Source organism: Enterococcus lactis, from assembly GCF_015751045.1.
Classification (GTDB): domain Bacteria; phylum Bacillota; class Bacilli; order Lactobacillales; family Enterococcaceae; genus Enterococcus_B; species Enterococcus_B lactis.
The window spans coordinates 57,672-115,342 of sequence record NZ_BNJW01000005.1; the positions used below are offsets into that span (position 1 = coordinate 57,672).

General features: G+C 36.8%; 59 protein-coding genes, 1 tRNA gene, 4 pseudogenes and 1 riboswitch (1 of these 65 only partly in view). Of the genes and pseudogenes, 20 read left to right on the forward strand and 44 right to left on the reverse strand.

The genetic code is table 11. The features are described from left to right. Both uxuA and KFO35_RS04025 read right to left on the reverse strand, forming a co-directional pair. A protein-coding gene (gene uxuA / locus KFO35_RS04020; protein WP_231401909.1) for a mannonate dehydratase crosses the window boundary here: on the reverse strand, nt 1-565 show its 5' portion. The gene continues 479 nt to the left of window position 1, outside the view; 565 of the gene's 1,044 nt are visible here — the first part of the coding sequence; it begins with the start codon at nt 563-565; the stop codon falls past the left edge of the window. 41 nt (nt 566-606) lie between these two features. Beyond that, nucleotides 607-2,244: a mannitol dehydrogenase family protein gene (locus KFO35_RS04025; protein WP_156271881.1), complete on the reverse strand. Its 1,638-nt coding sequence runs from the start codon at nt 2,242-2,244 to the stop codon at nt 607-609. Between the two features lie 183 nt (nt 2,245-2,427). On the opposite strand from KFO35_RS04025, the gene KFO35_RS04030 reads away from it, so the two are divergent. From KFO35_RS04030 to KFO35_RS04055, 6 genes are all read left to right on the forward strand, one after another. Then, nucleotides 2,428-3,087 (forward strand): GntR family transcriptional regulator, encoded by a 660-nt coding sequence (locus KFO35_RS04030; RefSeq protein WP_002316279.1) that lies wholly within the window; start codon nt 2,428-2,430, stop codon nt 3,085-3,087. Nucleotides 3,088-3,231: 144 nt separating this feature from the next. Then, on the forward strand, nt 3,232-3,795 hold the full coding sequence (ahpC, locus tag KFO35_RS04035; RefSeq protein ID WP_002314981.1) for an alkyl hydroperoxide reductase subunit C: 564 nt from the start codon (nt 3,232-3,234) through the stop codon (nt 3,793-3,795). 9 nt (nt 3,796-3,804) lie between these two features. Continuing rightward, the gene (ahpF, locus tag KFO35_RS04040) at nt 3,805-5,334 is read left to right on the forward strand and encodes an alkyl hydroperoxide reductase subunit F (protein ID WP_070704574.1); all 1,530 of its coding nucleotides are present in this window, start codon (nt 3,805-3,807) and stop codon (nt 5,332-5,334) included. A gap of 279 nt (nt 5,335-5,613) precedes the next feature. Next, entirely contained in the window at nt 5,614-5,964 is a 351-nt protein-coding gene (locus tag KFO35_RS04045; RefSeq protein ID WP_002309193.1) for a DUF2200 domain-containing protein, read from the forward strand. Between the two features lie 98 nt (nt 5,965-6,062). Then, nucleotides 6,063-6,590 carry an HdeD family acid-resistance protein gene (locus KFO35_RS04050; protein WP_002306663.1) on the forward strand — a complete coding sequence of 176 codons (528 nt, stop codon included), beginning with the start codon at nt 6,063-6,065 and terminating at the stop codon, nt 6,588-6,590. A gap of 153 nt (nt 6,591-6,743) precedes the next feature. Next, the gene (locus KFO35_RS04055; RefSeq protein ID WP_002319954.1) at nt 6,744-7,895 is read left to right on the forward strand and encodes a cation:proton antiporter; all 1,152 of its coding nucleotides are present in this window, start codon (nt 6,744-6,746) and stop codon (nt 7,893-7,895) included. A 96-nt stretch (nt 7,896-7,991) separates the two neighbouring features. On the opposite strand, the gene pbp4 is transcribed toward KFO35_RS04055, so the two are convergent. The 16 genes from pbp4 to amaP (KFO35_RS04135) form a co-directional block, all read right to left on the reverse strand. Further along, nucleotides 7,992-10,028: a penicillin-binding protein PBP4(5) gene (gene pbp4 / locus KFO35_RS04060; protein ID WP_002306661.1), complete on the reverse strand. Its 2,037-nt coding sequence runs from the start codon at nt 10,026-10,028 to the stop codon at nt 7,992-7,994. 130 nt (nt 10,029-10,158) lie between these two features. Further along, nucleotides 10,159-11,043, reverse strand: coding sequence for an LCP family protein (locus KFO35_RS04065; protein ID WP_156271883.1), 885 nt, complete (start codon nt 11,041-11,043; stop codon nt 10,159-10,161). A 92-nt stretch (nt 11,044-11,135) separates the two neighbouring features. Beyond that, complete coding sequence (locus tag KFO35_RS04070; RefSeq protein ID WP_167513736.1) at nt 11,136-12,299, reverse strand: FtsW/RodA/SpoVE family cell cycle protein; 1,164 nt, start codon at nt 12,297-12,299, stop codon at nt 11,136-11,138. A 124-nt stretch (nt 12,300-12,423) separates the two neighbouring features. Then, nucleotides 12,424-12,590, reverse strand: a riboswitch (M-box (ykoK) riboswitch). Nucleotides 12,591-12,813: 223 nt separating this feature from the next. Further along, entirely contained in the window at nt 12,814-13,020 is a 207-nt protein-coding gene (locus KFO35_RS04075; RefSeq protein WP_002314976.1) for a DUF4649 family protein, read from the reverse strand. 15 nt (nt 13,021-13,035) lie between these two features. Further along, on the reverse strand, nt 13,036-13,650 hold the full coding sequence (locus KFO35_RS04080; protein ID WP_002306657.1) for a flavin reductase family protein: 615 nt from the start codon (nt 13,648-13,650) through the stop codon (nt 13,036-13,038). 147 nt (nt 13,651-13,797) lie between these two features. Next, a complete protein-coding gene (locus KFO35_RS04085; RefSeq protein WP_025477246.1) occupies nt 13,798-14,481 on the reverse strand; it encodes an N-acetylmannosamine-6-phosphate 2-epimerase in 684 nt (227 codons plus the stop codon). Between the two features lie 114 nt (nt 14,482-14,595). Further along, nucleotides 14,596-15,054, reverse strand: a complete 459-nt coding sequence (locus KFO35_RS04090; protein ID WP_070704566.1) for an ASCH domain-containing protein — start codon at nt 15,052-15,054, stop codon at nt 14,596-14,598. Nucleotides 15,055-15,138: 84 nt separating this feature from the next. Next, nucleotides 15,139-16,902, reverse strand: coding sequence for a 1-deoxy-D-xylulose-5-phosphate synthase (locus KFO35_RS04095; RefSeq protein ID WP_002309181.1), 1,764 nt, complete (start codon nt 16,900-16,902; stop codon nt 15,139-15,141). A 232-nt stretch (nt 16,903-17,134) separates the two neighbouring features. Further along, entirely contained in the window at nt 17,135-18,595 is a 1,461-nt protein-coding gene (locus tag KFO35_RS04100) for a hypothetical protein (RefSeq protein WP_025477245.1), read from the reverse strand. 206 nt (nt 18,596-18,801) lie between these two features. After that, nucleotides 18,802-19,728, reverse strand: a complete 927-nt coding sequence (gene glsA, locus KFO35_RS04105; RefSeq protein WP_002314972.1) for a glutaminase A — start codon at nt 19,726-19,728, stop codon at nt 18,802-18,804. A 22-nt stretch (nt 19,729-19,750) separates the two neighbouring features. Further along, nucleotides 19,751-21,178 carry an amino acid permease gene (locus KFO35_RS04110; protein ID WP_002306647.1) on the reverse strand — a complete coding sequence of 476 codons (1,428 nt, stop codon included), beginning with the start codon at nt 21,176-21,178 and terminating at the stop codon, nt 19,751-19,753. Between the two features lie 30 nt (nt 21,179-21,208). Further along, on the reverse strand, nt 21,209-22,423 hold the full coding sequence (locus KFO35_RS04115) for an ammonium transporter (protein ID WP_156271885.1): 1,215 nt from the start codon (nt 22,421-22,423) through the stop codon (nt 21,209-21,211). 328 nt (nt 22,424-22,751) lie between these two features. After that, entirely contained in the window at nt 22,752-22,994 is a 243-nt protein-coding gene (locus KFO35_RS04120; RefSeq protein ID WP_002290686.1) for a GlsB/YeaQ/YmgE family stress response membrane protein, read from the reverse strand. 31 nt (nt 22,995-23,025) lie between these two features. Then, entirely contained in the window at nt 23,026-23,583 is a 558-nt protein-coding gene (locus KFO35_RS04125; protein WP_002290684.1) for an Asp23/Gls24 family envelope stress response protein, read from the reverse strand. 12 nt (nt 23,584-23,595) lie between these two features. Continuing rightward, entirely contained in the window at nt 23,596-23,784 is a 189-nt protein-coding gene (locus KFO35_RS04130; RefSeq protein WP_002290682.1) for a DUF2273 domain-containing protein, read from the reverse strand. Between the two features lie 12 nt (nt 23,785-23,796). Continuing rightward, complete coding sequence (gene amaP / locus KFO35_RS04135) at nt 23,797-24,363, reverse strand: alkaline shock response membrane anchor protein AmaP (protein WP_002309174.1); 567 nt, start codon at nt 24,361-24,363, stop codon at nt 23,797-23,799. 417 nt (nt 24,364-24,780) lie between these two features. On the opposite strand from amaP (KFO35_RS04135), the gene KFO35_RS04140 reads away from it, so the two are divergent. Further along, nucleotides 24,781-24,954 (forward strand): hypothetical protein, encoded by a 174-nt coding sequence (locus KFO35_RS04140; RefSeq protein ID WP_002291299.1) that lies wholly within the window; start codon nt 24,781-24,783, stop codon nt 24,952-24,954. A gap of 76 nt (nt 24,955-25,030) precedes the next feature. Here KFO35_RS04140 and KFO35_RS04145 read toward each other — a convergent pair whose 3' ends face one another. The 6 genes from KFO35_RS04145 to KFO35_RS04160 form a co-directional block, all read right to left on the reverse strand. Next, a complete protein-coding gene (locus KFO35_RS04145) occupies nt 25,031-25,186 on the reverse strand; it encodes a cyclic lactone autoinducer peptide (protein WP_002291297.1) in 156 nt (51 codons plus the stop codon). Next, the gene (locus KFO35_RS14120; protein WP_227326366.1) at nt 25,183-25,392 is read right to left on the reverse strand and encodes a hypothetical protein; all 210 of its coding nucleotides are present in this window, start codon (nt 25,390-25,392) and stop codon (nt 25,183-25,185) included. The genes KFO35_RS04145 and KFO35_RS14120 overlap by 4 nt, the downstream gene beginning before the upstream one ends. Next, nucleotides 25,383-25,763 carry an accessory gene regulator B family protein gene (locus KFO35_RS04150; RefSeq protein ID WP_223261069.1) on the reverse strand — a complete coding sequence of 127 codons (381 nt, stop codon included), beginning with the start codon at nt 25,761-25,763 and terminating at the stop codon, nt 25,383-25,385. The genes KFO35_RS14120 and KFO35_RS04150 overlap by 10 nt, the downstream gene beginning before the upstream one ends. A gap of 166 nt (nt 25,764-25,929) precedes the next feature. Beyond that, complete coding sequence (locus KFO35_RS14125) at nt 25,930-26,343, reverse strand: LytR/AlgR family response regulator transcription factor (RefSeq protein ID WP_223261068.1); 414 nt, start codon at nt 26,341-26,343, stop codon at nt 25,930-25,932. Then, nucleotides 26,340-26,672, reverse strand: a complete 333-nt coding sequence (locus KFO35_RS14130) for a response regulator (RefSeq protein ID WP_002314969.1) — start codon at nt 26,670-26,672, stop codon at nt 26,340-26,342. Before KFO35_RS14130 ends, KFO35_RS14125 begins: the two co-directional genes overlap by 4 nt. Before the next feature lie 7 nt (nt 26,673-26,679). Further along, nucleotides 26,680-27,957, reverse strand: a complete 1,278-nt coding sequence (locus KFO35_RS04160) for a GHKL domain-containing protein (RefSeq protein ID WP_002314968.1) — start codon at nt 27,955-27,957, stop codon at nt 26,680-26,682. Nucleotides 27,958-28,267: 310 nt separating this feature from the next. Here KFO35_RS04160 and KFO35_RS04165 point away from each other — a divergent pair, with 310 nt between their 5' ends. Together KFO35_RS04165 and KFO35_RS04170 are read left to right on the forward strand one after the other, a co-directional pair. Continuing rightward, entirely contained in the window at nt 28,268-28,741 is a 474-nt protein-coding gene (locus tag KFO35_RS04165) for a DUF2975 domain-containing protein (RefSeq protein ID WP_002306633.1), read from the forward strand. A gap of 8 nt (nt 28,742-28,749) precedes the next feature. Beyond that, nucleotides 28,750-28,983, forward strand: coding sequence for a helix-turn-helix domain-containing protein (locus tag KFO35_RS04170; RefSeq protein ID WP_002306632.1), 234 nt, complete (start codon nt 28,750-28,752; stop codon nt 28,981-28,983). Between the two features lie 121 nt (nt 28,984-29,104). On the opposite strand, the gene KFO35_RS04175 is transcribed toward KFO35_RS04170, so the two are convergent. Together KFO35_RS04175 and KFO35_RS04180 are read right to left on the reverse strand one after the other, a co-directional pair. Further along, nucleotides 29,105-30,568: an AcpB/EbpR/MafR family transcriptional regulator gene (locus KFO35_RS04175; protein WP_002306630.1), complete on the reverse strand. Its 1,464-nt coding sequence runs from the start codon at nt 30,566-30,568 to the stop codon at nt 29,105-29,107. A 168-nt stretch (nt 30,569-30,736) separates the two neighbouring features. Continuing rightward, the gene (locus tag KFO35_RS04180; RefSeq protein ID WP_128492040.1) at nt 30,737-35,206 is read right to left on the reverse strand and encodes an LPXTG cell wall anchor domain-containing protein; all 4,470 of its coding nucleotides are present in this window, start codon (nt 35,204-35,206) and stop codon (nt 30,737-30,739) included. A 613-nt stretch (nt 35,207-35,819) separates the two neighbouring features. Between KFO35_RS04180 and KFO35_RS04185 the strand changes: the two are divergent. Then, nucleotides 35,820-36,187: pseudogene (locus tag KFO35_RS04185) on the forward strand (hypothetical protein). A gap of 287 nt (nt 36,188-36,474) precedes the next feature. On the opposite strand, the gene KFO35_RS04190 reads toward KFO35_RS04185, so the two are convergent. The 9 genes from KFO35_RS04190 to KFO35_RS04230 form a co-directional block, all read right to left on the reverse strand. Beyond that, entirely contained in the window at nt 36,475-36,717 is a 243-nt protein-coding gene (locus KFO35_RS04190) for a GlsB/YeaQ/YmgE family stress response membrane protein (protein WP_002291278.1), read from the reverse strand. A 31-nt stretch (nt 36,718-36,748) separates the two neighbouring features. Next, nucleotides 36,749-37,654 carry an Asp23/Gls24 family envelope stress response protein gene (locus KFO35_RS04195; protein ID WP_070704609.1) on the reverse strand — a complete coding sequence of 302 codons (906 nt, stop codon included), beginning with the start codon at nt 37,652-37,654 and terminating at the stop codon, nt 36,749-36,751. A gap of 12 nt (nt 37,655-37,666) precedes the next feature. Further along, a complete protein-coding gene (locus tag KFO35_RS04200; protein WP_002291274.1) occupies nt 37,667-37,855 on the reverse strand; it encodes a DUF2273 domain-containing protein in 189 nt (62 codons plus the stop codon). A gap of 11 nt (nt 37,856-37,866) precedes the next feature. Further along, complete coding sequence (gene amaP / locus KFO35_RS04205; RefSeq protein ID WP_002306622.1) at nt 37,867-38,430, reverse strand: alkaline shock response membrane anchor protein AmaP; 564 nt, start codon at nt 38,428-38,430, stop codon at nt 37,867-37,869. 37 nt (nt 38,431-38,467) lie between these two features. Then, a complete protein-coding gene (locus tag KFO35_RS04210; protein ID WP_002306620.1) occupies nt 38,468-39,361 on the reverse strand; it encodes an SDR family oxidoreductase in 894 nt (297 codons plus the stop codon). 79 nt (nt 39,362-39,440) lie between these two features. Beyond that, nucleotides 39,441-40,364, reverse strand: coding sequence for a magnesium transporter CorA family protein (locus KFO35_RS04215; RefSeq protein WP_176747398.1), 924 nt, complete (start codon nt 40,362-40,364; stop codon nt 39,441-39,443). 48 nt (nt 40,365-40,412) lie between these two features. Continuing rightward, on the reverse strand, nt 40,413-40,763 hold the full coding sequence (locus KFO35_RS04220; protein ID WP_002291264.1) for an iron-sulfur cluster biosynthesis family protein: 351 nt from the start codon (nt 40,761-40,763) through the stop codon (nt 40,413-40,415). A gap of 32 nt (nt 40,764-40,795) precedes the next feature. Beyond that, nucleotides 40,796-41,698 carry a glycosyltransferase family 8 protein gene (locus KFO35_RS04225; protein ID WP_002306618.1) on the reverse strand — a complete coding sequence of 301 codons (903 nt, stop codon included), beginning with the start codon at nt 41,696-41,698 and terminating at the stop codon, nt 40,796-40,798. Further along, on the reverse strand, nt 41,691-42,548 hold the full coding sequence (locus tag KFO35_RS04230; protein ID WP_002329245.1) for a glycosyltransferase family 8 protein: 858 nt from the start codon (nt 42,546-42,548) through the stop codon (nt 41,691-41,693). Before KFO35_RS04230 ends, KFO35_RS04225 begins: the two co-directional genes overlap by 8 nt. Before the next feature lie 333 nt (nt 42,549-42,881). On the opposite strand from KFO35_RS04230, the gene KFO35_RS04235 reads away from it, so the two are divergent. Together KFO35_RS04235 and KFO35_RS04240 are read left to right on the forward strand one after the other, a co-directional pair. After that, a complete protein-coding gene (locus KFO35_RS04235; RefSeq protein WP_002306615.1) occupies nt 42,882-43,691 on the forward strand; it encodes a Cof-type HAD-IIB family hydrolase in 810 nt (269 codons plus the stop codon). Between the two features lie 39 nt (nt 43,692-43,730). Next, nucleotides 43,731-44,234, forward strand: coding sequence for a cysteine hydrolase family protein (locus KFO35_RS04240; protein WP_156271887.1), 504 nt, complete (start codon nt 43,731-43,733; stop codon nt 44,232-44,234). Between the two features lie 400 nt (nt 44,235-44,634). Here the strand turns inward: KFO35_RS04240 and KFO35_RS04245 are convergent. Beyond that, nucleotides 44,635-44,708: transfer RNA gene (locus KFO35_RS04245), tRNA-Ile, on the reverse strand. A gap of 172 nt (nt 44,709-44,880) precedes the next feature. Here KFO35_RS04245 and KFO35_RS04250 point away from each other — a divergent pair. From KFO35_RS04250 to KFO35_RS04265, 4 genes are all read left to right on the forward strand, one after another. Beyond that, nucleotides 44,881-45,204 carry a hypothetical protein gene (locus KFO35_RS04250; protein WP_002314960.1) on the forward strand — a complete coding sequence of 108 codons (324 nt, stop codon included), beginning with the start codon at nt 44,881-44,883 and terminating at the stop codon, nt 45,202-45,204. 156 nt (nt 45,205-45,360) lie between these two features. Then, a complete protein-coding gene (locus tag KFO35_RS04255; RefSeq protein ID WP_002314959.1) occupies nt 45,361-45,615 on the forward strand; it encodes a hypothetical protein in 255 nt (84 codons plus the stop codon). Nucleotides 45,616-45,684: 69 nt separating this feature from the next. Further along, nucleotides 45,685-45,930, forward strand: coding sequence for a helix-turn-helix domain-containing protein (locus KFO35_RS04260; protein WP_002306609.1), 246 nt, complete (start codon nt 45,685-45,687; stop codon nt 45,928-45,930). 77 nt (nt 45,931-46,007) lie between these two features. Next, nucleotides 46,008-46,373 (forward strand): TIGR02328 family protein, encoded by a 366-nt coding sequence (locus KFO35_RS04265; RefSeq protein WP_070704618.1) that lies wholly within the window; start codon nt 46,008-46,010, stop codon nt 46,371-46,373. A gap of 175 nt (nt 46,374-46,548) precedes the next feature. On the opposite strand, the gene KFO35_RS04270 is transcribed toward KFO35_RS04265, so the two are convergent. The 3 genes from KFO35_RS04270 to KFO35_RS04280 form a co-directional block, all read right to left on the reverse strand. After that, nucleotides 46,549-47,136 carry a metal-independent carbonic anhydrase family protein gene (locus KFO35_RS04270; RefSeq protein WP_002320081.1) on the reverse strand — a complete coding sequence of 196 codons (588 nt, stop codon included), beginning with the start codon at nt 47,134-47,136 and terminating at the stop codon, nt 46,549-46,551. Between the two features lie 525 nt (nt 47,137-47,661). Then, complete coding sequence (locus tag KFO35_RS04275; protein WP_002293303.1) at nt 47,662-47,862, reverse strand: cold-shock protein; 201 nt, start codon at nt 47,860-47,862, stop codon at nt 47,662-47,664. Nucleotides 47,863-48,105: 243 nt separating this feature from the next. Then, nucleotides 48,106-48,597, reverse strand: a complete 492-nt coding sequence (locus KFO35_RS04280; protein ID WP_002309158.1) for a flavodoxin family protein — start codon at nt 48,595-48,597, stop codon at nt 48,106-48,108. Between the two features lie 162 nt (nt 48,598-48,759). Between KFO35_RS04280 and KFO35_RS04285 the strand changes: the two genes are divergently transcribed. Both KFO35_RS04285 and KFO35_RS04290 read left to right on the forward strand, forming a co-directional pair. Next, a complete protein-coding gene (locus KFO35_RS04285; RefSeq protein ID WP_002293298.1) occupies nt 48,760-48,909 on the forward strand; it encodes a hypothetical protein in 150 nt (49 codons plus the stop codon). An 843-nt stretch (nt 48,910-49,752) separates the two neighbouring features. Beyond that, nucleotides 49,753-49,959 (forward strand): DUF3955 domain-containing protein, encoded by a 207-nt coding sequence (locus tag KFO35_RS04290; RefSeq protein ID WP_156271889.1) that lies wholly within the window; start codon nt 49,753-49,755, stop codon nt 49,957-49,959. 244 nt (nt 49,960-50,203) lie between these two features. On the opposite strand, the gene KFO35_RS04295 is transcribed toward KFO35_RS04290, so the two are convergent. The 3 genes from KFO35_RS04295 to KFO35_RS04305 all read right to left on the reverse strand — a co-directional run bounded on the left by KFO35_RS04295 (nt 50,204) and on the right by KFO35_RS04305 (nt 53,798). After that, nucleotides 50,204-51,205, reverse strand: a complete 1,002-nt coding sequence (locus KFO35_RS04295) for an alpha/beta hydrolase (RefSeq protein WP_002313716.1) — start codon at nt 51,203-51,205, stop codon at nt 50,204-50,206. Nucleotides 51,206-51,209: 4 nt separating this feature from the next. Then, entirely contained in the window at nt 51,210-53,123 is a 1,914-nt protein-coding gene (locus tag KFO35_RS04300) for an alpha/beta fold hydrolase (RefSeq protein ID WP_033704973.1), read from the reverse strand. Nucleotides 53,124-53,291: 168 nt separating this feature from the next. Further along, nucleotides 53,292-53,798, reverse strand: a complete 507-nt coding sequence (locus tag KFO35_RS04305) for a cysteine hydrolase family protein (RefSeq protein ID WP_002314954.1) — start codon at nt 53,796-53,798, stop codon at nt 53,292-53,294. Between the two features lie 155 nt (nt 53,799-53,953). Between KFO35_RS04305 and KFO35_RS14380 the strand changes: the two are divergent. Next, nucleotides 53,954-54,286, forward strand: a pseudogene (locus KFO35_RS14380) (Spx/MgsR family RNA polymerase-binding regulatory protein); the annotation flags it as partial. 245 nt (nt 54,287-54,531) lie between these two features. On the opposite strand, the pseudogene KFO35_RS04315 reads toward KFO35_RS14380, so the two are convergent. Continuing rightward, nucleotides 54,532-55,426 (reverse strand): annotated as a pseudogene (locus KFO35_RS04315) (LPXTG-anchored fibrinogen/nidogen-binding adhesin SgrA). 195 nt (nt 55,427-55,621) lie between these two features. Beyond that, a pseudogene (locus KFO35_RS04320) lies at nt 55,622-56,459 on the reverse strand (CPBP family intramembrane glutamic endopeptidase). Between the two features lie 184 nt (nt 56,460-56,643). Here KFO35_RS04320 and KFO35_RS04325 point away from each other — a divergent pair. Then, nucleotides 56,644-57,531 (forward strand): peptidyl-prolyl cis-trans isomerase, encoded by an 888-nt coding sequence (locus KFO35_RS04325; protein ID WP_002314950.1) that lies wholly within the window; start codon nt 56,644-56,646, stop codon nt 57,529-57,531. Nucleotides 57,532-57,671: the final 140 nt, after the last annotated feature.

Here is a 57,671-nt window from a genome sequence, read left to right on the forward strand (position 1 = left end):
TTTTGACCCCTACCTCTTCACATGTCGGGATGATTGATTGAAGAAAATAAGCAAAATTTTCTCGAAGTTTTTCTTCGTCTATTGATGCATACGCTTCAAGCAAAGATTTGATATGAGCTAAGCGTTCAGGTTCCCACCCCGGCAACTCGAATTCATTGCTGGACTGTTCGATGCGTTCGACGATTTCTTTTGGATCAGCTGGAATATCAGCGGATATAAAAGCTAACGTAGATGAGCCATCTTCTAAGCGGTAATCAAGATCAGATTTGACCCAATCAAATACAGGCATAAAATTATAGCAGATGACTTCTATTCCATATTCTGCCAAGTTTCGAATCGTCTGCTTATAGTTTTCGATATACTGCTCACGGGATGGTAAACCAATTTTAATGGCATCATGCACATTGACGCTTTCGATAACCTTTAGTGTCAATCCACGAGACTCAATTTCTTCTTTTAATTCTTTGATCCGTTCCCTAGGCCACACTTCTCCTACTGGTATATCCATCAATGTGCCTACAATACCTTTGACTGCAGGTATTTGTCTGATTTCATCTAAAGCAATCTTTTCCTCTTGTGAACCCTACCATCTAAAAGTCATTTCCATTATAAAGTTCCTCCATGTTCTTGTAAGTAATTCTGTAATGTTTTTCGTACGGCATTGGGTCCTGCCAACATTTTGATGAACATTCCTTCTATTTTTCTGCCAATCTCAGCTTGATAAAGATCTACACCAAAAATTTCTTTATTTGACAAAATAGGAACAATTTTCTCTTGGATATGTGAGGTATCTTGCGTACCCAATTGAATATCAGAAAGCCTGTGCTGAAGTTCCACCAGCAAAGGATCTGGACTCGGTGTGAATGGTTTTCCTTGATCATCAAGGCCAATAAGGTATCGAAGCCAAGCAGCGAGAATCAATGGGATGAACACAAGAGTCTGCGGGTCCTTATTTTCTATTTCCATATATTTTTTAATCGTCTCACCGTAACGAATCGCCACCTTTTGAGAGGTATCCGTGGCGATTCGCTGAGGCATGTCAGGAATATTTGGATTAGAAAATCGCACAGTGACTACTTCTTCAAGAAAGGTCTTTGGATCAATGATTCCAGGCGATTCTACGACTGGAGGACCTTCATTGTACCCGATTTCAGAAACTAACAGTGACAAATCTGGATCTTTCATCTCTTCAGCTATACTCCTATAACCCAGTAAACAACCCATAATAGCTAAAGCCGTATGCAAAGGATTAAGACAAGTCGTCACTTTCATCGTATCTGCTTTATCTACCGTTGCACGATCAGTCAAGAACACTCCAGCTTTTTCGAATCTCGGACGTCCGTTTGGAAAATGATCTTCCATGATTAAATAATGGATATCTTCTGTATTGACGAATGGCGCAATATTGGTTCCCTTTGCGGTTTGCAAGATCGACATATTTAAAAAGCCTTCTTCTGCCAACATTCTGCTAACTGATATGGAAGGATTCGGAGTGATACGATCAATCATTGTCCATGGAAACGCAACGATTTCTTCATTCGATAAGTATTGGATAAATGTTTCTGGTACATAACCTTCCTTTTGCCATTCTTTTGCGATCGCTAGCAACGAAGTACGTAATTGACTGCCGTTTTGTGAAAAATTATCTGTAGAGACAAGTGCAATCGGCCAAGCTCCCGATAAAAACCGTCTATAAAGTAGTGCAGCAAGAATACTCATCGTATGTGATGGCTTTTTCGGACCATTTTTTATATCAACTGCAATCGGTCCTATATATTTATTACTTGTATCTTTCAATCGATAACCTTTTTCAGTAATAGCAAAAGTAACTAATTGTAAACTCGGATTTTCAAAGTGACCAATCATCTTAGCAAAGTGTTCCGAACAATCTGGATGACAATACAGACTGTCAGCTGTCGCAGCTAATACACGTTTGATAAATTTTCCACTGCTTGGCATGACCACTTCAAGAACCAAATCATCAAAAACTAGGTAAGCCTTTTCAATTATTTCTTCATCGAATGTTTCACAAACAATGACACCAGTGGGCAATTCGCCTTGATCCGCTAAACATTGAGCGATTTCTGCATGAAATCCTCGATAAAGATTTCCGCCACCAAAATGGATCCAGACAGGATTTCTTTGTCCAGTTTCTCTTAATGATGCACGGTCAAAATGAGGTATTTCTACTTCTTTTTGAGATAATTCAGGAATAAAGTTCTCCCAGTTGTTTAAATCAATCATTTTTCCCCTCCCAAACTAACATATCAGTTTTTGTCTTCAAATGAATTTTATGCAATAAAAACCGCTATGTCAATCAAAATTTTACTATTTGTACAAATCTACGAGTTAAAGTGACATATCAGATTGTTTTTCAGATCTCTTCTGTTATACTACGTTCATAGAAATGATTTTGGAGGTATAAAAATGAAAAGTAGCTTGCAATCTCAAGCTTACCAAGCGATTCGTAAACAAATCATCTATGCGGACCTAGAACCTGGAAGAAAAATATCTGAAAAAGCGCTGGAGGAACATCTTTCTATCGGCCGGACCCCCATTCGCGAAGCATTGATTCAACTACGTCAGCAAGAACTCGTGTACACAGTTCCTCAAAGTGGTACGTATGTTTCAAGAATCAATCTCTATTCTGCAGAAAATGCTCGATTTGTTCGAGAACAATTAGAACAGCAAATCATGATTGAATGCTGTTCTAAATTGGACCATCAAACACGAATAGTGTTAGAAACGATTTTAAAAGAACAAGAAAAAGCAGCCCAAATAAAGGATGAACGTGCGTTTTTTCGTGCAGATAATTTATTTCATGAAGCTTGTTTCGAAATTGCCGGCAGAAAAGAAGTTTGGAACTGGTTAGATGACCACAATACCCATTTAGAACGTTTTCGTTGGTTAAGAGTGACCATACAAGGGCTTCCATGGGAAACGATCATGGAACAACATGAAGATTTATTCAGAGCATTAGTCGATAAAAAACCAGAAGAAGCTCGTTTTCAAACGGGATTGCACTTGCACATGATGCTGAAAGAACAAGAAACTGTCACTCAACGTTATCCTGAGTATTTCAAGTAGTTGTATTTTCTTATGCCTCTTCCATTTTATAATTAACCAGCGTTTTTGAGTAATCTTTATTAAATAACAAAATATTCATTGACTTTCTAACTCCAACTAAATTACAATCATTATAAATAAATAATTATTATTGGAGGTTTTACTATGTCATTGATTGGGAAAAAAATCGAAGAATTTAACGTTCAAGCTTATCATCAAGGAGAATTTTTAGAAATTAGCGAGAAAGACCTTATGGGGAATTGGAGCATCCTATGTTTCTACCCAGCAGATTTCACTTTTGTTTGCCCCACTGAACTAGAAGACTTACAAGAACAATACAGCACCTTGAAATCTTTGGGTGTTGAAGTCTTTTCTTGCTCTACAGATACCCATTTTACTCACAAAGCATGGCATGATACATCAGATGCTATCGGTAAAATCGAATACACGATGATTGGCGATCCTTCGCATCGGATTTCTCGTATTTTTGATGTGTTGGATGAAGAACAAGGATTAGCTCAACGAGGAACATTTATTATTGATCCAGACGGCATCGTTCAAGCTATGGAAATCAATGCAGATGGAATTGGCCGTGATGCTAGTGCACTGATTGATAAGATACGGGCTGCTCAATATGTACGTACCCACCCAGGTGAAGTTTGTCCGGCAAAATGGAAAGAAAGTGGCGAAACATTGAAACCAAGTTTTGATCTTGTTGGAAAAATTTAGGTGGTCGACATGTTAGATAAAGAAACTAAACAAAACCTCGAACAATATTTAGCACTGATTGAATCTCCTATTGTTTTTTCTGTTAGTTTGGATACTAGTGAAAATAGTCAAAAATTAGCAGAATTTACGAAGGAAATATCAGAAATGTCTCCTAAAATCTCTTGGGAAAAAAAAGAGTTGATGCGGACACCTAGTTTTTCTATCAGCCCTCTTGGCAAAGAAAGTGGAATTATTTTTGCTGGTATCCCCCTCGGTCATGAATTTGCTTCTTTTTTACTAGCACTGTTACAAATTAGTGGACGGGCACCAAAAATCAGTGAGTCTTTGAGTCTCAAAATCAAACAAATCAAACAAAAGCTGCATTTTGACAGTTATGTTAGCTTGACTTGTCACAATTGCCCGGACGTTGTACAGGCATTGAATATATTAGCTGTATTAAATCCAAATATTACTCATACGATGATTGAAGGCGGTATGTTCCAAAAAGAAATTGATGATAAACAAATCATGGCAGTGCCAACAGTGTTTTTAAATGGTGAAGAATTTAGTAGCGGACGCATGACGATCGAACAAATCGTTGAAAAAATCACTGGTCCTTTGGTTGAAGAAGAATTATTTGAAAAAAAACCTTATGATGTATTAGTGGTCGGTGGCGGACCAGCAGCTAGTAGTGCAGCTATCTATGCAGCACGTAAAGGAATCCGCACAGGGATTGTTGCTGACTCCTTCGGTGGACAAGTCGTTGAAACACTGGGAATTGAAAACATGATTGGTACCCTTTACACAGAAGGGCCAAAATTAATGCAGCAAGTAGAAAATCATGTGCGTAGTTACCCTATCGATATTATGATCAATCAAGAGGCTGTTTCCTTAAATAAAGAGCAAGATTTTATCAATATCGGCTTGGCTAACGGTATATCACTTCAAGCAAAAACTGCAATTATTGCGACAGGTGCGCACTGGCGTTCTATCAATGTACCGGGCGAAAAAGAGTTTAAAAATAAAGGAATTGCTTATTGTCCACACTGTGACGGTCCTCTATTTAAAGGAAAAGAGATTGCTGTTATCGGCGGTGGTAATTCTGGTGTTGAAGCAGCAATTGATTTGGCTGGGTTAGCAAAACATGTATATGTTCTAGAATTCTTACCAGAATTAAAAGCAGATCAAATCTTACAGGATAAACTAGTCTCTCTTGCGAATGTCACTGTTATCAAACATGCAGCGACGAAAGAAATCAGCGGTACGAATCAGGTAGAATCTCTCTCCTATATCGATCGCCGTACGATGGAGATGCATACACTAGCTGTTTCAGGAGTATTCATTCTAGTCGGCTTACTCCCTAATACGGATTGGCTAGATGGAACGATCGAAATGAATCCAAGAAATGAAATAGTGACCGAGAAAAATGGCGCAACGAATATCCCCGGCGTTTTCGCAGCTGGTGATTGTACAGATAGTCCATACAAACAAATCATCGTTTCAATGGGTTCAGGAGCTACTGCAGCTTTAGGAGCATTCGATTATCTGATGCGCACTTGAACTATAAAGATTGTACAAAAGACAGATAGGGGTTGTGAGCCTGCCGTTCAGCTCCGAGTCACAAGGAACAATTTCAATAAACAGTTTCTCATGTTTGTTGAATATTGTGACCTGTGGCTGAGGAGTAGGCATGAGAACACCGTTTATTCGAAAAAAAGGATTGTGATAAGAATTTTGTCACAATCCTTCTTGTCTTTTTTTTTGAATAATCACTTTTTCTTCTCTTTTTCTTATATACTATAAGTAGTAAATAGTTTGAGAGAAGAAAGGTGACTGATTATGGCGCAAAATCGTATTTTTAAGACAAGTTTTGCAAGCGTTTATCCTATGTATGTAGCAAAAGCAGAGAGAAAAGATCGTACAAAAGAGGAAGTAGATGAAATCATTTGCTGGCTGACAGGTTATTCCCAAACAGAACTAGAAGAGCAACTACAAAAACAAGTGACTTTCGAACAATTTTTTGCGGAAGCCCCTGCCCCCAATCCTTCTCGTTCTTTGATTACAGGTGTTGTTTGTGGTGTGCGAGTAGAAAACATCGAGGATAACTTGATGAAAGAAATTCGTTATTTAGATAAAATGATCGATGAGCTAGCAAAAGGCAAAAAAATGGAAAAGATCCTCAGAAAATGATCTTTCTTAAGAAGCTCTTCTCCTTCACTCATTTTGTAACGTTTGATTTGGTAAAATGACTAGTTCACGTTAAAATAAGTCAAAGGAGGTTTTCTTATATGTTTGAGACGATTAAACAAAATATTCAAAAATATGCCTTATTAAGAGCTGCTGTTTATATTATTTCTGGGATTGCGATTGTGCTAAACCCTTCTGCTGTTTTTCATTTTATCGGTTATCTGATCACTGCCTATCTTGTTTTGCTTGGGGTGTTGAATCTTTTTGAGGCTTACCGTTTTAAAAGGAAAACAGGTTCTTGGAGTATCGGTCTGTTTAGTGGTCTTTTTTTCCTGATCTGTGCGCTGATCGTTTATGCTTTTGCACCTGCAATCGTTTCTATCCTGCCGATTCTTCTTGGATTAGCTGTTATCATCAACAGCTTGTTCCAGTTGTTCTTCAGCATGAATACAAAAGCTAAAAGTTGGAGTGTTTATAGTATTCTGTTGTTGATTGGCGGATTCGTCTTATTGTTTAATCCATTCAAAAGCTTGATGGTTCTATTTCAAATATTCGGTTTCATCTTGATTTTCATGGGTATCCAGGAAATCATCAATTTTATCAGAGTAAGAAAAATGACTATACGTTAATCGTTTTTAGTTATTAAAATAGACTGTTTAAAAACCAACAAACCAAAAAATACTTTTGGATTGTTGGTTTTTTTATGAGTATATTTTCCTATTTTTTCAATAATATATGTTATGCTAAGTTCGGGCTATATTTTATACAAAGGAATGATGAGAATGGAATTTATTGGTATTTTATGCTTGATATTGATTTCAACAACGATTGGCTCGCATATCTCTAGGAGATTAGGTATTCCAGCAGTAATCGGACAATTACTTGTTGGTGTTTTGCTAGGACAAGCTGGATTGAATTGGGTCAAACCGGATATTCTAGTCCATGACTTCTCGGAGATTGGTGTAATCTTATTGATGTTTTTAGCTGGTCTGGAAAGTGATTTATCTCTTTTGAAAAAATATTTCCGACCAGGCATGTTCGTTGCTTTACTCGGAATCATCTTCCCTGTTGTTTTTGGTTGGCTAACAGGCGAAGCATTCCAAGTTTCGGGAAATGAAGCAATTTTCTTTGGAATTATTCTTGCAGCAACTTCTGTCAGTATTTCAGTTGAAGTATTAAAGGAACTAAACGTGGTGAATACGAAAGAAGGCTCAACTATTTTAGGTGCTTCTGTTGTAGATGACATTTTAGTCGTTTTAGTCCTAAGTTTCAGTCTATCTTTTCTCACTGGAGAAGCTTCTAGCAATGCTTCTTTACCGCTTGTTTTGATTGAACAACTCGTTTACTTTGTTTTTATTTTCTTATTAGTCAAATGGATTGCACCCTTCTTGCTTTCATTTGCAGAAAAAGTGTACGCAAATTCTTCTATTATCATCGTATCGCTAGTTATTTGTTTAGGTATGTCATACGTAGCGGATCTTGTAGGTCTTAGTTCTGTCATTGGTGCCTTTTTTGCTGGGATAGCAGTCAGTCAGACAAAGGTCAAAGAAGAAGTATACCACAATGTTGAAGCTTTAGGATATGCAGTATTTATACCAGTATTTTTTGTCAGTGTAGGATTAGAAGTTGATTTTTCTGACTTTGGTGAGCAGCTTCTCTTTATTTCTATATTGACGCTTGTAGCAATTTTGACCAAATTGCTTGGAGGGTATTTTGGTGCTCAGATTGCCGGTTTTTCTCAACATAGTTCATTGATGGTCGGTGCTGGTATGATTTCGCGTGGAGAAATGGCTTTGATCATTTTGCAAATTGGACAGCAAAGTCAATTGATCGAACCACAGTACTATTCACCTTTAGTAATCGTGATTTTATTAAGTACACTTATTTCTCCACTTGTTCTGAAATATTTTACAAAAAAAGTTTATGAAGTGTGAGTGACCCAGAAAGTGGTCGTGAACCTGTCGTTTATGCGAAAAAAGGACTGTGACGATACCGTCACAGTCCTTTTACTATAGTTATGAAGTCGTTCTTTATTGATAATTTTGGTTGAGGTATTGTAATAGTTCGGGTGCTCGTTTAGTTGCTGAATCATCATCTTCTTTATTTTCCAACATGCTAACCATCATATATCCTTGGTTATCAGGGTTGAAAGCAAACAAGAAACTGTTCTCTTTCCCTTTTTCATCCTGTTTTTCTTTGATTTCCGCTGTACCAGTTTTCGCTGCCAATGGAATCCCTAAAGCAGAAAGAGAATGTGCTGTACCATTTACATCTTGCACAACTTCTCTCAGATCTGGCACGATCGTTTGTACTGCTGTTTCGCCGATGACATTCTTCTTATCTTTTGTCTCTTTATCTGCAATCAATTTAGGATAGACAAGTGTGCCATTGTTGGCAAAAACAGAATACATTGCTGCTTGCTGGATAGGATTAATTAGAAGTTCGCCTTGTCCATATCCAGTATCAGCTAGCAAGATATCTGAATTAAAGCTCTCTTCATTAGAAATTTGTGCTGGATTCATACTGATTGGCAAATCAAGGTCTTCACCAAAAATGAATTTATCCAAACCTGCACGGAAATTCTTCTCCCCCATTTTCAACGTTTCTTGCGCCATATATATATTATCGGAATAAATCAAAGCAGTTTTTAAGTCTACTTGTGACACATCACTAACACGAGTTACTTGATACGATCCCCAAGAACTATCTTTTTGCCATTTAAGCCCGTTGATCGTCAACACTTCATTTGGATCGATAGTGCCGTTGTCGAGACCGATTGCTGCTGTGATCATTTTAAACGTAGATCCAGGAGCATAACCTGTCGCAAATCGGCTGATGAATGGTTGTTCAGGATTTTCTTCATAAGCTTTGTAGTCTTCTTGTGAGATCCCGTTTGTCATTTTGTTTGGATCATAGCTTGGAGAGCTAGCAAGCGCAAGAAGATCACCGGTTTTTGGCGTTGTCGCAACAGTCGATCCAGCTTTTCCTCCTAGACTGTCGAAAGCTGTTTTTTGTGCCTTTGCATCGATTGTCAATTTGATATCTTTTCCGTTTTGGACTTCATGCTCGATCAGAACCTTTTTCTCGACACCGTCTGTATCTGTGATGCTTAATTTTCCACCTGTAGTCCCACGAAGATCCTTATCAAAAGCCATTTCCAAACCAGATCGTCCGATTTTTCCATTACTGCTTAATTCTGGATTTTTATCAATATCTTCTGCTGTGATATCTCCCACGTAACCAATCAGTTGAGCAGCTGCTTCACCCAAAGGATAATATCTGCCGTCTACTTCTTGGATGGTAGCTCCAGCTGGAAGTTCTGGCGTTGCTCCATCAATGATTTTCAATGGGACAAAGTAATCGGGTTGTACCCAGCTTTGTGAAATAGCCTGATTGATAGCATCTTCTGTTAAGTCGAATGCAGAAGCAATGGCTTTGATATTGGCTGTTTTTTCGTCCCCATCCCCAAGTTTGCTTGGAACGACTCCTAATTGTTTTAGTTTGCCGGTTGTTGCTAATGGTTCCCCATTTCGATCTAAAATGTTCCCTCTTGTTGCTTCTTGCGTGGTCAGACTTACTTTGTCATTTCCTTCCATTTCTGGAAAAACCAAGTTAGGCTGCCAGTTGATCGTGGTTTTTCCATCATTTCTGTCTAATGTTCCTTTATAAGAAAGATCTTTCAATTCACCTAATGAGGTATTCATCTTTGCTTTATATGAAAAGCTATAAGTAGAATCATCTTTTTTATCTACTTTTAGATTTGATATCTCAAGTCCTTTGACATCGGCAGCACCGTATATATTTTGGTATTTTTCTAAGATCTCTTTTTCAGATAATGCACTTTTATTTGCTGCCTTTTTCGATGCCATTCCTGCAGCTTTGTTATAATCTCCTTTGTTTAAAGCTTGGACAAATTGCTCAACCGTCTTTTCTCCAGCTTCTACTGCTTGGGTTTCTTGGTAGTGCCGGTAGTAAAAATAACCGCCACTTGCAGCTACTATTAAAATCACTGCGCCGGCAATATAAGCGCCTGTTCGATTTTTGCCGTGCTTGTCACTTCTTTTCATTTTTCCCTCCTTCTTTTGCTTGTTATTCCTTTATTTTCACTATTTATACCTGTTTATTCTAACATAATAAAAGAAGTCAGAACATAACATAAATTGTTATTTCTAACTTCTTTTCTTTTATTTTCTTTACTTAATTATTCAGAAATTTTTTGATTGCTTCTTGGTTTTTGGTCAAATCTAATTCCAGAACACTTCCGGAAGGCGTATTGTCGTTGAAGTCCCAACTGCCGTCTACTGGTACGGATAATGTATCGATCTTTTTATTATCGTCTTTGAGGAAATCCATACCGCAATCCAGTAGCACACTCTCAGGAAGGTTCGTTTGGATACTGCCAAGTAGTTTTCCCACCGCTTTCGGTAATTTAAATATCGAAGTGACGTCATTCAGCTGCTGAGAGATAGCTTTAATCACTTGTTGCTGTCTTCTAATCCTCCCAAAGTCTCCTTCTTCGTCTTCACGGAATCGAGCATACTGCAGTAACGTATTGCCATCCATTACTTGCTTCCCTTTTTTTATATATACGCCATCTAAATCTAAAGATTTTTCTGCATCAATCTTTACTCCATCAGGAAACAGTTCATTGACGCAATCGATAAAATCTTGAAATGTGATACTTGCATAATACCGGGCTTCAAATTTGAAATTTTCCTTTAATGTTTGGTTCAATAAATCAACTCCTCCGTAAGAGTACGCTGCATTGATTTTATCCATTCCGTAACCTGGTATATCGACATATGAGTCTCTCATGATAGAGATTAGTTTTGCTTGTTGTGTTTTCTGGTCGTATTGTGCAACCATAAGTGAATCTGAGCGACCATTTTCGTCTTTCGAACGGGCATCCGAACCAATCAAAGCCACGTTTAGTGTGGTAGGGACACTTTTCGGATCTACCTTTTTTACAGTTGAGGTCTGTTTTGCAGACGAAAATCCATGGACAAATTCAATCGAAAAAAAGCCGACTACTAGTGTAAGCAGTAACAAAACAGATAATATGATTTTTTGAAATACTTTCATTGCGAATTCCTCTTTCTAAAAAGAATCTCTCGCTTGAAAAATAAAAGATAGTCCTTTATGATAATTCAAACTGAGAGATTCTCAGTTTCTCTTTATTGTTTTTCAGGTCGATAGAGCGGCAACTCTTCGGCCTGTATCTTCGAAGAAATATTCAACGTGATCCCGATCCCTAAAGAAAGGATCAGATAACTTGTTCCTCCATAACTAACAAATGGTAATGGCACGCCAGTCATTGGCATAAGCCCTGCGATACTTCCCACATTCATTATCGTCTGAACGAATAGCAAAGTTCCGAATCCTAAAAGAAACAATCCAGCTTGCTGATTTTTACAACGACTGCTTAAACAAAAGATTCTCATGCATAATGAGAATAATAAGAAAAGTACACACAATGCACCAATTAGCCCAAGCTCTTCTGTAATGATCGAAAAAATAAAATCTGTTTCTGTCTCTGGAAGATATCCCTTTTTTGTGATACTGTTTCCTAATCCTCTCCCCCATATGCCACCATTGTATAGTGCATAAAACGAATGAGTCATTTGATAGCCCGCACCATGACTATCTATGAAAGGATCTCTTAAAGTTGCAATCCTTTCATAAGCATGATTGATCATCTGGGGAAGCCAGCCTTTGTTTCCTAAATATAATACTCCGCCGGCTGCTCCAATCAATAAGGCAGAAAAAGTAACAATCAGATAGATTCCTTTTTTAAATGGAACTGCTGCTGCCCAAAAAATGACCCACGCAATCGAAAGAATCATCAATGCTCCAGCAATCTTTGGCTGGAATAAAATCAACAAAGTTATGCTTACTGTAATCAGGAAAGGTTTTTTTAGATTTTTTGGCGGATTATTTCCGTCACGAAAAAACCAGCTTAGATAAAAAATCAGAAAAAGATTTGCTAATTCTGAAGGCTGGAATTGAATGCCAAACAGAGAAATCCAACGTTGTGCGCCATTGACAGTGACACCGAATATTCCTACTCGTACTAAGATCAAAAAGAAAATCGATAAAGCTAAACCATATCCTGCTATTTTAGGGTGATGTAAATAGTGCAGTTTGATTGAACGAGCTAAGAAGATTACGCCCCAACTCAAAAATATGAAAATCAGTTGGCGCAATAATAGACTTTTTGTATTTTCATCTGCTTGCAATAAACGATAAGAACTAGCACTGTATACTTCTAAAAGGCCGATCATGGACAAAGTCAAATAAGGACCCAAAATCCACCAATCGATCTTTTTTCTTTTTTTCACCGCATCTCCTCCTCCCACAGTAATCCACTTGTCAGGTAAGGAGCGAGTTTGTCTCTTCAAATAAGTCAGTCTTGAAACTATAAAGAAAAGGCCAGAAACCTTTTCGAACAAGAATTCTGACCTAGCATCATCTCATCGTCCGAGTTTTAGCACTATACAACGTAAAGAAAACATTCTTAGCTATTGGAAAAAGCCTTAATCCGACAGTTTCTGTTTTACCCATTGGCGACTTTCGACGTTTCTGGGCAATAGCCTATGTTTGTATAGGAGCCTCACCTAACAAGGTTATTACTATATTCTATTTACGAGTCCATGATAGACTTTTCCTAATGAATAGGCAATGAAATTTGAAATGAAATAGTGAAATTTAACAATCTTTAATATTTTTTAGGAAAAAATAACAAATAACGTAAAAGAATCCCAGCGCAGTTTCGTTCAATTGTGCTAGGATTCCTTGATAATCTTTTTATTTTTAGTGTTTTTTTATATGATTTTCACTTTTCGGAATAAATGTTTATTTGTTTAAGTAATTGAATAAACCGCTAATCGTCTGGTCTGTTAATCCTATTTCTTTGCCGTCTAAAGTAACTTTGGTGACGAAAAAATGATCTTGTAATGGCGGAACTTCTAAATACTGCCCTTGCAGAAAATCATTCACTGTCTCGTATTCTTTTCCCATTTCTTTTGAATCTGCTGATGGTTTATAACTTATTTTTAACATAACTATTACTCCTTCTTATTGGGGACGTGCGATCGTGAAAATTTCTCCTATTGCTGCATAATCATTTCCTGCCAAACGGCTTATAGCATTCAATTCTCTTGGATCGATTCTTCCCGTCTTTTCATCATAAACTGTTTCATTCAAATGATATTTCTGTACTTCTAGCAAAAATAAATCAGCTGTTACTTTATTTTTATTCCGTATCTCGACATGTTCATATAAGGTTGTCTCAAAACGAACTTTTGCTTCTGTCAATGCTGGTACTGAAATGATTGCTGAATCCGTTAAAGTCAATTCAGTCAAGTGTAGTTCGCTTTCCTCATTAGGCAGATTAGCAGCTGTTTTATTTGCTTCTTCTACGTTGTCCTCATCAAGGATATGGATGACCGCTTCTCTTGTCTCAAGAATGTTTTTTGCTGTGTCTTTTACTGTATCTTGTTTTCTCTGGATCGCCAAGGATAAGATAGGTGGATTCGAACTGACAATATTAAAGTAACTGAAGGGTGCGATATTCACTATATCATTTACGGATTTAGTCGTTACTACTGCAACCGGCCTAGGGATAACTGAACCAATCAGCAACTTGTAATTTTCACGTTCTGTCAATTCTGAAGGACTTCGTTCAAACATGGTCTCGCCTTCTTTCTATAAAATACGCTAAAAAGCAGATCTGCGAAGACAAAAGGAAAAGCAACGCTTTCCTCTTCTTCTTAGAATCTGCTTTAAACTATCTATTAATTTTTCTTTTTTGTCAAGAATCTGTGCCGTACGTGTTTTTTAGTTCTTTGCTTTATTCGCGGCTTCGACATATCTTTTAGTGATGAATTGTGGACGGGTGATGATAGATCCAATCACGACTGAAAAAGCACCTAATTCATAGGCTTTCTCTACGTGTTCTGGAGAGTCAGTATGGCCTTCCATGACTACTGGTATATTGACTTGTTCTATGATCTGATTCAACAAATCAAAATCAGGCTCCTGTGTTTTTCGAGAATATTCTGTATATCCTGCTAATGTCGTAGACAAAAGATCAAAACCATCTTCTTGCGCTTGAAGCGCTTCCGCAAAAGTCGAAATATCTGCCATGGCTAATCGACCGTGATCGTGGATCATTTGGACAAGCTCAGCTGTTGTTTTTTCTGTCGGACGTTTACGAGAAGTTGCATCCAGTGCAATGATCTCAGCTTGCGTCTCCAAAAGTTCTTTCACTTCTTTTTCTGTCGCAGTAATAAATACTTCTGATCCATCGTAATCTCTTTTGATAATCCCTATTACCGGCAAATCAACGATTCGCTTGATTTCATTGATATCTTCTGTTGTATTTGCGCGAATACCAACTGCTCCGCCTTCTTTTGCAGCCAAAGCCATTCTCCCCATGATAAAAGAACTGTGTAATGGCTCATTTTCCAAAGCTTGACAAGAAACGACAACCCCACCTTTTATTTTTTCCAGTACATCCACACTATCTCCTCCAATGACGTTCTCTAGAAATACATCTTCTTATAAAAATGTAACCCTTTTCTATCTAAGAGTCAATAAAGTAGCTATCCTTTTTCTTTTAGCAAGCCTTTCTTGCTAAAAGAAAATTACTTCAAACTCTTCATATACGATTAGCTTCTCTTCTGTAAATGCCAAGTTCAGTGCTTCTTTGTAGACATGCTTGAAAAAGTCAGTATGGACTTTCCGCCAATAGGCTAACGTTCGATCTCCTTCTCCTTCTTTCCAAGCATGTTCTTCCGTGATTTCACTAAAAGGCAAGATAGTCACATTTATATTTTTGATGATACAAACTGGTTCATTTTTTCCATTCAGAACCACATCTAACTGACCCACTTTTGGTAAAGGTTCCTTCTCTTTTTTATATAGATCATATCCACTTGATGTACCGGTTTTTATTTTTTTTACAACTAACTCACTCAATTCATCTGCCATTTCTTCTGTATTCCCAAATGAAAAAAAGCTTAGTTCTTCTGATTGATACCTAGGATATTTTTCTTGAAACTTTTTGAAATATTCTTCTACTTTTTGATACATAATAGCATCTACTCCTTTGTTTCGTATAATAAAAACCATCCAGATACTAGTATAAACGATTATCTGGATGGAAAATACGATGGATTATTGAATATTTAAGACACGTAGACTATCCTCAACGATTTGGCTTGGTGTCAAATGATAACGTTCATAAAGTTTAACTGTTGGAACACTATCTGTGAATTCTTTCTTTGCACCGAAATTCAGCACATGCATTGAAGAATCACCATAATAACGACTGATTTTTTCACCAAATCCGCCTGATAAACTACCATCTTCTAATGTGATGACTAATTCATGGGCTTCTTTTAATTTATCTAATGTTTCTACATCATTTTCTGTGATTGTTCCTGGATTGATCAATGTTGCTTCGATTCCTTTTTCTCTAAAAGCTTCCACTGTTTCTTTTCCTAGTCCAAGAAAACCACCTAAAGCTAAAATTGCCACTTTTTCGCCTTTATTCACTGTCTGATAGGCTGGAATACTGTAATCATTTGCGATAGCTTTACCATGTTCCACACCGTGAATAGGGATTCGAATAGCTACAGGCTGTGCTGTTTGCTCAAAAGCCCAATCTAGCATAGAGATCATATCTTCTTTTGTTGCTGGAGCAAGATATTTGATATTCGGGATACTTGATAAATAAGGAATGTCAAACGTTCCTTGGTGTGTTCGATCACTAGCAGAGATCGTTCCGCCACCAACTAAAATGATGACTGGATTCTCGTTGATTGCTAAATCATGTGATAATTGATCATATGCCCGTTGCAGGAAAGTACTTGATTGGAAGACGACTGGACGTACTCCCTGAGAAGCCAAAGCAGAAGCAAACGTAATGGAATGCTGCTCGGCGATCCCCACATCAAAATAATGATCTGGATGTTTTTCTTGGAATGTTTTCAGTCCAAAGGCGCCTGGTATTGCTGCATTGACAGCGGCAATAGGTGCTGTACTTGTTTGCACTTTTTTATCCAGATAATCCATGATGATCGTATTGAATGTTTCTCCAGAAGCTGCCTGTTTTGCTTCTCCTGTAGACAGATCAAATGGGACGTGCCAATGATATTTCATTTTATTATCGATCGCTGGCTGATAACCGCGGCCTTTTTCCGTATGTACGTGAAGTACGATTGGATGATCAATATCTTTTACTTCTTCAAATAAACGGATCACCGTTTCTAGGTCGTTTCCATCATCCACATAGCGATAATCAAATCCCATAGCTTTAAATAGGTTATTACTGCTTTCACCGTGAGTTTGACGAAGCTCTGCTAAGTTCTGATATAAGCTACCGTGGTTCTCATCAATAGACATCTCATTATCGTTTACTAATACGATTAAATTGGTCTGTAAAGCGCCGCCGTTGTTCAGCCCTTCAAAAGCTAAGCCGCCACTTAGTGAGCCATCTCCAATAAATGCTACCACATTTCCTGATTCTTTCTTCAAATCTCTGGATTTAGCCAACCCAGTAGCTAAGCTGATAGATGTAGATGTGTGACCCACTGTAAAATAATCATGTTCACTTTCGTGTTGATTGGAATACCCGCTTACTTCATGGTAATGTCCTTTTTCAAAGCCATTTTTCCTACCAGTTAGCAGCTTATGACCATAAGATTGATGGGAAACATCCCATACGATTTTATCCTTAGGTGAATCAAATACATAATGAAAAGCGATCGTTAATTCGACTACACCTAGATTCGGACCAACGTGCCCACCTACATCGCTGTCCTTTTGCAAGATCTTTTGGCGCATTTCTTCTGCCAGCTGTTTCATTTCCTCAACAGATAACTTTTTGACATCTGCTGGACTATTGATTGTATCCAATACATGTAATGCTGTACTCATTATACATTCTCTCCTCCGTACTATCTTCTTTTTAGTTGAAAATAGATTTGTAACACTTTATCTATTCTACTCCTTAGAGTTGACTCTAAGTCAATAGTATTTTTAAAAAAATTCAGAGAAAGTTTGTTATATAAGTAGTTCTTCGCACAAAACAGATCACAAATAAAAAAACTTCTACAGTCTTTTAAAAAGCTCTGTAGAAAGTTGATTTTTGTCTTGCTTTAAGATTTCCTCAAGAAATATGTTTTTTTAATAAATGAAGCTCTTGAGCAATACGATACAAAAGGATGTTTGCGCCTTTTAACGAGATAGGATAGACCTTTGTTTTTTCCGTTTCCAAACCAGTTTGATAGCTAGCAGCATCGCATAAAACCACTCGTTTTTTTGAACACAAACATTCATCAGGTAATTCTTCTAAAGAACGAAATAGAATGGGGTTTATTTCAGCCATATCTTCTTCAGCATACAAATGAAATTGAGTTCGATAAAAAAATTGTTTGACTGAACTTTCTGAAACAACAAATATTTCTATCTCTTGCTGTATCATCTGTTCTCTGGTAATCAAAGAAAGACTCTTAACAAATTTTCGGATGAAATTATCATTCCATCTTAGATGAATTTGGTTTTTCTTTTTCCAATCGTCTAGCACTTCTACTATTTTTCTGTATAGAAGCTGTTCTTTTTCTGACAGTAGATAGATTCGTTCCGGTAAAAATACTTGACCGTCTGCCCACAACGCACGGACAAATTGTAAAAAGGATTGCTTAAAAATAAAATTGTCTGCATCGTCGATTTCAGCAACTGGGAGAATCTGTAAAATCAATTCATTGAGTGACAGGTCATTGAGAACAAAATTTTTATACACAACTTCGAAATCTTTTCTTAACAGCTCCATGTTCTCATTGGTATAATTTCTGCTATTGAACAAAGAGAAAATATAATAGATATCTTCTTCCTGTAAGTGTAACATCCCTTTTTGCTCTTCCAATCCTTGACAGACTAATTGAAATAATGGCTTCGTCTCCGCACTTTTCTTATCTTCTTCTTTCAGTTCAAGGGGAAACGTCTTTCTTCCAATTGCAATCTCTATTCCCCGTATGATAAAGGACTTTTCATCTTCCGAATATCTCCTTTTAAAAAAATGAGTCTCTACATAATCGATCAGCTCGTTACAAGCTTCTTCTACATGTGGATTTTTACTCTCATATCCTTCCCAATTGATATAACGTACTAAAGCTAGCAGAATATTCCGCGAATCAAATTCTGGAATAATGATTTCTTTATTTTTCAAATAATCATTTTCTTTGAAAAAATCCAAGACGCTCTTTTTGATCGTATATACTTTGCTCAAAGAAATAAATTCAAGATCAGCCAGTTCTGTACTCGTGAATATGCCCTTGAAATAATAACTTAAAAACTTTAAAAAATAAGATTGACCATACAAAAATTGCGTAAGCTCAGAAAGAGCGATCCCTCGTTTAAATATAAGTTTGTACTTATGCTTCTCTCTTATTTTTTCTTTTATGCAATATTCCAAACACTCGGCTAGACTTTCTAGATCATGAAGGATCGTCGGTGTGGTCACCCCTAGTGAAATAGCTGTTTGTTCGATATCTATTTCTTGGAATTCAAATAATTGTTCGCATAGATACACTTTCCTAAATATATTTCGCTCGATGTATTTTTCCAGCATTCCTGATACACGCCTCCAGTTTTTCTTATAGTTTTATTTAAACATATCCACGAATCGCTTTTTTATTTACTTTTTGTTTAGAAAACCCCTTTCAAAAACCAATAAAAAAGAAGCCGGAACAAAAGTCGGTCAAGCTTACAATCCCAGCTATCGTTTAGATAACTTGGCATCGCTTGGACTTTTACCCCAGCCACTTTCAAGAAAGGTTATTCGAAGATATCAGCATCTAGTTCTTTGACTACGTCCTTCAGTAATTGGATGCCAGCTGCACTGTTACCGAATGGATCTAATGCTGGACTGAAGACGCCTATACCGTAACGATTTGGCACAGCTGCCATCAAGCCGCCACCTACCCCGCTTTTGGCAGGTACACCAACATGGACGGAAAACTCGCCTGATTCATCATACAAACCGGCAGTTGTCATAATCGATTTGACGATCGTTGCACTTTCTTCAGTAATGAGCCGGTTGCCATTCCAAGGAGCGATCCCTTTATTTGCCAATACAGCAGCTAATTTTGCTATACCTGTAGCGGTGACATTGACGGAACATTGTCTGAAATAGGCATCGAGTATCTCTGGAACGTCTCCTTCGATCATTTGATTGCCTTTCATGTAATAAGCAAGAGAGCGATTGATATCACCTGTTCTTGATTCAGAATGATAGATTTCTTCATTCAATGTGATATCAGGATCATCACAGATTTCTTTCATAAATGATATGATCCGTTCAAATTTTTCATCTGCATCTTTTCCCGCAATCAAAGAGGTTGTTGCAATCGCTCCTGCATTAACAAAAGGGTTCATCGGATGTTTGCGATGATTGATCTCCATATTCATGATAGAATTGAAAGCAAATCCGGTGGGTTCTGTATCGATTGTTTGAAAGACTTTTTCAATTCCGTTATCTTTGATTGCTAATAACAATACGGGAACTTTTGACATGCTTTCGATGGCAAAACGTACATCGGCATCTCCTCCCTCGATCAGTTGTTTTGTATCAAGATCATAAATCGCCATACCTAATTGTTTTGGATCCACTTCAGCTAATGCTGGAATGTAGTCTGCCACTTGTCCCGTTTGATAGTAGTGGAAATTTTTTCCAATCAATTGTTCTAATTCTTTTCCTTCCATTTGAATAACCAGCTTTCATTTTTTATTTTTCTGCATGCTGGAATTTATGACGGCATGCATAGATCGTAAATGGAATAACTAAGACGATAAGATAAGAAACGATCAGAATCGTTTCATAAATCCCATGCTGTCCAGCTGCGATACTTGCAGGTGGAACAAATGAGATACAAAAAGCAAAAAGTGAAGTCAAAAGACCTAAACAAGCAACGATTACTTTTACAACTTTTCCGCCTGGAACCTGATAGGCTCTTTCAAGACTTTCATCTTTAAATACTAACTTCAAATAGCCCGCGAAAAACATAAAGTACAACATTAGGTAAATCACAACAGTCAATGACATTGCTGCAAGAAACGAAAGATTATTCCCCCCGCCACTTAATGTAAAGACGGCTGCCCAGATTGTCGCAACAATCCCATTTGCAATCATCAAATGCGCAGGAACACCATGTGCATTTTCTTTCGCAAAATATTCAGGAAGTAATCCTTCTTCTGCCGCTACGTGAAGTGCTTTTGAAGGAGAAGTTACCCAAGAAGCTATTTCTCCGATGACACCTAAACAAACAAGGATCGCAAGGATTTTCGCAACCCATGCAAGACTTGGATCAATGTGTCTTAATAAAAATTCTAACGATTGGATCACTCCTGTATTAAGAGACAAACCCTGTTGAGGGACTGTAGTAGCCACAGTCAATCCGCCAAAAGTGTCTAAAATGATGGCCAGAATGACCAATACAAACATTGCTAATGGATAATCCTTTTTAGGGTTTTCCATTTCATTTGCATGACTAGCAGATGTTTCTACTCCCATATACGCTAAAATAAAGGAAACAAAAACAACCAGCGTAGGTAATTTTGAAAAATCAGGAATCAATGTTTTCATAGAAAGTGTCGTTTGTAGTGGAGCACCTGAAGAGACATAGTGGATCCCTAAGCCAAACAAGACTAATGCAGGCAATAAGATCCCAGCTACAAAACCGATTCGAGCAATTAAAGAAGTGTATTTGGTTCCTTTTAGCTGAGAGAGCAAAATAGCCCAGAAAATAATCAATAAGATGGCCAATTTCAGAAATTTATTGTTTTGTATAGCGTCGATTCCCGTTGCATAGGATAATGCACCAGTTAAGAAATACAGCATAGTCAAGTAACCAACAGTTATCTCAAACCATTGGAAAAAGATAGCGGCAAATCCAAATCGTTTTCCCAATGTCCGACTGACCCAAGTATAGACACCGCCTTTTTCCCAGCCTTTCACCGTTGCCATCTCTGCTGCACACAATGCCACAGGGATAAACCATAGCAAACCGCCTAATAACAAGAAAAATACTAAACTGAAGCCAGAGGTCGCAAATGTGGGATATTCATATAGTGAAACGACCATTGAGATCGTCATGGCTAAAAAGCCGAAGAACGTTAATTTTTTTGCAGGAATTTTCGTTTTGCTTTGTTGCATGAATCTTCCTCTTTTCTATTTGATTTTGTTTCAATTGCGTTTGTTACCAAAGAAGAAAAAGTCTAATCCTTCTTCCTGCTCTTCTTTTGTAGTAGTGATCGTTGTGAAATTCATGGCTGATTTTAGAATCGCTGTTGTTAGCACATAGGCATACACGGCAGTAATGATGACACCAATCACTTGGATTCCTAAGAAGTACCAGCTGCTTGGATTTGTTAATAAATGGCTGTTAGATGCAAAAATTCCGATCAGAATCGTCCCTGTGAATCCGCCCATTCCATGGACGCCCCACACATCAAGTGCATCGTCCCATTGTTTCTTTTTACGAAAATCAACAGCAGCATGACAGACGATTCCAGCAATGATTCCGATCAACATAGCACTTTTTGCTTCTACATAACCAGCACAAGGCGTAATGGCTGCCAATCCAGCAACGGATCCTGTTAGTACGTCGACAAAATCAAAGCCGTTTCCTTTTACTTTTGCAATAATCAACCAAGTAACCATCGCAAATGCAAGAGCGATGAATGTTGAACCAAATGCATTGACTGCTTGATTATCTGCTCGAAGTGCACCACCAGAGTTGAAACCGAACCAGCCAAACCAAAGTAGACCTGTACCGATAGCAGCTGCCATAAGACTGCTATGCTGATTTCTTTCGCCCATAGGAATCTTCCTCTGTCCAAGTGTGAGGATGCATGCCAATGAACCGAATCCAGCTGTCGTGTGGATGACTGCTCCGCCAGCGAAATCTCTAAATCCCATCTGATCCAAAAATCCGCCGCCCCATATCCAATGGCAAACAGGGAAGTAAATCAGCAGGTTCCAACAAACAACAAGGATAATATAGCCTTTTAAATTCAGTCTCCCTGCAAAAGCTCCTGTCATCAAAGGAACAGTAATCACGATAAACATCAGTTGATAAAGAAAGAACATCAAAAATGGGATCGTCGCTCCATGGAACATGTTGGGGAAGCTTGTAACATGTCTCATCAAAAAGAAATCTGCCGGATTTCCAATCATACCGCCAATATCTCGTCCAAATGCCAATCCGAATCCACCGAATATCCACATGATCGTTGTTATCCCAACTGAGAGAAAAGATTGAGTCATGATCGTCAGTATATTATTCTTTCGTGCCAGTCCGCCGTAAAAAAATGCTAAACCAGGAGTCATCAAGCAAACCATTGCTGTACATAAAATCATGAATGCTGTATCTCCTGTATTGATAGGTAATGTATTCATTTTTTCGCCTCCTTTCTACGTTTACGAGTATAAAAGAAAATCTACTTGTATTTTTCTTCTGTTTTTTTGAATACATTCTTGTATTTATAAAAGACAGACAATCAATAAAAGCTTGGTGTACTGTGCTTTTTATCGTTTTGACCAAATAAAGACAAAAAAATAAACGCTTTTCTTTTATAGAAAACCGTTTATTTTCGTCTTTTTTTATTTTTCAAGCTATTTTTTCATAAGGAATAAAGAATACTTCATATAAAAAAGAACCGCAGCAAGTTTCGCTGCGGTTCTAAATTGTGTTCTTCATTTCAACATAAGTTTTTCTTCAATTTGCTTATAATTTACGTGCAAAGAATGAAACGACTAATACTAAAATGATTGCACCAATCAATGATGGAATGATAGCCATTCCTGCAATTGTTGGTCCCCAAGTTCCTAATAAAGCTTGTCCAATGGCTGAACCTACTAAACCAGCAATGATGTTTGCGATGATTCCCATTGATGATCCTTTATTCGTGATTGCTCCTGCAATTGCTCCGATGATACCTCCGACGATTAATGCCCAAATAAATCCCATTTTAAATTCCTCCTAACTGACTTTTTACTTCTTATTGTACACGTGGTTCGTTATTTTCTTTGACTTTTTGTGCACCTTTGCCTACAGCAGCTTTTGCCTTATCTGTTTGGCGTGAAGCAAATTGTCCTGTTGATTTTGCTGCTTCTGTTACTTTGTCTTGTACTGTTTCTTGATCTTTTTGGTATTCTTCTTGTGTTTTGATGTCTGCAACATTCACATTTACTTCGATAACATCTAAATGTGTCATATTGTTTACTTCAGTACTGATCAATTCTTTAATTTGGTTGTAGATGTCTTCGATGTCTTTACCGTATTCTACAATCACATCTAAATCCACAGCTACTTGTTTCTTTCCTACTTCTGTATTGATACCTGCTGTTACATTATCTGTGTTGACTAATTTTTCAGCCATATTTGAGAAGAATCCGCCATCTAATGTCAATAGACCGTCTACATCTTTCAATGCATAGCCGATGATTTTTTGGATAACTTTGTCTTCATAAGTCAATTCACCATTCATCATGCGGTTTTCCCCTTTTTCATTTGCCAAAACTGATCCATTTGTTGTGTTCATGTTTTTGTTTTCCATCTTTGTTTCCTCCTATGATTTAAAAAATTGATCCACTATTCCTGTCTGTTTCAAATAAAATCCGATTCCTGCGCCAATTGCTGTCATAATGATGATCAACAATGTTTTGAAAAATCCAATTGTTAACCATAAAACAGCTAGCAGTAGTCCAAGACCCCCAAAGATAATAGGGAGCTTGTATGCTGAAAATAGTTCTTTCATTATTTGGCCCTCCTATTCCACTCGAGAGTGCTTGTAGTCTCTTGTATCTTCTTGTTCTTCATAACCGCTGTATGTGACTGCCACTTTGACTGTTTCTTTTGTTCCAAGTACTCTAGTCACTTCTTCTTCGATGTCTTGCATCAGTACACCTGTTTTCCCTACTAATGAAGAAGTTCGCTTCAAGTCTCCGTTGACATGGATATGGATTCGATTTTTCGTTGAACGTATCCGTACTTTAGGTGAATGAATGAACTCTTCTTCGTGTAAATGGGAACGTACCAGCCCTTCGATCGCTTTTTTGTCGATCGTCAATTTGCCATCTTCCCGTTTCATAACGAAAGTTCCTCTTGATTTTGGATAGAAAAGAACGACTAGCAAGATGATAATAGCAAGAACGGCAAATACTACAGCTGCCCAGAAAATATATTGTTGCATGTAGTAATTCGTTAAGGTAAAGAAGCGAAATCGTTCCAATTGTTCAGGCATAATATACGGCGCATTAATTAACGCAATTGCTAGAAACACTGAAAGTAGTAGCAAACTCATGATAACACCGGTTATTTTTAACCCCTTATTCATTTTCCACCTCCTATAAACTTATTTTTACCCTGTAAATAACTCTACCGACAATCACAGTATAGAGAGCGAACAGTTAGTTTAGCACCAATAAATAAAGCGCTACCAAACGATATTGGATTATAACGGCATTTTATTGTCATTCTGATACTGAAATAACAACTACTCACTTATTCTCTATTTCTTTTTGATTGCTGGCTATACTTAAAGGATATTATTCAAGATTAAAAATTGCAAAGATTATGCTCAGTTATTATTACAAAATTCTATTTATTTGTTAAAATTTTTCAGTGAAGAAAAAAACGCAATAAAATAACTTAAGTTACTTTATTGCGTTTTTACTTTATTTTTCTATTATCATTTTTCTTATTCTCTTCTTTGGTTTATACTATTCTTATAAAGAAAAACGAGGTATGTCCTATGATGAAAAGATTGTATTATTCATTGATCATAACGATTGGCTATTTGATTGTATCGAATCTTGGAAATATGGTATTTGGTATCAGTAAAGAATTCAGTTGGACTACTACTCTATGGGAATCTTTATTCTTTTTCATCTTTGTATTTTTGTTACAAAACTATCGAAAAAAATAAAACTGTGTCAACGATCTGTTGGCACAGTTTTTAGGACTTACGGTACTTTTTATTCGGTAATCCATTTTATTTTTACTTATTTTTCTACTTCTTTTTTTAATGCTTCTGGTACTTTTGGTTCATAAACTAAACCAATACAGGTACTTCCGCTTATTACAGCCTTTTCGGCAACGCTGATAGCAATTGTTGTGATTGCATGTGAGAGACTAAATTTAGTTTGTGTGTGTTTCATTTGATGATCTTCCTTTCTTTTTTTGGAATGAATACAAGTAAGATTGCGGTCAACATACCCAGTAATATCATGACTCTTGAATCATTTGCTGGAATCACTGAACCGATCAGCGTGAGGCTTATTCCTGTTATAACTAGTTTGTTTCTTACGCTTCTTCTTTTTTGTTGGTCTTGTGCGATAAAGGAACCAATGATTCCTAAAACCATACTAAGAATAGCTGCTCCGATGAAATATTCGTAGCGTGTAAGTTCCAAATTGTAATGATTAGCCAAAACAGGTAGCGCCACCAATAATCCATACTATAGAGCGTGCAGGCCATGCTTCGGCTTGCATGATATCCTTTTGCATATCTTCGTACAGCAATAAAAGACAAATGAGTGGTGATCACAGCAAGAATGCTATGTAAGAAAAACGCTGATACGTAAATAAGCATGAACTTGAAAAGATTAATGAACAGGATCGCTAATCCATAGTTGACTTTTGCTTCCTCCAGTTCTGTTAACCCATATTTCTCTCCGAGTTTTCTGCTCATCTTGCTTGACAGCTTCTCTTCAAGAGACAGATATTCATTTGGCATATCGTTCACCCCTTTCTCACTTTTGATTATACTAAAAATAAGGATGCATATATTAAAAAGTAAAAAGTGCGCGTTTTTTTTACATAACTGCAGTGTTTTCTTTCTTAATAAAGCCCTTATATTCTTTATATCTAAATTATTCTATAAAAAAAGAACGTGACATTCGTCACGCTCCTTTGCTAAATGCAATCAATAATTTTTTTAAACTTCGGGTGGAAACAAGACACTTTTCTCCGTTAGACATAAGGATCGTTCTTTCCTTCTTGTTGATGGAACAAATATTATCCACATTTACAACAAACGATTGATGGCAACGGTAAAAGCTCGGGCTAAACGATTCGATCTCTTTGATTTTTCCATTATATTCTAGCATTCGATTTTCAAGATGAACGATCACTTTGTGAGGAACAGGACTGGATTCAAAAAACAAGATTTCGTCTACGAACAATTTTGTATTGATTGGTCCACTCTTAATACGAATCTGTTCTCTTGTAGGTAAAATTGTATCAAGATATCTTTGGTTAGTCACATAGATACATTTTGTCACGCTTTCTTGCAGCAGTGTATCGTTCCCCTTCACAATATAAAATCCATTGCTTCTACTTTATACAAAAAAGTGAGATAAGCTAAATCCGTGTAACTGGTCACAAAAATAATTTTTGCTAGTGGATCGTATTCTCTAATCGTAGCGGCTAGATTGATTCCGTTCATATTGGAACTTAAGTCAATATCTAAAAAATAGATGCCTTCTGTTTTATTTGAACGTATATATGAAAGCAACACTTCAGGGTCCGAGGTATCCATTTGAAATTTGATGTCATAATCTTGCATCATTAAATAATTTTGAATCATCTTTGCTAATTTTAATCTAAATGTTCCGTCATCTTCGCAAACAAAAATTTTCAACATAAAGATTCTACCCCTCCCAAATGGTCAGTATTTGAATAAACTGTCCTTCTTCGATTTTAGTATCTAAGTACACATTTTTATTCAACTGAACTAATTCATCAAGATTGCTTAGACCAATCCCACGTTCTTTCCCTTTTGATGAATAAGATTTTTTCTTTAATACATGTAAATCAGGTATATCAGAACGACATTTATTGGCAATAATAAAGGTTATCGCTTCTTCTTGTCTCAATCCGGCAAACAAGATTTTCGGCTTATCTATAATAGAAGATTCTTCAACTGCATTATCTAGTATGATCCCCAGCATCCGAACTAGCATGATAGAAGGAACGGGGAAAGAATCCAATTTTTGTGGCACATTTACGTCTATTTCTATTCCTTTTTCATGAGCTAGATACAACTTGCTCAAAACGATGCTTTTTATTTCCTTGGCTTCAAGATTTCTTATCGGTGACATTTCTAACAATTCCTGATCAAAAAGGGTTCCAGTTTCCTTGATGTGGGAGTAAAAAAAATGTTTCAACCCATCTATATCATTACTTTGGATATAATTTTCCATAGAAACTAGTATGTTTTTGTAGTCGTGCTTGAACTTGCGTATTTCCATATAACTTTTTTCGATTTGCTCACTATATTCGATAAGATATTCCATTCGATTCTTTTCTTCTTTACTTTTATATTCTGCCTTTTTTGTATAAACAGCTAAAAAGCTGATAAGAATAGCAAAAAGGCTATATGCCAGCATAAAGATCCCATGAGCACCCTTCATGAAACAGTCTAAATCTGAAAAGCGTTCAATCATAAGAAAAATGAAATAAATCAAAAACGTAGCAATAACAGTATACTTACTAATATCATATACCATCGATTCAAGGGGTACTTTTTTTAATATATGATTCCTTAAATAAAATGCGAAACATAAATATAAAATAATTGATAAAAAACATATACCCAAATCATGCATCATTATAGATAATGATTTTAAGATAACGTAAATCAGATAATTAGAAAAAATAAGTAGGATAATAGATAACGAAGCATAGAATAAAGCTGATTGAAGCGTCTCTTCATGATAAATCACGAGAGCACACATGACTAGCCATACCAAACCAGTGGCAATTACATTTATCCATTGATAAAGTACCGATATTAATAGGATAACTAAGATTGATAATAAAGCATACTTTTTATTTCTTAGTTTCTTGTTCAAATAGCCCAATCCAACAAACATCGTCATCAGCTGCCCTGATATGAGTAGAGAATAACTTAACTGTAAAATATTCAATTTTAGAACCTCACTTTATGCATGTTTTACATAACAAAATAAACAGCAATTATGAATAAAAAAATTTATTTTTTAAGTTTTTCCCCATAAAAATTGTAACATAGTTTACTAACTATTTGTAAATAACATATTTAAAAGTTTCCTTATAAATCAAAAAGAATCAAAGGCTAACTTCAATTAAAACTCTCAAATACTATAAAACCACATTTGCTAAAAAAGACAAAAATTTATTGTTTTTCGATAAAAATTAATTGCTTTTCAATAATTATCCTGCTATATTTTAGCTATCAAAGATAAAAGAGGGATAAAAATGAAATTAAAAACATTATTATTAAAGTTTGTTGTTTTAGGTATAAGTGCCGTATTTATTTTATTCGGTATACTTTTTTATACTCAGATTGCTACAAGCGAAAAAGGATTCACTTTTGATTGGCAGACGACTTTATTCGTTTCTGTCATCTACTTCGCCCTTCTCTTAGGGATTATTATTGCTTATTTCTTATTGAGACTGTTGAAACAAATCGAAGAAAACCAGGCCTTTTCCAATCAAAGCTTGGACATTCTCAAAAAAATCGAACGAACGATTTTGATTATTGGCTTCGCCTTTTTCGGCTTGCTTCCTAAATTTTTGAAAGTGGCTGATTTAGATGATGCTCCTGGTTTGATGTTGGTAGGAATTGCTGTCGTATTCATTCCTTTTGCCGTATATACTTTGACAAGCGTGTTGGAAAATCTGCTCGAACACGCGATTTTACTTAAGACAGATCATGATTTGACAGTGTGAGGTGCGACATGGCTATTATCGTTAATCTAGATGTAGTATTGGCTCAAAAAAAGATGAGTGTAACAGAATTGAGTGAAAAAGTGGGTATTACGATGGCAAATATCTCTATTCTAAAAACCGGAAAAGCAAAAGCTATCCGTTTTTCTACCCTCGAAAAAATCTGTGAAGTATTAGAGTGTCAACCGGGGGATTTATTAAGTTACCAAAAAGACCCCGATCCTATACCAAAAAAAGGAATATAAAACATAACAATCAGTAAAAAAATAATCTGAATAATAGATGTACGAGAACTTTAGCGGTCATTACATCTATTACTCAGATATTTTATTTTGATGGAATATCCTGTTGTCTATAGATACGTATTTACACGTAGAGAGACTTTTCTTCTACTACTTGGTACTTCTCCTGATAAAAATGGAGAAGATTTTGGATCTCACGTTGATTTGGAAATAGAGAAATACCGAAGACCGGAATGTTTGTCTCATCATCAATCATTACATTTGTAATAATACAGTCGATATCTAGATGATATGATTTCTTTTCTTTCTGATTAAAGTTTGGCATGACACTAAATTGATAATAGTCTCCCAATTTTTTTTGCAATCTTTTTGCTATGTAATCCGCCTGTTTTTTTCTTGTATTTATGACTATCACTGCTTTTAATTTATTTTCTTTCCCTTCAATGTATGATAGCAATAACGGCCAGTCGAAAAGAATTTCTAAGATAGCATGGCGAACAAATGAATCGAGTTCAGGGATGACGTATCCTTTTTCTCTGCAGTCATCAACCATCCTGCCCTTCAGTTCTTCATATAAACAGGCTAAAATCGGCGGATCGACTATCGTTGTCTGGCTTGGATCATTTAGGATATATTCTGGAAATCGTGGTTGTGTCAGTATCTCTTTACATCGTTGAACGATCAGATCTTTGTTCTCACATTCCAACTGATATTTTTTTTCCAAGCAATCCATCCATGTCATTAAACAATTACTGATACAAAAATGATACTTTCTTTGCTCGCTTGCATTTCTTATTTTCAAAGCAGTATGGATGACTTCTGTATCAAATATCCACTGCCAGATTTTTTCTTCCCATGGCAAAGAAAAATGGCTCAAGTGATTTTTCTCCAAGAATGAAAAGGTGAAACAGCTGATTTTCTTTTGCTCCATTTCCATTTTATTTTTGTTGAATCGTTGTATACGACAAGCAATAAAAAAATGTAAAAAACATAAGGTTTTCGGATCATTTTTTGCTACCTCATACAGCTGATTTTCTTTTAAAAATAGGATAACCACGTCATAAATTGCTTCGCTAAAAGAACGATTAAAAATACTAGCAGGAGAAGGATACTTTTCCATCAGCAAACGAGCTGTAAGACCGTCGATCACCTGACCCTCTCCGACAATCCGAGTCAACCCTTTGATCCTCAAATCGTATTTTTTTAATTTTGATTGGGTTTTCTTTACGATTCTTCGCAATGTACTTTCTGAAATAAACAGATACTCTGCTAATTCTAAATAATTCTCTTTTGGATGTAGCAGTATGGTTTCTAAATATTTATATTCAGTAGATTGGGAGATCACGATCTGATAAATATGATCTTTTGTGAAGGCAGGTGAAAATATAGCTGTCACACCAGCATCCCGATCAGTGACGATTTGGATATCGGAAGAATATGTATTGATTTCTATAAAATCGTTCCGCAATGTTTTTCCAGAACTTGCCAATCTTTTTTCCAATTGACTAAGACGGCAACGTTCCTCCTCGAATAGTATTTCTAACAGATTCAACTGACGTTGTAATTTTTTTGAGAGAAGATTCAACATGTTTCCACCCCTTTCTAACAAAATTCTTTTGATACATCCTGATAGATAAATGTAAAAGCACTCAATGTCGGTTTCCCTTATTGAGTGCCTTTAATTATATTATATCGTTTATCTGTTTTAGGAATAGGAACTTTGAAAACTATTTTTTCTTACTTAAGCAAAAAACGGTTATTGATTTTCAACTTTCTCTTTTGCTTTTCTTCTCATAACAATCGTCCCTATGCCTGCTACTAACGCGATACCAATCAACGTCCATGCAGTATTCCTAGTTGCATTGGTTTGTGGCATATTCAGTGAAGATTCATTATCTGCACTTGTTGTTGGATCATCTTGGATGCTTGGTGTCGTTCCTTCATTTCGTTCCGTACTGCCGCTTGTTCCATCATTATTCGTGTTATTATTTTGTGATTCATTCGTACTGGATTCCGTCGTGTGATCACGTACTTCATACGGCATATTCAATTCTGTTGAAAAACCGCCATAAGAACTGTCAGTCGTCACGTTGACTGCGACATTGTTCCGACCAGGAGTCGATGTGTCGATTTCAGAATTTAAAGAGACTGTATAAAGATTTTCTGGAATGACCTTGTCATTTACTTTTACATTTTTGATAAATGATTTAAGATCGAGATCCGTTGCACCTCGTGGGATTTCTACTTTATTAGCTTCTACATCAATTTTCCCGCTTGGTTCGAACCCATATTCTGTGACTTCATAATAAGCATATTGAGAACCGTAAGTGAAGTTCTTCTCCTGCTCATCTTCCATCAACATATTTCGTCTAAACTCTTTCGTATGATAGATCCTGACAATGTCTCCTATGTTGACATTCAATGGCTGTCCACTATTGAATCGAGACAATGCTTGTTCGATCGTTCGGTTTCCTGTTACATCATATGTGAATCTGCTAGTGGTATTATCTTTGTTCATCACATCGAATTGATAATAAATCGAGCGATCGGAATAATCATGCACTACTTTGGACAACTCTGTATTTGCCACACCTTGAGATGCTCGGATCATCATTTGAGTATTCTGATTGTTCGGATTTGTCTGTTTAATTAGACTGAATGCGCCAATCGTTGCGCCGTCATTGTTTTTGACTCGGATCGTACTTCCCCATTTCACTACATAAGGGATCTTCACTTCTGTGAACCCAGTACCATCAGTCGTGCTTACTCTCACACGAACCCCTTTTTCTCCCACTGTTGTCGTATCGAAGTTAGACAATTGTTCCACCGTATAAAGATCACTCGTTAGCGGACGTCCGTTGAATGTCACATTTTGGATCAATTCTGCCGGATTCACTGTATTCGTCTCATGTCCTAACAGCAGTTCTTGTGAAATCGGATCAGCCTTGATATCTGTAAATGGCTCGAATCCTTCTTCCGTTACTCTGTAATAGGCATAATTAGAACCACCTGTGTAATCTCTGACCATTTCATCCATCATCAGAAGATTTCTTCCTTGTGTCTCCGCGTGATAGACTTTGATGGTATCTCCTACATTGACTGCTAACGGCTGCCCGTTGTTGAAGCCGTTTACTGCTTGACGGATCAAGGTATTCCCTGTTACTTCATAGTTGTATTTTCGCGTGTCATTTTCAAGCACTTCGATGGCATAATAGATTCCTCTGCCGAACGGATTGTTCACTGGACGATTCAAGTCCGTGTTGCTTGAACCAGGAGAAGCATGGATTGCTAACTGATCGCCTTCTTTTAATAAACTAAACGCGCCGACGGTCATTTCTTCCAGTCCTCGAAGAACGAATGTACTTCCCCACTGTACTTCATAAGGCACTTCGATTTCGGTTTCAGCTAACCCATCATTCATCGTAATCTTTACTTTTGTCGTTCGTTTTCCAGTTGTACTTGTGTCAATCTCTGACACTTGTTCGATCGTGTAACGATCTTCTGAGATACTTTGATGATTGATCGTGACATCTTTGACTAGTTCTTTGACATCTAATGTGCTGACGTCCTCCCTCAAAGAGAATGTTTGCGAAGTCCCTTCTGCTTCCATCACTGGAATCGGTTCTAGTCCGAATGCAGTCACTCTGTAATAAGCATATTCGGAATCATAAGTGAAATCCCGTTCTTCTTCATCGATCATGACAACTGAGCTGTTCGGTGATCTCTGTGGGTGATAGATCTTGATTACATCATCCAATCGTACATCATAGTAGCCATTCCCGTTCCCAAAGTTATTGATCACTTGCCGCAGAGTTCCTCTACCAAGTACCTCATAATTGTAGATTGACTGATTGTTTCTCAAGACTTCCAAAGAATAATACAAGGCGTGCATCGATTCTTCCGTACCGACCCGTTCATCTAATGCTGAAGGCAACCCACTGGTAACGGTTAATCTAGCTGCATTCCCACTTCTTAGATGTAAGGAATAAGCTCCTGCTGAGCCACCTTCGCTTGACTTGATCATGAATGTATCTCCCCAAAGATAATTGACCGATGTTTCGGCTGTTCCTTTGATCGTCTCCCCAGAAATCGGGTGTTTCGCTTGTACCGTGATCCGAATATCTTGTTTGCCAGCAATCGTATTCGTCGGCTCTGTCGATTCTGCTGCGACGAATTCTAAATCCTCGATCGCAACTGATTCCCCTTCAAAAGTGGCTTCTTCGATATAATTTTTAAACGTACTTGCCAGTGACGCAGAAGTTTCTCCTAATGTACGTTCTTCCATTGGCTTCAATTTCAGTTGGATCGCCGGATCAGGGAGTACAGGAAGTGGTTCAAATCCGAAAGCTGTGACACGATAATAGGCGTTATCTGTTCCGTAAGTGAAGTCCTGTTCTTCTTCTTCTACCATCAAGACTGAGCTTCCTGCACTCTTTTGTGGATGGTGAATATTGATGATATCGCCCAACTGTACATCAAGGTATCCATTTCCGAATGTCGTGATCACTTGCTGTAGAGTAGCTCTCCCCGGCACCTCATGGTAATAAGCTTGTCGGTCATTTCGTAGCACCTCAATAGAGTAATACAACGAATCTTCAAGACCAATCCGTTCATCGAGAGGAGAATCTAATCCTCGAGTTGCCACGATTCGAGCATTATTCCCATTCCTCAACTGGAAAGCGTATGCTCCAGCTGATCGTCCATCATGGGCTTTCAATAAGAACGTGTCGCCCCAACGAATATTGACTGTTGTTTCAGCTGTTCCTTTGATCATTCGACCTGTAACAGGGTGTCTCGTTTGAACAGTCAGTTTGAGCGCCTGTTCTCCTACGATAGAAGAATCTGGCTCTGTTGATTCAGCGGCGACAAACTCTAAGTCAGCTGTATTAAGCCTTTGCCCTTCCATCGTCGCTTCTTGGATATATTCACGGAATGAAGAGGAAAGTGCAGGATAATTTCCACCGAGATGTCGATCTTCTACATCCTTCAATTTTAGTTCTAACTCTGGTTGAGGAAGAATATCCATCGTGATCGAACCAGTAGCTTCACGTCCATCAGCAGCCGTTGCTTTTGCCCGCCACGTTTTCGTACCAACTGAGCTCGTATCAGCATCGAGCCACTCTAACTGATGGGTCTGTCCAAGAGGGTCTCTCACTTCAAAGTAGTCAGCAGGATTAGGGATTGCTTCGCTCACGTAAATGGAATGCGGACCAGCCTTTCCAGTGATTTGTAGTGCTCTATCCTGAACCGTGATCGGCACAGTTACAGTAGTCGTTCTGCCAGAAGTATCTTCGGTTACTTTAATTCTAGTATTTTGAGTACCTACTATATCCATTCTAGGCGGAGTTTCCCATTCTGTCTTCAGATCCCATTTGACATTACTACGATCAATCGTCACATAATCAGAAGGATCAGGAAGGGCATCATTTTCCCATAAAGAATGCGGACCTGTTTTTGCTTCGACTTTGATGTCTCCCATAGCTTGTGCTGCAGAAAGGAAGTTTATTGTTTTTACGGATTCTGCGTAGTCTGCGCCGGAGCTGTTAAAACTTAGCCAAAGGCCTATCCATATTCCCATAGTTTCTGTGCCTAAATTTTGTTGATTTCCTATTCTAGTTAGAGTCATTGATTGAGTTGCATTAGCGCCACCACGGGTTGACAATTCATATCTCCAATTCCCACTTTCTGTATAAGAAATAGAATTATCAATAGTTACACCCCCATTGGGCCAGATAACCACTGTATTGTTATGAAGCGCATTAGAAGGAAAACTGGGACGAATACCTTCGGGCGTATTAAATATGTCGTCAACAGTTGGTACAAAATGAATTTCTATCATTTCCCCATTTACAAAAGAATGATTATGTTTTTTCATTGCCTCATTCAACCTATATTCGGTCAAACGTGCAGCAAAATTAAATGCTTCTTTTTCTATTTCTTCACGTGACCATCTAGCTAGTCGTGACTCCTGAAGGACATTCTCCATTCGTAACTCTTCTTTTTCTTGTGTTTCTATGGGTAATCGTGGCAAGGTAGATGCTCGTGGTTTGTTTTCCTCTTCATTCGTTTCTTCCTGTTCTTTTTCTTCATGAGGGCGCAATTGCCTTAATACTGGTAAGTCGATCGAATGTAAGGCAGAGGCGGCTTCTACTACGGTACCGCCCATATTCCCTAGAACCAGTCCCAAAGATAGTGTACTAGTTAATAGCTTTTTTATTTTTTTCAATGAACGTTTTACCTCCTTTATTTTTCCTATACAGATCAAAAACGATCTGTTTTAAACCGTCAGCAAAGAAGGTATGCTATTTTCTCTTGTTTTAAACATAAATAAATAGTGTAAAAATAGTTTTGTCTGTTTCTAACCTCCGTAGCTTTTGCTCAATTGACACAAGTCTGATCGATCAAATAGTATTGATTTTGCTAAACACCTAACGATCATTTGTTGTGACAAACTTGACGGTCAGCATTGTACGTGAATTGCTTCTGTTCCCCTTCTTACGATCTTTGAATATGTAGTTCTCTCCCCAATAATCGTAACTGGGTGTCTCCCACTCCTTTCTTTTTGTTTTTATGCGGGAGCAAACTCCCACATTTATACTGTAAAGGGGTTCTTTCTATTATGTAATGCCACTTTTTACCATTTAATATGGAGTTTTTGACAGAATGTTTCGAATAACAACGATCCACTACTCATTTTTCTTTTTAACGTTAATTTGATATAATAATGATTATTTATTTAAAAATACATTAGATAACATTTGTTACGACACGAAAAAGCTTCACAAACAAATATCGTTATTTTAAAATGAGGACGAATTCACACAATTAGGAGAAATAGTATGCCATTCATCGTTTACTTTTTTCTTTCATTACTCGTGATCTATATTCCATTACCAACATTCTTTCTGCTCGTCAATCGTCTAGCTGAGCAACATGATGCGATTACTGCTCTTACGAAACTTTGTTTACTTCTATTTGTCTAGATTACTTTATGAGCTATTATTGGCTAAAACAGACAAGAGTAAAAAAGAGATATTATTTCTTCCTTGTCTTTTTCAATCTCTTTGAGTTTCTGATCCATTGCTTTTTACTTCATCAGTATCATACGATTCATTTGTGGATCATCTGGGTCTTTCAAGTGGTCGTACTATTTTGTATGTTCACCTTCCCTCTCTCAAGAAAATTTAGGGAGACATTGTTTTATTAAAAAAAGGTGGAGAAAGCTTCTCTGTATCAATAAAGACACAATTAAGGAAAAACTGGTCAACATACTGGTTTTTCTTTAAAAAACTTTTAAAAATCTAATTGGGAATTTACCCACACAAACAAGGGGCTATGACAAAATCTTGTCACAGCCCCTTATTTCGAATAAAAAGCTTGCATCTTCGATAATAAGCCCAACCAAACGAAAAATATGAAAAGCTATTTTTGTTTGGTTGTTCTTATTACTTGATGCAGAACAGCTTTTTCACGACCTTTTTATTAAAAGTCTTTTTACAGTTTTCTAGCAAAAAATGAGACAATCAGTACTAAAATGATGGCACCAATCAATGATGGTACGATTGCCATTCCTGCAATACTTGGTCCCCAAGAACCTAATAATGCTTGGCCAAGTGCTGATCCAACTAAACCTGCTACGACATTTGCAATAATCCCCATAGAAGAACCTTTATTCGTGATTGCTCCTGCAATTGCTCCGATAATTCCTCCGACGATAAGTGACCAAATAAATCCCATGTTTCGTTCCTCCTAATGTTTTGCTTCCTTATTACTGAACGCGTGGCTCTGTATTTTCTTTTACTTTTTCAACGCCGCTTCCAGCTGCTGATTTTACTTTATCTGTTTGATTAGAAGCAAATTCACCGGTTTTTTTCGCTGCGTCAGTTACTTTGTCTTGCACTGTTTCTTGATCTTTTTCAAATTCTTCTTTTGTTTTGATGTCCACTACGTTAGCGTTAACTTCGATGACGTCTAAGTGTGTCATATTTTTTACTTCTTTGCCGATTACTTCTTGCATTTCTTCAAAGATTTTTTCGATATCTTTGCCATATTCCACAATGATATCCATGTCAACTGCTACTTGTTTTTTACCGACTTCTGTTTCGATCCCAGCCGTTACATTATCTGTATTCACAAGTTTTCCTGCCACATTAGAGAAGAAACCACCGTTTGCAGATAATAAACCGTCTACTTGTTCAATTGCGATTCCAATGATTTTTTGCACCACTTTGTCTTCATAATTCAACTCACCGCGCATCGAATCTTCCTGCTCAGAGCCATGGTTTTCTTGGTCATTTGTATGTTGTGAACTAAATTTTTCTTGTCCATTTGAGTGTTCAGAACCAAGTTTTTCTTGTGCTTTCGCATGATCAGAAGGGTGCTTTTGTTCCTCTAATGGTTTAGAAGGATCGATTGCATCATGTTGTTCTGGAACTTTAGATTCTGGAGAGCCGGGATGATGAGGCGCATGTTTTTCTGCGTCATGTTTCTTTTCTTCTACACCTTGTTGAACATTTGGCACGACTGGATCTGGATGTGCAGATACTGGTGCTGTTTTATTCTTTTCATCGTTCACACCATTTGATTGGTTTGGTGTCGTTGGGTCTGGATGTGCAGACACTGGTTTTTGGTTGTTCATTTTATTGTTATTATTATTTTTGTTATTGTTATTCATGGATGTTTCCTCCTAAGATTTAAAATAGTGATCTAAGATTTTCGTTTGTTTCAAATAAAAACCGATAGCGACACCGATAGCGGCCATGATCAAGATCAATAAAGTCTTGAAAAAGCCGACGGTTATCCATAAAACGGCTAATATCAACCCAAGTACCCCAAAGATGATAGGGAGCTTGTATGTCGAAAATAGTTCTTTCATTTTGGTCCCCCCTATTCTACTCGTTTGCGGTCATTACTTTGTTTAGCTGGTTCTTCAAAGCCTGTGTATTTCACGGATACTTTCACTGACTCTTTTGTGCCTAATATGTGTTGTACTTCGTTTTCGATTTCTTTCATCAATGTTCCCGTTTTACCAATGAGTGCTGAAGTGCGTTTCAACTCCCCTTTTACATTGACGGCGATCTTGTTTTTCGTTGCTTTGACATTTACTTTTGGTGAATGGATAAATTCATCTTCATGCAAGTGAGAACGAACCATTCCTTCGATTGCTTTTTTATCCAACGTCAACTCCCCATCACCATGTTTCAGTAAAAAGGTTCCGATCGTTTTTGGATAAAACAAGAAAACAAGCAACGTGATAATCGTCAAAATAGCAAATGCAACAGCAAGCCAGAATACATATTGTTGCACATATGAATTAGTGATGGAAAAGAATCGAAACTTCTCTAATTGAAAAGGCAGTGGATAGGCTGCACTTAATAGTATCGCAAACAAAAGTATAGATAGCAAAAGTAACGTTCCGATCACTCCAAGCGTTTTTACTCCTTTATTCATTTTCGCACCTCCTCATAGGGGTGAAACGATCAACTTTTTATAAGTTGATCGCTTCTCCACCAGTTACTCCGTAGATTTGAGCTGTGACATAACTTGCTTTATTCGATGCTAAGAAGACATAGACCGGTGCTAATTCTCCTGGCTGACCTGCACGTTCTAGTAAACTTTGCTGACCAAATTCAGGAATTGAATCAGAAGGCTGGCCTTCGTCTAGTTGCAGCGGTGTCCAGATTGGACCAGGTGCTACGCCATTTACACGGATTCCCTTAGGAGCAAGTTGTTTTGCTAAGCCAATCGTAAAGTTAGCGATTGAAGCTTTTGTTGCTGCATAATCCAATAAATGTTCACTTGGATTGAAGGCTTGGACAGATGTTGTTGTAACAATCGCTCCTCCTGCTGGGATATGCGGAACTGCTTCTTTCACTAAAGCAAACATAGCGATGATGTTGACCATGAATGTGTCTTTGATTTGTTCAAGTGGCAGTTCAACAATGGACTGGCAAGAAATTTGCTGTCCTGCATTCAATACCATCGTATCTAGCCCACCAAGCTCACTTACTGCTTTTTCAATGATTTCTTTAGGTGCTTGTTCATCACGAAGATCAAATGGTAGTAAGACGATTTTACGTCCTGCATCTTTGACGTATTTAGCTACTTCTTCTGCATCTTTTTCTTCTCCTGGGAAGAATTGAAGAGCGATGTCTGCACCTTCTCTAGCAAATGCAATCGCTGCTGCACGACCGATCCCTGAATCGCCACCAGTGATGAGTACACGTCGGTTTTCCAGCTGATTACTGCCCTCATAGGATTCTTCTCCGCAATCAGGAACAGGAATCATGTTCTGTTGTAAAGCTGGCGTATCCTGATCTTGCTTAGGAAATTTCTCCGTATGGTACAGATTTCGCGGATCGATTAATTTTGGTTCTGTCATTGCTGTATTCCTCCTAGTTTTTCTAAATTGTATTGCCAAAACAAATTTCTTTGTTTGATACCTGTTTTAAATAGTTTGTTTAATTTGTATAATCTTTTCGATATAGATGGTAGCCTAAAACCGCCGCTGCTATCAAAGAGCCGAATACTACGAGGATAAATCCTAAAGCAGAGCTTTTACCCGGCAACCCTCCTGTATTCATTCCCCAAATCCCTGCAAACAACGCCGGAACGGAGATGATTAGTGCAGCTGAATCTAGATATTTCATGATGTGGTTTAGATTATTGTCCATCATCCCATTGAATAAATCACCAATACTCTCCAATAAGTCTCGATAGATCTCGATCATTTTTTCTGTTTGGCGCTGCCTCAAATGGACATCATAAAGCAATTGTTCATCGTCTAAACGTTTGATAAACGTTTCAGAATTCCATAATTGATTCATCGTTTTCCGCTGATCTCTTAAGGTATGATCGATATACACAATGTCTCTTTCAAGATCTGCCTGTTTATACAGTTCCTCATTCTCCGTCGTTTTACGAGCTGCTCTATCCAAAGCGTCAATTCTATGCTTCATTTCTCTTAGTTCTTTCACGTAATGGGTATAAATATCCAGTAATGTATACGTGATGATCTTTTCAAACGAGTTTAAATGATCTCCATGCTTTGTCAGCAAGCGATCCACGAACTCGGTCTTTCTATCAATACATGTAATCAAGAGATTATCGGAAAGTACAAAAGATATCGGTGTCAATTTTTTTTCGATACGATTATCTGACTGATCCAGATTGATCACAACCAAAGAAAATGGATGCGCTAATTTGGTCTCATAAAGGCGCTCCATCCGAGAAACTTCTTCCGGATATTCCGTGCCTACGAAAATATCATCTGGAAGCTCAAATTCTTTGATTGCCTGCTGGATCTCTTCTGGCTTTTTATTATCGAGAATAAGCCAATTGTATTTGTTTTCATCTGTTTCTGTGACTTTCTTTTCATCATCCACAAAGTAGTATCTCAATGTATACCTCCTTTCTGGACTTTTCAAAAACGATTAGCTGAAGAAGCAGTTCTTTAATTTGATATTATAATCGAGTACTGCACTTTCATTTTCTAATGAGAAGCTGTCAAGCTGTTTATTAAAGTCCATGTTTAGTCGTTTACCGAAATAACTTTGTTCTACTTTAGATGTATAGATCTCCAGTAAAGGATGCTCGATTTTTGTTGCATACTCTCCAAATTCCGAAACAAAAGGAATGATTTGGAAAAAGCTGCCTTTTGCAAAAGCACCTTTATCCCTTAAAAATGGATCGGAATCATTGATGAGAGCGAGTGCAATTTTTGTATTTTCCCCCACTTTTTCGATTAACGTCTCTACTGCATTTTTAGACAGTGTAATTTCCATTCCTACTCCCCCTGTTCAGTTGTAGTCTTGTATTATTTAACAACTACGTCTGTTTTTTGTTGAATTTTTGCATATTTTGGATATTTAGGGAATTTAGCCACACAACGGAACGCCGTCATCCCTGCATATTTTTCGTAATATTTCTTCGTTGGTCCTTCAAAATCTTTGCTCCAAGGTTTCACATGTCCTGAGAAATGGATAATGTAAGGATTGTTGCGTGTTTCTTCGTATTCACGTTCACCTGCTGCTGTTGGATGTTTCTTTGCTTTAGCCATGATATAGCCTTGTGCATTCCAACGCGGATGAAGCGGAAGCCAACGATCATGTAAGATTGCATTTAATGCATCTTGGTCATGGAACCTTAATTTTTCTGGATTATGTTCGATGAAGTCTAATACTTTTTGCGTAATATTTTCATCTAACCATTTTTTTACATTGATCAGCATCAATCCTGAGTTGAAGTAACGCATTGATTTAGCTGGAATCTCCATTTTTTCTAATCGTTGATGGAACCCAGCGTCTTCAACAGCTGCTACGATTGAATCACCGAAGTCAAGACGCCATAATTTAGAGATATCTTGTAAAGCAATCATGTCGCAATCCATATATAAGATACGTTCAACTTCCGTGCCGCGGAACAATTCCGGAATCGCTATGCGGTAATAAGCTGTTTCTGGAATACGATCGCTGATTACTACATTTGTAAAGAATTCTTTATTAATTTTCAAAAATTCTACATCTGAATTCATTCGTGCATTTTTCACTGAGAAACGTAAAAGCTGTTTGCTTTCAAAATCGATATCGTCGTCAATCACATAGAACCGAACAAATTTAGACGGGTTGCAATTATCTAATACTGAGACAAATAACGCAGCTAAATGCGGTACGAATTTTGTGTTACAACTTGCGACTACTGCTATTTCTTTTTTATTCATTGATCTCGCCTACTTTCGTTAGAGTACTGTGTGCTAATTTTTTTAAGTATAAATTGGTATACGGATGATCTTTCAAAGTATTCCAAGGTTTATCATGTCCTGTAAAATGAACGATTGAAGGTTTTTCATTTCCTTCTTTATACAGACGTTCATATTTTTCATTTGGTGCTGGGTGTCGTTCAAAAATCAAAGAAGTCTGCATGTTCCATTTTGGATGAAGTTGTTCCCAATCTTCATAAAGGACAGCATTCAAAGCATCTTGATCGTGATAAATGATTCGATCACCATTTTCACTTAAATAATGGATAGTTTTTTCTGTAATTTCTTTTTTATTCCATTGATCGATGTCAATCACCATCACCCCTGAATTGAAGTACAAGTCATCGGAATCTATTCCTAATCTTTCCAATGCTTTCACTTGTCCTGGATCGATAATGGCGCCGATCGTTTTTCCATTTAATGGTTCATCATATAGTTTTACGATATCGTCTAGCACTAACACATCTGAATCTAAGTAAAGGACTTTCTTATAATCCTCTTTAGCTAATAAGTTGGGTAAAGAAATTCTTAAGTAAGCGGTAGTTGTGATATGGTCGCTGACTAGGAAGTCTTCGTAGATATCTTTTTCCACTGTCAGGAATTGGATACTTGCATTACTTGAATATTTATTTACCGTTTCTTCCAATCCTTGTTTACTATATTCTGATAGACCATCGTCAATCACATAAAATTTTATGCGTCTTGCTTTATTGCAATTTTCTAATGCAGTTGCGATCATCACGCTCAAGTAAGGAGCATAATTTTCGTCTGAAGCAGTCACCACAGGAACTACGCCGTATCTCTTCTCCATCAAAATCACTCCTTTTTCTAATCTTTTTCTAACCTGTTCTACATCTAGAATATTCCTCATTTGGCTTTAAAGCAAAATATATGCTTTGTTTTCATTGAATATTTTAAAATTTTTTTATTACAAAACGCATTGGTAAGCGCTAACTATTCGTTTTTCATGGCTTTTTATTCAAAGGTATTGACCAAAAACTACTATATATAGCCACCTTTTTCTTAAGAATGTTTTTTGAAAAAATTCATAACGGCAAAGCAAGTTAGTTTCATTTTTTTAATTTCTCATTTAATCTTAAGGTAACAGGAAAATAGATATGCAAAAAGAAAGTAGGAAGATAAAATGAAACTAGCAGCGATTGATTTAGACGGTACCTTGCTTGATCGAAATGGAAAGATACCAGAAGAAAATATCCAGGCACTTCGGAAATTTGATGAAAATGGCGGAATCGTAACAGTAGCTACAGGAAGGAACAGCATTTCTGCTAAAGATATTTTTTCCGAATTAGGGATCGGCGGCTATTTGATTTCTTCCAATGGTTCGCTGATTGCTGAAATGAAGGATGGAAAGATGGCAAAGGTTCTCAGACGTTCGAAAATAGATATCGATACTCTGAAAAAAGCCTTCTTCTATGCTCAAGAAGCAAAAATCTCAATTATTGCCAGCCGAGAAACCCAAGATGATCAGCTGACATTCGATGAGTCAAATCTTGTCAAAGACGACCCCTATTATGAACATTTCAATCTGCAGAATCATTCTTTTGATCAAATTTTAAGTATGTTAGAAGATCCTTCTCTTAGCTATCTTAAATTAGCGTTAACAGATAAGAGTGAAGAAAAACTACAGAAGTTACAAAGAGATCTGCAAGCAGACGGCATCAATTCAGTATTCTCTGATCCGCATTTCTTAGAAATCACGCCTACAGGTATCACTAAAGCTCATTCACTTGTTTTTTTGGCGGATTACCTTGGAATCGAGTCGAGTGATATCATGGCTTTTGGCGATCAAGAAAACGACATTGCTATGTTGAATTATAGTGGGTTGAGTATTGCGATGGGGAATGCACAGCGGCAAGTAAAAGAAATTGCAAACCAAGTAACACTGACGAATGAGGAAGCTGGGGTTGCTTATATTTTAAAAAACTTCTATTGAAAATAAAAAAATGACGTCATGAACGTAGGAGGAAAGAAAATGTTAGTTATTATCGATATGCAAAATCATATTCTTGATCCAAATAGCGAATTTTATATTCCAGAATCAGACCAATTGGCGGAACGCATTGCTAAACAATTAGCTAAAGCACGCAAAAACAAGGAATATATTCTATTCACACGGGATATTCCAGTCGAACTGAAGGACAAAGAAGAGGAACGGGAAGATTTGCAATTGATCCCTCTTCTTTCTCCCCAAGGAAATGAACGAGTGATCAAAAAGTATTACTTTACGATCCCCCCTGAAACTTTAGCTGAAATCAAGGAGACTTTGTTTGAAAGCAAAGAAGAACAAAAAGAGATCGAAGTGGTTGGGATCGAAACAAACTTATGTGTGCTCTCTAATTTGATAGGCTTGCAGAGTGCGTTTCCTGAAGCTGACTTTTTTGTTGATCCAACGTTAGCTTCTAGTAGAAAACATGGAGAATCTGCGTTGGAACTTCTGAAAGATTTCAATGTTTCGATCATTGAACCTAAAAAATAGACAGTCACACGTATGCTACAGTCTATTCTTTATATAAGTTCTATTATCATTTAGCAAGCAAATAGCAAGCAAATAAAAAAGAAAAAGCACGAAGAACTGTTTTCAGTCTTACGTGCTTTTTCTACAAAAGTATATTGGCTTTTCCATGACACCTTGGTAAACAGTGTTCTCCTGCCAACTCCTCAGTCACAAGTCACAATATTCAACAAACATGGGAAGCTGTTTTTTGAAATTGCTCCTTGTGACTCAGAGTTAAACGGTAGGCTCACGACCTCTTTCTTAAATGGTGTTCAATCAGCTGACTCTCGGTATTAGCTTAACAAACGGCAAAATATGAGGAACTATTTTTCCGTTTGTTTCTCTAATACTCAGGTCAAAACGCTGATTTCACAACCTCTTATGTACCTTGTAGGACTCGAACCTACGACCGGACGGTTATGAGCCGTCTGCTCTAACCAACTGAGCTAAAGGTACATCATCATGAGATATATTTTAGTTACTTTTTAACTATAGCACGAATTATAGACGCTCACAAGCTTCAAAATATAAATAATATGATATATTTATTCTTATTTATTTGACTTGAAACTTGACTATTTTTTACTTGCTTATTTTAGAAGAAATGCTATTCTTTTAAAAATTCTCAATGCTAGGAGTGATTATTTTGCCATTTATTGCGATTTTATTCGATTTGGTTGCGGCAGCAGCTTACTTTCTCCAATACAATCATCAAAGTTCAGAAGTCCTGTTTGTTGGAATGATTTTCCAAGGTGTGATCACCCTTCTCCTTCTCATCATTATAATCAGCTACAAAGGAAAAAAATATGCACGTGTCCAGACAGAAATATTTGTTAAATATGTTTCTATTCGTTACGGGATCATCATTCTTTCCTTTTTAATGAATGCAATCGTCCTCTTTTTATATGTATTGAATTACTTAAATATCAATCCATTGATTTTTTCTAGATAGATAACTTGTATTTAGCGGAACAGTTCTCGCGTATGAGCAGAGAGCTGTTCCGCTTTTTCATCGGTCTATTCTTCTTTGATTTTCCTAGCATTTCATTTGTGATGTATGCAATAACATGTTATCTTTTATTAGAAGAAACGTTGAGGAGTCCGTTACATGATTACGTTGGTTAGAGTTTTGTTTTGGTTGCCTTCGGTCGTCCTGATCGCAATTATTTTTTATCTTATGCTTTGGAACAAAGAACGGCTTTATTTAGCTGTTTTGACTCTTCCGGTTATTTATTTTATGTGGAAGGTTTTTAATTACAACTACTTTGAACCTGATAGTGTTTTTGTAGAAGAATTATCAGGGTTGGTTTTGTCTCTATTAATCGTCATTCTTTATTTGATACGTTTAAATAAAAAACATTGAGTCCTATTGATTGCTTGTGTAGCTTTCTATGGTCATTACAACTATCCTATTATGATGAAAGGTGATTAAATGAGTATCGAAGAAGCTATTTTACTGGATACTTTACGTTGTCGTCTGAATTTTTTAAGAACTGGCCGATCTTTATCCCAAGTAGCTGTTTCTAGCGCGTTAAGTATTCCTTTATTCAAATATCGTAAATACGAACAAGGGGAAGAAATTCCAAGTATCATTGAATTGATCTACATCGCCGACTTTTACGATATTTCCGTTGACTACCTGATTGGTCGCTCAGAAACAGCAAGCAAACTGAAATGATTTTTTCCAGCCATTGTGCTGGTTTTTTCATTTAATGTTTAAAGTGAACAAACTATGTACAAAAAGGAGATGTATCTATGCGTTTATGGCATGAAAAATTGATTTCAAAGCTTCCTCGTCAGCAGCTTTTAGGACAACATCGAGAATGCTGTGCGTTAAGAGGAAATGGTTGGGGAAAGAAACACGCTACTGTAGATTATGTCTTCCACTATTCTCCTTATAAATTATTTCAATATCATCAACTTGTCATGGACGAAATGGAAAAGCGTGGCTACAGCCCAGCACCTGAATGGACAGATCCTATGTACCGTGGCAAATCATGCGAAGCATTTTTTGATTTGCCTACTGTAGAACGTAGCGTTCCGATTTATCCGGAACATGATGTAGTGTATCTAGCAGAGTGTTTAGCAAATTTGGAGCAAAAAGGAATTTATCTTACCTAAAAAAGAGGCTGGGATAGAAGCGTTTAACTCCAAGAAATAAGAGGTAATTCACGAAAATTGCTTTTCAAATCTTTGTGAATTTCAGCTTATTTCCGAAGGAGTTGCTTCTGCTTCCGCCGTTTACACATGTTTAGAGCGTGAAAAACTCTTCTACTCTTTACTCATCGAAAAAGTCTTAACCAACGTAGGGTAAGCTCGAATGGTGCAAGTTGATTCTCAGGTTACCTTCGTCATCACGTATAAATCCGAAAGTATATTCTACTTTTGTTTCATCACCCGTTTTCCCAGAAGTAAAGTAATATTCTCCTGATGCGATTGCTGAATCCGTATCGATGATCGTTTCATGATTGTCGAAGCGGATGTCTGTCCAAGGTTCTAACGCAAAACCAGAATCTTCGCTGATATCACCGCCAACGAAATAAGAAAGTGCTTCTTCTTTTGTTGCCCTGAATGGTAACTCTGCAGCTTTAGTTGGTTTAAAAAGCACAGCACCTTCGTCGTATGCATACAATGTCTCGATGACTTCTTCTGCTTTTTCTGTTGCTTCCTCCATACCTTCTTCGCTTGCTGTACCGATACTTATGATTGCTTCTGCCCAGCGTTCCCGTGCTTCGTCGACTTCGGCTTCTGTGATCGTCTCAACTTTTACCTCTTCTGTCGTGTCTTCAGTTGTTTCTGTTGTTGATTCAGTTGCCGAATCGGTTGTAGAACAACCTGCCATTGCTAGTGTTAATGTTGATAGTAAAAATAGTTTTTTTATCATAAGATTATCCCCCCTGAAAACAGACTAAAATAATAACATTTCGTTTTTTTATTTTCAGTTAAAGCTTAATAATTTCTAAATGTTCTTAAATTTTATTTAAAAACTCTTATAACTTTCATAATACATAACATTGTTATTTTTAAATAAAAAAATAAGCTCAATACATTTAAAATAAAAGACATAATTAAAATTAATTAAATGAACATCGTTATCTAAAAACAAAAAAATCCTTTTAAAATCTTACTACTATTAGGCTTTTTCGTTTTAATTTTCTTTAAATAATTATGCAAAAGTAATAGTTTATCTGTTTTTTTATTGTTTTAATAATCGATACACCACTTTATGTAAAATACTTCTCGAAAATACCTATTGACAAACAAACACAGCTATGAAATGAAAAAGCAAAGGACGAAGCAAAAAAGCACCAAGAAAAACATCCTTCCGCCTATTCAACGATTGATGAATTTCTTCGTACAAAAAAAAACCGTCTTTTCGAAAGAAAAGACGGTTAAAAGTCAATTTTTATTAAGCTTTAACAATGTTTGTTGCTTGAGGGCCACGTTGACCATCTTCAACATCGTAAGACACTGCTTGGCCTTCTTCTAAAGTTTTGAAACCGTCGCCTTGGATAGCTGAGAAATGTGCAAATACATCATTTCCATCTTCACCAGTGATGAAGCCAAAACCTTTGTCTGCGTTGAACCATTTTACTGTACCGTTATTCATAAATAAATTCCTCCTGATACGTATCAATGTACGTTTTTTCGTTGCAATAAATATTTGATAGGCAAAAGGAGTTTTATCTATGTAGATATATCGCTCAAATTACGTTTCAAAATAGATTACTTATTTAATATATCATGCTTTTTCTAATAACACAAGAATAATGCAATAAAATATAAAACTTATTGTCTTCGAATCGATAAAAAAAGTTGGATAACCGCGTTTGAGCCGCCTATTGTTCTCCATTTATTTGTTTTTATCTACTAGCATTTGTTTAAGTTGTCTGTTTGCTTCAGAGATTTGTTTCTTTTGATATAGTATTCCTTGTGAATCCATCACGAATCGTTTACTAATATTTTCTAGCATTCTCTCTATGCCTGGTATGGCTTCTTCTGGCGCTGCTCCTTGAACGATCCATAGTACTGGTAACTGGTGTAATGGCGCGTTTTCTGAATCAAGTCCGATTTGGAATAATTCTGTCCAACGGTCAATAAACGTTTTAAGCAGTCCACTAATATCCCACCAATAAATCGGTGTACCAATAACTACGTAGTTCGCCTTCGCCAATCTATCCATGACGGCATCAAAATCATCATTAGCTTTGACTTGACCTAATTGAGCAATATGAAAATCTACAAGATCGATCCTCTCATAATCTATTCCTTCTAGAACTTTCGCTCCCCACTTACTAGTCATACCTTCTTTGTTTGGACTTGCATTTATAAATATAGTTGTCATTGTGTTCCCTCCCCACTTTATTTTACAACATGATTGCTAAATTTTGACTTTAAACTTTCTTAACTATGAAAACCTTTCAATTGGTGATATACTTATAAATGGAATTTCGTTATCAACGTGTTCGTTGCCTTTCAGCAAGTATTTAAAGAAAGGAGAATGGCTATGACATTCTATAACAAAGATATACAATATCGAGTAACCTTGGATACAGATTTGAATCTCTTTGTCGTTTTTGACAAAGAAAATAGCAATCATGTAGCAACAGGTGTTACGATCGAACAAGCAGTGCAAGAATTAAAAAAATCTGCATAAGGAGTGGAAACCCTCATATGGACGATTCTCGTTCTTCTCTTTAAACGCATCTACTGGATGATAACAGTAGGTGCGTTTTGTGTTTTCAATAACTTCTTCTCTTCTGACAACCCTCCATCTAATTGACGATTGTATTCGACTAACTCAATCAACTAAATATTGTTTAAAAAAAGGAAGAATCCTACTATAACAGAAAAAGTAAAAAATCCATTAAAACCTAAAAAGCCATTACCAAATATTTGGTAGTGGCTTTTCGGGTTCTGTAAGGGTGGTACAGAACATCAATAGTCGGTGGGTTAGAACGTATGTTATCACATCTTTGGAGAAGGTTGTATTGGTATTATTCGAGTGACTTATTAGATGCGATAACAAGGATAGTATACAGTAGGGAAAAAATTTATTTTTTCTTTTTTTTATTAGTTTTGTTTCTTATTTTCTAAAAAATAAAAATAAATATTTGATGAATCAAGCATTCTCCGGATAAAACTGGCTTTCGAATACATATTAGGTTATCGTTTGTAATTTTATTTCACAGTTGTTATGATTGCTATGTAAAATAAAAAAGTTTAGGATACATCGATTTTTTGGGGAAATTCTTTTTTGGGGTATCCTAAACCTTTTCTATTATTTTCTCATATTTTCCATTATTGGTCTAGACATATACTAATGAACTTCCTATCTATATGATGGATGAATCCTTTTTCATTTATCATGAGATAACTTTGCTCCAAACTTACTTATGATAGATGGATGGTATTTTTTGTTCACGTTCTAACAAACTTGACACATTTATGAATTCTTAATCTATCTATCCTATAATTATAAAAAAAGGAGGTGCTGCGTATGAAAGCTATTCATATTTCTTTGCTTTTTTTCGCTAGTGCATTAATTTTATTTGCTATTCATCTTTGCTCCCAGCCTTATATCAATAACAACGGAATATTAGTAGAACCAGCATTCTTTTGCTTACCGCTCGGTCTTTTATCCCTTTTTGCCTCCACTGGATTCGGATTTGTTGCCTTTTTTAAACGATCGAAACAACAAATCTGACTATAAAATTTACGTAAAAGAGACCGTAAAAAAAAACATATCACCTTTCCTTATTCCGAATAAATATTTTCCATAAACAATCTTTTGACAATAGGCTGGACGTCTCTTTCGCGAGAACTGATACACGGTACCTACAAGCTCTTCAGTCACCAGTCCCACTATTCATCAAACCTGAGAAGCTGCTTAGTTCCTTCTGACTCGGAACTAAGCAGTTTCTTCACATCCTCTTTTACATCATGAGCGTTTATTCCTTGAAAAATGCTACTAATTTTTGGTATGTTTCTTGCGCTTGTTTATTACTAAAATCAAACTGATATTCATGGTTCAAGACAACATTTTTCTTCGTATAGTCTACTTTTGTGACTTTCACTCCTACTTTTTCAAATGCAGAAGCTGTTTGTTCCATTTGTTTCGTAAACGTATTTGTGTTCCCATCCGTCAAGAATGTTTTTTGCGTCCAACGGTCTGCATGTCTTGCTAAAGCTAAATGTTTGACGTCTTCTAAACGTTCAAAGTTCTTACTATCAAAATAAGCCCATCCACATTTTGCATAAAGAAAGCTAGAAATCTTATCACTTACTTGGGTAAATGCAGAAGGGTCTAGTAGTCCAGACAAAGAAACAAATTTTGTGATCTGCTTGTTCTCCAAAGTTGGATCAAGTTGATCGGCTTTTTTGATTTCTTCGTTTTGAAGTGCTAACAAATACTCTCCGCTAATTTGTGCGCCTGCTGAATCGCCACCAATCGAAATATTCGACCAATCCGCTTGCTCTTTTATCTCTTTTTTGGCTGCTTGAATGGCTTCGTTCAATTGGATAACTGGTGTAGGATGCTTTGCTTCAGGTGATCGTTCATAATCGATATTTACGACGATCTGCTGCGTGTCTGAACATAGGTATTCCAAATAATCACGACAATCGTTTTTATCCCCTCCTACATATGCGCCTCCATGCATCCAGAAAAGGATGGGCAACTTTTTCTTCTCCGTTTTCGGTGTGTAGATATCCATATGATTGTTTTTGTACTTTGAAGGATAAGTTATTTCTTTATTTCTATCGATTTGTTTGATTTTTTGCTGGAAATCGTCTGGTCTGGCATATACTTGTTCTTTTTCACTTGTGTCAAATTGTTTTCTAACAAGCAAACTAATCGGCTTTGGTGTGATTTGATTAATCAAAAATACAGTGACTAAAATAACTACGATGATAACTGGCACTGCAATCACTATTCGCTTGAACCATTTCATTCATTTACCCTCTCTTTCTTCGCCAAATCCATGTGATAATCGTGCTAGCAGATAAAAATCCACCTGAATAAATGAGAAGCGAATGTTTCTTTTCCCCAGTTTTCGGCAACATTCCTTTTTTTGTATCTGTCTTTTTTTGTACTTTCACTGTCATCTGAATCGGTAGCGTATCATCACTTGATTGATCATCTCGAGGTTCATCCTTTCCCTTATTATCTGCATTCTCTGCCGGATCTTGTTTTTTTGGTGGAACTACTGGGATTTTTTTGTAATGGTAAATAATAGTTGGTGTCGTCTCGTTAAAAACCCCTTCAGTCGGTCCTTCAACATTTGCTAATTCGTATCCTTCGAATGTCTTTTGCTCTGTCACATAATTCTCTCCATAAGCTCCGTAAAGCCGGATTTCGTCCTGGTCTTTGAGTAGACTTTTATTGTTTTCATCCACATATTTCACGTTTATCTGATCATGGAACACTACTTTCAAAAAGTCCGTTACATGTTTCGTGTAGGCAGCATGGTCAACTTCCTGTGCCTTTCCATGCCCTGCTCCTTCTACCAATAAAAGGTCTTTATATCCTCCTGCTAACTCATATAGTTTTTGCGCGTTAGACACAGGTACTACATCATCTGCCGTTCCATGGATGATCAATTTAGGCAATGAACCAGACATTCCAATCGTAGGTAGAGCGGCTGTCGGATCCAAATGCATCTCCTGATCAAAATAATATTGTTTCAAAAGCCCCATAAACAAATCTTCATGCTCTTGATCCCCAATGATGTCTAACTGATTTTTTATGGCAGGCGGTAATGCAGGGACTACTGTCTGGCTATACGTAAAACGTAGTTGTTCATCGATTGATGCAAATCCGCAATTTTCAATAATTCCTTTGACATTGACTGGGATATCTTTTGCTAATACAGACATCATCGTAGCTGCTCCCATGGAACCACCATACAGCAGGATCTTTTGAGATGGACGTTCTCGAACTTCTTGATTGATCCAGTAAAGGACATCATCTGATTCATATTGTCCATAGGTTACATAATCGCCTCCACTGTTACCAGTTGCTCTGGAATCAACAAATAATAAATTATACCCTGCCTTATAAAAATCATTGTATTCTTCTGTAACGATCCCATTATTCCAATTCCCTCTAAATCCGCCATGGATCATGACTGTTTTATCTGAACCCTGGTCGACATAGTAAGCATACACATCCATCATTTTGCCGTCTTGTTTGTTTAGTACAGTTTGATGAAGTTGTTTTGTGTTTGTATAGAAGCCTGTGTTTTCTGTAGGCGTCGTACCATCATCTGTACCTCCAAGCATTGACATCAACACACTATTTTTAGAAAAAGCGATATCATACAATAGATAAGTAGCAATCAGATGTTTGATAATCTCTTTGTCTACACCATAATCCTTACCAAAAAGCTCACTTAATACTAAACCTATTAGTCGTGCGTTAATTTCATCTACTGGTCCATTAAGTATATCTGTCATCTGTTTACCGAAGTAATTAAGATATTTCTTACCATTGAAGTTTTCGCCTTTACCGATATCATCATTTTCTGTCCCATTCTCTTTGTCACTTACTTTAGCAGAAGAGGATTTGTCGTTTGGCGTTTTTGTAGCTGTTGCTTCATCTGTTTGTTGGTTATCTGTGGTAGCGGTCGTTTCTTGATCTGTGCTAGTAACAGATGTCTCAGCCGTTGTTTCAGTACTTGTTTCTGTTTGTGAAGTACTCGATTTCGTTTCGTTTCTAGCATCAGTTGTTTCCGTGGTTTCGACCTCCCTAGATCCCGATTCGGAAAAGATACTCTCTCCATATACTGACCATTGCGGGACATTTGTACTTACAGCAAATAAGACGACCAACGCTCCCTTTAACACTTGTTTTGTTCTCAATCGATTCACTCCTTTTTATGATTCTAGGAGAATTATATGTAAACGCAAACATTTTTTATACAAAAAACAAACGGTTTATCCCATAAAAATAGAACAGGATTATTTTCTCAATTTACGTAACAAAGCAGAATGGATACTGGTTTATCCATTCTGCTTTTCTTTAAACAATGAAACAGCTTATTGCTCCAAAAATGTCAGAAATCGTTTATCCCAAATCTTTTCGTAAAAAGCGATTGTTTCCTTTGCTTTCATAAAAGGATGATCATAAGTCGTCGCTGCTCCTCTGCACATCATAAGCTGGTATCCTAATCCATGAGCAAACTTCACAGTCGTATCTATACAATACTCTGTTTGCGCCCCACATAATTCGATCGAATGACAGTCCAATTCAGTTAATAACATACTCAAATTAGTCTTATAAAATGAATTCGCATGGGTTTTTCTCACAAAATAACTGTGTTCAGGAATAGATAATTCCGACAATAGCTCCCATGGTTTTGTTTTTGGTACTAATTGATCATCTTCGTGTTGAACGAAAATAACTGGCTTTCCAATCGTTTCGTATGCTTTGATTCCTTTATTCACTAATGCTGTCACTGTTTTTAATCCGTGTATCGTCGAAGAATCAAAACATACCCCTTTTTGCAAATCGATCACTACGAATGCGTCGGCTGTGTTTGACATACGTATGCCTTCTTTCTTGATTTAATAGTATTTCTTATCTAGTTAGTTCCTTTATACGTGACAACAATTTCTTATTTTACACCTATAAATGGCACTTTTCGACTATTTCTTCATGTTATTATTTCATAAATATTTAGCTATTGGAGGAATGTATCATGATTAAATTATATATAGGTTCTAGTTGCTCGTCTTCTAGACGCGCAAAACGTTGGCTTATCACACATGATATACCGTTTATCGAACAGAACTTAATTCGTCAACCACTAACCAAAAATGAATTTATCCACTTACTAAAATTGACAAACAATGGCGTGACCGAAATGCTCTCTACTCATTCTATTAGTTATAAAAATCTTGTTCACAGAATAGATGAGCTCAGTTTAAGTGAACTATATATTGAGATTCGTACGTCCACTTCTTTATTGAAAAAACCGATTATCTACGACCAACCTGCAAAACTTTTGACTGGATTTAGCGAAGATAAAATCAGGATGTTCCTTCCTAAAACTAAAAGAAAACAAGAGCTCAACGAACTCTTGCTTTCTGGTCATCTTGTTGATTTTAAAGAAAATAATCTTTGCGTTCCTGTTATTTCCTGTTTCTCAAATATGTTAGTAAACAAAAATAAACCTGGCAAAGCTACAACTTCGCCAGGCAATACAGCACTCTCGAATGAAATATTCACTCAAAAATCTATCGTTTTATTCAATTTTAAATCTGTTGCTTTTATTCTTTATTTCACTCGATGGAAGAGAGAACGAAAATAGCTTGCTCCTACAAATCAAAATGAGTAACACAACCATCCATGTAATTAGCTTGTTTATGGTTCTACTACCAGTTTCTGGTAAATCGCTTTTTCTCTTATCTGTTTCTTTCGCTTTTTCTTGATGATCAATTCCACGAGAAACAAAATCAGACTGTTTTAGCACACTTTTTAGGTTGCTCCCTGCATTTCTCTTTTGTTCCTTAGTTGGTATGATAGGTACCAAATCAAGTTCATTATTTACTTTTCCTGTGCTGCTTTCGCTACTTGTGTTTCCTGTGCTACTTTCACTACTCGTACTATCCGTACTGCTTTCACTGCTCGTACTCTCTGTACTGCTTTCACTGCTCGTACTCTCCGTATTGCTTTCACTGCTCGTACTCTCTGTACTGCTTTCACTACTCGTACTATCCGTACTGCTCGACGGTCCAACAACTGTCCAACTACTTGGTTTCAAATTCTCCGTAATCGTCATCTGTCCATCATAAAAAACAATCAAATCAACTTTATCCTTACTCTTGATCTCATCAATCGATAGTTCTGCAGAAATCATTATTGTATACTCAATACCAGCGGTCCATTGTACGTCCTTTAAATAAACTTCCCCAATAACCTTTTCTGAACTTCCATTACCATCCCAACCATATGTTAGAACAGCATGTATATCACTAGCATTCACGCTTTTATTTGTTTTGATCAGAATAGTAATGACTTGTTGTGTCACGTCATAAACGATCCGATCAGTTTTCACAGTAAATGAAAGATTTTCATTTGTCCGTTCATTTGCAGAAGTACTGATTCCAATCATTGCTGCAATTATACTTAGCCCAAGAATAACAAATAATACGGTCGCTGTTTTCTTCATTTCAATCACTCTCCATATAATTACCTTCTATTTGATAAAGGAATTATATAAAATGAAAATGATGAGAACACGACAGTCAGTTGTGAAAATCTAACAAAAGATGTCGTGTATTCGTTTGAATCTGTTTACTTTTTCGTTTAATCAATGAAAGACTTAAAAAAGCAAGACCGATATCAGCCTTGCTTTCTTCATCTTTTATTGATAAACAGCAGTGTATTTCTTCATCCGCTTTGTTTTATATGCATAGAGTAACAAACCAACAATCAAGACTAACAAGAATAATGTAGTCGATATAGACGCTTCAGCCCTAAAGTTTCCCCAGTAATTATTGTGTTTTGCGATTGAACCAGAGTGGAGAAAAAACCTTGTTCTTGCGTTCCGCTGACTGGTATACCCAAAATAGCTCCTTGAGTCCAATTCCAAGTAATGTGAGCACCGATGGCCGTAAATAAACTTTCTGTACTGTAGATAAGTGCACTGAAAAAGCAACCTGCTAAAAAGATATTGAAAACTGCCAGAAATGTCATGTTAGGATTCAATCCGTGTAAAAGAGCAAATAATGCAGCAGATCCAATCATTGCTATTAATGGACCAAATCTAAGCAGCTGGTGCTGAAAAAAGCCACGGAATAAAAGCTCTTCGGATACCCCACTGCAATAAATAAAATAAAACTCGTGATCAGCGGCACAATATTTGCGTTTCCTGAATCTAACCGATACGCCCCTATCAAATATAATGGACTAGTAATAAGCAGAAACACTCCAATTCCACCAACGAGACCTCCCGCTAAATATCCCCAGTCTTTTCCTCGTCCAGAAATACCATAATCTTCCACTTTTTTCCCTTCTACCTTACTAGCAAGAAATAAAGCTAGTAAAAAAACAACTAAATGTCCAACCGTACCAGCAATTGCTCCAATCCATTCACTGTCTCCAAGAAACATATCCGCAAGTGCATTATTGACAAGAATTCCTAAAACAAAACCAACTAAGACTATTAAAACAGATCCAATCAATCGAATAATCCTGATCATCTTTCATCCCTCCTTTATATTAAGTGTAATAACCCTTTTCTTTCTTGTCTCGTGAAAAATATCTAAATGTTCTCCATCATAGAGAGAAAAGATTTTTACGAACTAAGAATGTCTACAGCAACCTTACGAAAATGAAAGACTGTCTGCCTGGTTCTTCTGTTAGACTGTCTTTAATAAGGAAAGGATGGGAAATTTTTTGAAAAAACAACTACTGATTATGTGCCTTTCAGGATTTGCTATTTTACTATTCTCAGGTTGTAGCAAGTCCAATGAAACAATTGCAACGTTTAAAGGTGGAACACTTACAGTTCAGGATTTTTATGATAACCCAAAAGTTAAATCAAACAATCAAACACTATTAAGAAAAATGATCGTCTTCAAAGCGTTTGATGATGTATACGGAAAAGAGATTTCTTCAAAGGAAGTAACAAAAGAATATAATGAACAAATCAAAAAACTTGGTCCAAACTACAAGGAACAATTAAAAGCAGTTGGCCAAACGGAAGAGACATATAAGAAACTTTTGAAACAGATGCTGGCTTTCCAGGACGGTTTGAAAGCCAATGTAAAATTAACAGATAAAGATCTAGACACTGCTTGGAAAGAATTCCATCCAGAAGTTAGTACACAGATCATCCCATTTTCGACTAAAGAAGAAGCAGATAATGCAAAAAAAGAAGTAAATGAAGGGGAAAATTTCTCCAAGCTTGTTCAAGCTTATGGAAAAAATAAAACACTAAAGGAAACTGATGGAAAAATGAATTTTGATTCAACCAATCCAGGGATTCCTACTGAAGTAAAAAAAGCAGCATTTCAATTAAACAACGGGGAAGTTTCTGATATCATTCCTGTAACAGATCCAACGACTTATCAGCAAAGCTATTATCTAGTAAAAATGGTAAAAAAACAGGATAAAGGTGCCAATAAAGATAAATACAAATCAGAGCTAGAAAAAATCGCCACGGAAACAAAAACCCTTGATACGGAATTCATGGATAAAACAATCCATAAAGTGATGAAAAAAGACAATGTAACTATTAAAGATCCTTATGTAAAAAATATATTCAAATAAACAAGTTTGACCCGATTGGGGATGTGGCAAGCAAGTTTCGGAAATTACTTCTTATTTCTTAAAGATGAACACTTCTGCCACGACCTCATGCGGGTTATTTTTTTCCATACCAAAACAAGTTCCATACCAAAACAAGTAAC

Bases quoted from the DNA above. Each gene is read 5' to 3' on its own strand.
- glsA (WP_002314972.1), bottom strand. From the start codon at position 19,728: ATGGAAGGAAAAGAATTAGAACAATTGATTGGAAAAAATTTCCACTAC.
- KFO35_RS04230 (WP_002329245.1), bottom strand. From the start codon at position 42,548: ATGGAGAAGAGATACGGCGTAGTTCCTGTGGTGACTGCTTCAGACGAA.
- KFO35_RS04200 (WP_002291274.1), bottom strand. From the start codon at position 37,855: ATGAAAGAACTATTTTCGACATACAAGCTCCCTATCATCTTTGGGGTA.
- KFO35_RS04270 (WP_002320081.1), bottom strand. From the start codon at position 47,136: ATGATAAAAAAACTATTTTTACTATCAACATTAACACTAGCAATGGCA.
- KFO35_RS04285 (WP_002293298.1), top strand. From the start codon at position 48,760: ATGACATTCTATAACAAAGATATACAATATCGAGTAACCTTGGATACA.
- ahpF (WP_070704574.1), top strand. From the start codon at position 3,805: ATGTTAGATAAAGAAACTAAACAAAACCTCGAACAATATTTAGCACTG.
- KFO35_RS04295 (WP_002313716.1), bottom strand. From the start codon at position 51,205: ATGAAATGGTTCAAGCGAATAGTGATTGCAGTGCCAGTTATCATCGTA.
- ahpC (WP_002314981.1), top strand. From the start codon at position 3,232: ATGTCATTGATTGGGAAAAAAATCGAAGAATTTAACGTTCAAGCTTAT.
- amaP (WP_002306622.1), bottom strand. From the start codon at position 38,430: ATGAATAAAGGAGTAAAAACGCTTGGAGTGATCGGAACGTTACTTTTG.
- KFO35_RS04145 (WP_002291297.1), bottom strand. From the start codon at position 25,186: ATGAAACACACACAAACTAAATTTAGTCTCTCACATGCAATCACAACA.
- KFO35_RS04080 (WP_002306657.1), bottom strand. From the start codon at position 13,650: ATGTTTGAACGAAGTCCTTCAGAATTGACAGAACGTGAAAATTACAAG.
- KFO35_RS04265 (WP_070704618.1), top strand. From the start codon at position 46,008: ATGCGTTTATGGCATGAAAAATTGATTTCAAAGCTTCCTCGTCAGCAG.
- KFO35_RS04090 (WP_070704566.1), bottom strand. From the start codon at position 15,054: ATGTATCAAAAAGTAGAAGAATATTTCAAAAAGTTTCAAGAAAAATAT.
- KFO35_RS14130 (WP_002314969.1), bottom strand. From the start codon at position 26,672: ATGTTGAAAATTTTTGTTTGCGAAGATGACGGAACATTTAGATTAAAA.
- KFO35_RS04195 (WP_070704609.1), bottom strand. From the start codon at position 37,654: ATGAATAACAATAACAAAAATAATAATAACAATAAAATGAACAACCAA.
- KFO35_RS04275 (WP_002293303.1), bottom strand. From the start codon at position 47,862: ATGAATAACGGTACAGTAAAATGGTTCAACGCAGACAAAGGTTTTGGC.
- KFO35_RS04125 (WP_002290684.1), bottom strand. From the start codon at position 23,583: ATGGAAAACAAAAACATGAACACAACAAATGGATCAGTTTTGGCAAAT.
- KFO35_RS04065 (WP_156271883.1), bottom strand. From the start codon at position 11,043: ATGAAAGTATTTCAAAAAATCATATTATCTGTTTTGTTACTGCTTACA.
- KFO35_RS04055 (WP_002319954.1), top strand. From the start codon at position 6,744: ATGGAATTTATTGGTATTTTATGCTTGATATTGATTTCAACAACGATT.
- KFO35_RS04190 (WP_002291278.1), bottom strand. From the start codon at position 36,717: ATGGGATTTATTTGGTCACTTATCGTCGGAGGAATTATCGGAGCAATT.
- KFO35_RS04095 (WP_002309181.1), bottom strand. From the start codon at position 16,902: ATGAGTACAGCATTACATGTATTGGATACAATCAATAGTCCAGCAGAT.
- KFO35_RS04025 (WP_156271881.1), bottom strand. From the start codon at position 2,244: ATGATTGATTTAAACAACTGGGAGAACTTTATTCCTGAATTATCTCAA.
- KFO35_RS04235 (WP_002306615.1), top strand. From the start codon at position 42,882: ATGAAACTAGCAGCGATTGATTTAGACGGTACCTTGCTTGATCGAAAT.
- KFO35_RS04290 (WP_156271889.1), top strand. From the start codon at position 49,753: ATGAAAGCTATTCATATTTCTTTGCTTTTTTTCGCTAGTGCATTAATT.
- KFO35_RS04305 (WP_002314954.1), bottom strand. From the start codon at position 53,798: ATGTCAAACACAGCCGACGCATTCGTAGTGATCGATTTGCAAAAAGGG.
- KFO35_RS04210 (WP_002306620.1), bottom strand. From the start codon at position 39,361: ATGACAGAACCAAAATTAATCGATCCGCGAAATCTGTACCATACGGAG.
- KFO35_RS04255 (WP_002314959.1), top strand. From the start codon at position 45,361: ATGATTACGTTGGTTAGAGTTTTGTTTTGGTTGCCTTCGGTCGTCCTG.
- KFO35_RS04170 (WP_002306632.1), top strand. From the start codon at position 28,750: ATGGCTATTATCGTTAATCTAGATGTAGTATTGGCTCAAAAAAAGATG.
- KFO35_RS04250 (WP_002314960.1), top strand. From the start codon at position 44,881: ATGCTAGGAGTGATTATTTTGCCATTTATTGCGATTTTATTCGATTTG.
- KFO35_RS04220 (WP_002291264.1), bottom strand. From the start codon at position 40,763: ATGGAAATTACACTGTCTAAAAATGCAGTAGAGACGTTAATCGAAAAA.
- KFO35_RS14120 (WP_227326366.1), bottom strand. From the start codon at position 25,392: ATGGTTTTAGGAATCATTGGTTCCTTTATCGCACAAGACCAACAAAAA.
- KFO35_RS04150 (WP_223261069.1), bottom strand. From the start codon at position 25,763: ATGCCAAATGAATATCTGTCTCTTGAAGAGAAGCTGTCAAGCAAGATG.
- KFO35_RS04050 (WP_002306663.1), top strand. From the start codon at position 6,063: ATGTTTGAGACGATTAAACAAAATATTCAAAAATATGCCTTATTAAGA.
- KFO35_RS04110 (WP_002306647.1), bottom strand. From the start codon at position 21,178: ATGCAACAAAGCAAAACGAAAATTCCTGCAAAAAAATTAACGTTCTTC.
- KFO35_RS04030 (WP_002316279.1), top strand. From the start codon at position 2,428: ATGAAAAGTAGCTTGCAATCTCAAGCTTACCAAGCGATTCGTAAACAA.
- KFO35_RS04140 (WP_002291299.1), top strand. From the start codon at position 24,781: ATGATGAAAAGATTGTATTATTCATTGATCATAACGATTGGCTATTTG.
- KFO35_RS04280 (WP_002309158.1), bottom strand. From the start codon at position 48,597: ATGACAACTATATTTATAAATGCAAGTCCAAACAAAGAAGGTATGACT.
- KFO35_RS04165 (WP_002306633.1), top strand. From the start codon at position 28,268: ATGAAATTAAAAACATTATTATTAAAGTTTGTTGTTTTAGGTATAAGT.
- KFO35_RS04225 (WP_002306618.1), bottom strand. From the start codon at position 41,698: ATGAATAAAAAAGAAATAGCAGTAGTCGCAAGTTGTAACACAAAATTC.
- KFO35_RS04325 (WP_002314950.1), top strand. From the start codon at position 56,644: ATGGGAAATTTTTTGAAAAAACAACTACTGATTATGTGCCTTTCAGGA.
- KFO35_RS04115 (WP_156271885.1), bottom strand. From the start codon at position 22,423: ATGAATACATTACCTATCAATACAGGAGATACAGCATTCATGATTTTA.
- KFO35_RS04240 (WP_156271887.1), top strand. From the start codon at position 43,731: ATGTTAGTTATTATCGATATGCAAAATCATATTCTTGATCCAAATAGC.
- KFO35_RS04260 (WP_002306609.1), top strand. From the start codon at position 45,685: ATGAGTATCGAAGAAGCTATTTTACTGGATACTTTACGTTGTCGTCTG.
- pbp4 (WP_002306661.1), bottom strand. From the start codon at position 10,028: ATGAAAAGAAGTGACAAGCACGGCAAAAATCGAACAGGCGCTTATATT.
- KFO35_RS04120 (WP_002290686.1), bottom strand. From the start codon at position 22,994: ATGGGATTTATTTGGGCATTAATCGTCGGAGGTATCATCGGAGCAATT.
- amaP (WP_002309174.1), bottom strand. From the start codon at position 24,363: ATGAATAAGGGGTTAAAAATAACCGGTGTTATCATGAGTTTGCTACTA.
- KFO35_RS04175 (WP_002306630.1), bottom strand. From the start codon at position 30,568: ATGTTGAATCTTCTCTCAAAAAAATTACAACGTCAGTTGAATCTGTTA.
- KFO35_RS04130 (WP_002290682.1), bottom strand. From the start codon at position 23,784: ATGAAAGAACTATTTTCAGCATACAAGCTCCCTATTATCTTTGGGGGT.
- KFO35_RS04075 (WP_002314976.1), bottom strand. From the start codon at position 13,020: ATGTTAAAAATAAGTTATAAACCATCAGCAGATTCAAAAGAAATGGGA.
- KFO35_RS04045 (WP_002309193.1), top strand. From the start codon at position 5,614: ATGGCGCAAAATCGTATTTTTAAGACAAGTTTTGCAAGCGTTTATCCT.
- KFO35_RS04100 (WP_025477245.1), bottom strand. From the start codon at position 18,595: ATGCTGGAAAAATACATCGAGCGAAATATATTTAGGAAAGTGTATCTA.